46 protein-coding genes, 1 tRNA gene and 3 pseudogenes (1 of these 50 cut by a window edge) are annotated in these 57,160 nt (G+C 73.6%); 29 read left to right on the top strand and 21 right to left on the bottom strand.

The window, feature by feature from the left end; translation table 11 throughout:
- The 4 genes from ACFP3U_RS24655 to ACFP3U_RS24640 all read left to right on the top strand — a co-directional run.
- Positions 1-912, top strand: partial view of a purine-cytosine permease family protein gene (locus tag ACFP3U_RS24655; RefSeq protein ID WP_380227827.1) — the 3' portion only. It extends 558 nt beyond the left edge of the window; the window shows 912 of its 1,470 coding nt (coding positions 559-1,470); its start codon lies beyond the left edge, outside the window; it ends in the stop codon at positions 910-912.
- 122 nt (positions 913-1,034) lie between these two features.
- Positions 1,035-1,901 (top strand): glycerophosphodiester phosphodiesterase family protein, encoded by an 867-nt coding sequence (locus tag ACFP3U_RS24650; protein ID WP_380227826.1) that lies wholly within the window; start codon positions 1,035-1,037, stop codon positions 1,899-1,901.
- 512 nt (positions 1,902-2,413) lie between these two features.
- Complete coding sequence (locus tag ACFP3U_RS24645; protein ID WP_380227825.1) at positions 2,414-2,833, top strand: ATP-binding protein; 420 nt, start codon at positions 2,414-2,416, stop codon at positions 2,831-2,833.
- Positions 2,834-2,980: 147 nt separating this feature from the next.
- A complete protein-coding gene (locus tag ACFP3U_RS24640) occupies positions 2,981-3,967 on the top strand; it encodes a DUF5926 family protein (protein ID WP_380227823.1) in 987 nt (328 codons plus the stop codon).
- A 342-nt stretch (positions 3,968-4,309) separates the two neighbouring features.
- Here the strand turns inward: ACFP3U_RS24640 and ACFP3U_RS24635 are convergent, their stop codons facing one another.
- Positions 4,310-4,966, bottom strand: a complete 657-nt coding sequence (locus ACFP3U_RS24635; protein WP_380227822.1) for a bifunctional DNA primase/polymerase — start codon at positions 4,964-4,966, stop codon at positions 4,310-4,312.
- Positions 4,967-5,676: 710 nt separating this feature from the next.
- On the opposite strand from ACFP3U_RS24635, the gene ACFP3U_RS24630 reads away from it, so the two are divergent.
- Complete coding sequence (locus tag ACFP3U_RS24630; protein ID WP_380227821.1) at positions 5,677-7,419, top strand: PP2C family protein-serine/threonine phosphatase; 1,743 nt, start codon at positions 5,677-5,679, stop codon at positions 7,417-7,419.
- A 167-nt stretch (positions 7,420-7,586) separates the two neighbouring features.
- Positions 7,587-9,062: an aminopeptidase P family protein gene (locus tag ACFP3U_RS24625; RefSeq protein WP_380227862.1), complete on the top strand. Its 1,476-nt coding sequence runs from the start codon at positions 7,587-7,589 to the stop codon at positions 9,060-9,062.
- 123 nt (positions 9,063-9,185) lie between these two features.
- On the opposite strand, the gene ACFP3U_RS24620 is transcribed toward ACFP3U_RS24625, so the two are convergent.
- From ACFP3U_RS24620 to ACFP3U_RS24610, 3 genes are all read right to left on the bottom strand, one after another.
- The gene (locus ACFP3U_RS24620; RefSeq protein ID WP_380227820.1) at positions 9,186-10,685 is read right to left on the bottom strand and encodes a hypothetical protein; all 1,500 of its coding nucleotides are present in this window, start codon (positions 10,683-10,685) and stop codon (positions 9,186-9,188) included.
- The gene (locus tag ACFP3U_RS24615; RefSeq protein ID WP_380227819.1) at positions 10,682-11,368 is read right to left on the bottom strand and encodes an RNA polymerase sigma factor; all 687 of its coding nucleotides are present in this window, start codon (positions 11,366-11,368) and stop codon (positions 10,682-10,684) included. Before ACFP3U_RS24615 ends, ACFP3U_RS24620 begins: the two co-directional genes overlap by 4 nt.
- A 152-nt stretch (positions 11,369-11,520) precedes the next feature.
- A complete protein-coding gene (locus tag ACFP3U_RS24610) occupies positions 11,521-12,852 on the bottom strand; it encodes a hypothetical protein (protein ID WP_380227818.1) in 1,332 nt (443 codons plus the stop codon).
- 252 nt (positions 12,853-13,104) lie between these two features.
- Here ACFP3U_RS24610 and ACFP3U_RS24605 point away from each other — a divergent pair, with 252 nt between their 5' ends.
- On the top strand, positions 13,105-14,115 hold the full coding sequence (locus ACFP3U_RS24605; protein ID WP_380227817.1) for a DJ-1/PfpI family protein: 1,011 nt from the start codon (positions 13,105-13,107) through the stop codon (positions 14,113-14,115).
- A 49-nt stretch (positions 14,116-14,164) separates the two neighbouring features.
- Here ACFP3U_RS24605 and ACFP3U_RS24600 read toward each other — a convergent pair whose 3' ends face one another.
- From ACFP3U_RS24600 to ACFP3U_RS24570, 7 genes are all read right to left on the bottom strand, one after another.
- Positions 14,165-14,962: a MerR family transcriptional regulator gene (locus tag ACFP3U_RS24600; protein ID WP_380227816.1), complete on the bottom strand. Its 798-nt coding sequence runs from the start codon at positions 14,960-14,962 to the stop codon at positions 14,165-14,167.
- Between the two features lie 105 nt (positions 14,963-15,067).
- Positions 15,068-16,351 (bottom strand): hypothetical protein, encoded by a 1,284-nt coding sequence (locus tag ACFP3U_RS24595; RefSeq protein WP_380227815.1) that lies wholly within the window; start codon positions 16,349-16,351, stop codon positions 15,068-15,070.
- Positions 16,352-16,548: 197 nt separating this feature from the next.
- A complete protein-coding gene (locus tag ACFP3U_RS24590) occupies positions 16,549-17,853 on the bottom strand; it encodes an LPXTG cell wall anchor domain-containing protein (RefSeq protein WP_380227814.1) in 1,305 nt (434 codons plus the stop codon).
- 250 nt (positions 17,854-18,103) lie between these two features.
- A complete protein-coding gene (locus tag ACFP3U_RS24585; RefSeq protein ID WP_380227813.1) occupies positions 18,104-18,685 on the bottom strand; it encodes an NAD(P)H-dependent oxidoreductase in 582 nt (193 codons plus the stop codon).
- A 154-nt stretch (positions 18,686-18,839) separates the two neighbouring features.
- Positions 18,840-19,724, bottom strand: coding sequence for an NAD(P)-dependent oxidoreductase (locus tag ACFP3U_RS24580; RefSeq protein ID WP_465261973.1), 885 nt, complete (start codon positions 19,722-19,724; stop codon positions 18,840-18,842).
- Positions 19,725-19,915: 191 nt separating this feature from the next.
- Positions 19,916-20,329 carry a YunG family protein gene (locus ACFP3U_RS24575; RefSeq protein WP_380227812.1) on the bottom strand — a complete coding sequence of 138 codons (414 nt, stop codon included), beginning with the start codon at positions 20,327-20,329 and terminating at the stop codon, positions 19,916-19,918.
- Positions 20,330-20,685: 356 nt separating this feature from the next.
- Complete coding sequence (locus tag ACFP3U_RS24570; RefSeq protein WP_380227811.1) at positions 20,686-21,249, bottom strand: GlcG/HbpS family heme-binding protein; 564 nt, start codon at positions 21,247-21,249, stop codon at positions 20,686-20,688.
- A 252-nt stretch (positions 21,250-21,501) separates the two neighbouring features.
- On the opposite strand from ACFP3U_RS24570, the gene ACFP3U_RS24565 reads away from it, so the two are divergent.
- The 3 genes from ACFP3U_RS24565 (at position 21,502) to ACFP3U_RS24555 (ending at position 24,553) form a co-directional block, all read left to right on the top strand.
- Positions 21,502-22,809 carry a sensor histidine kinase gene (locus tag ACFP3U_RS24565; protein ID WP_380227810.1) on the top strand — a complete coding sequence of 436 codons (1,308 nt, stop codon included), beginning with the start codon at positions 21,502-21,504 and terminating at the stop codon, positions 22,807-22,809.
- Entirely contained in the window at positions 22,806-23,450 is a 645-nt protein-coding gene (locus ACFP3U_RS24560) for a response regulator (RefSeq protein ID WP_380227809.1), read from the top strand. The genes ACFP3U_RS24565 and ACFP3U_RS24560 overlap by 4 nt, the downstream gene beginning before the upstream one ends.
- 452 nt (positions 23,451-23,902) lie before the next feature.
- The gene (locus tag ACFP3U_RS24555; RefSeq protein ID WP_380227808.1) at positions 23,903-24,553 is read left to right on the top strand and encodes a TetR/AcrR family transcriptional regulator; all 651 of its coding nucleotides are present in this window, start codon (positions 23,903-23,905) and stop codon (positions 24,551-24,553) included.
- Positions 24,554-24,619: 66 nt separating this feature from the next.
- On the opposite strand, the gene ACFP3U_RS24550 is transcribed toward ACFP3U_RS24555, so the two are convergent.
- Positions 24,620-24,693, bottom strand: a tRNA-Gly gene (locus tag ACFP3U_RS24550).
- 339 nt (positions 24,694-25,032) lie between these two features.
- On the opposite strand from ACFP3U_RS24550, the gene ACFP3U_RS24545 reads away from it, so the two are divergent.
- Positions 25,033-25,191, top strand: coding sequence for a hypothetical protein (locus ACFP3U_RS24545; RefSeq protein WP_380227806.1), 159 nt, complete (start codon positions 25,033-25,035; stop codon positions 25,189-25,191).
- 82 nt (positions 25,192-25,273) lie between these two features.
- On the top strand, positions 25,274-25,849 hold the full coding sequence (dcd, locus tag ACFP3U_RS24540) for a dCTP deaminase (RefSeq protein ID WP_380227805.1): 576 nt from the start codon (positions 25,274-25,276) through the stop codon (positions 25,847-25,849).
- A gap of 69 nt (positions 25,850-25,918) precedes the next feature.
- Here the strand turns inward: dcd and ACFP3U_RS24535 are convergent, their stop codons facing one another.
- From ACFP3U_RS24535 to ACFP3U_RS24520, 4 genes and pseudogenes are all read right to left on the bottom strand, one after another.
- Complete coding sequence (locus ACFP3U_RS24535) at positions 25,919-26,809, bottom strand: alanyl-tRNA editing protein (protein WP_380227804.1); 891 nt, start codon at positions 26,807-26,809, stop codon at positions 25,919-25,921.
- Between the two features lie 136 nt (positions 26,810-26,945).
- Entirely contained in the window at positions 26,946-27,914 is a 969-nt protein-coding gene (locus ACFP3U_RS24530; protein WP_380227803.1) for a YIP1 family protein, read from the bottom strand.
- 193 nt (positions 27,915-28,107) lie between these two features.
- Positions 28,108-29,172, bottom strand: a pseudogene (manB, locus tag ACFP3U_RS24525) (mannose-1-phosphate guanylyltransferase); the annotation flags it as partial.
- 320 nt (positions 29,173-29,492) lie between these two features.
- Positions 29,493-31,715, bottom strand: coding sequence for a (Fe-S)-binding protein (locus ACFP3U_RS24520; RefSeq protein ID WP_380227802.1), 2,223 nt, complete (start codon positions 31,713-31,715; stop codon positions 29,493-29,495).
- Between the two features lie 322 nt (positions 31,716-32,037).
- Here ACFP3U_RS24520 and dnaK point away from each other — a divergent pair, with 322 nt between their 5' ends.
- The 5 genes from dnaK (at position 32,038) to ACFP3U_RS24495 (ending at position 37,628) form a co-directional block, all read left to right on the top strand.
- Positions 32,038-33,882 carry a molecular chaperone DnaK gene (gene dnaK, locus ACFP3U_RS24515; RefSeq protein ID WP_380227801.1) on the top strand — a complete coding sequence of 615 codons (1,845 nt, stop codon included), beginning with the start codon at positions 32,038-32,040 and terminating at the stop codon, positions 33,880-33,882.
- Positions 33,879-34,523 carry a nucleotide exchange factor GrpE gene (grpE, locus tag ACFP3U_RS24510; RefSeq protein ID WP_380227800.1) on the top strand — a complete coding sequence of 215 codons (645 nt, stop codon included), beginning with the start codon at positions 33,879-33,881 and terminating at the stop codon, positions 34,521-34,523. Before dnaK ends, grpE begins: the two co-directional genes overlap by 4 nt.
- Positions 34,524-34,681: 158 nt before the next feature.
- A complete protein-coding gene (gene dnaJ, locus ACFP3U_RS24505; protein ID WP_380227799.1) occupies positions 34,682-35,839 on the top strand; it encodes a molecular chaperone DnaJ in 1,158 nt (385 codons plus the stop codon).
- 7 nt (positions 35,840-35,846) lie between these two features.
- Complete coding sequence (locus ACFP3U_RS24500) at positions 35,847-36,359, top strand: heat shock protein transcriptional repressor HspR (protein ID WP_380227798.1); 513 nt, start codon at positions 35,847-35,849, stop codon at positions 36,357-36,359.
- Positions 36,360-36,656: 297 nt separating this feature from the next.
- Positions 36,657-37,628: a hypothetical protein gene (locus tag ACFP3U_RS24495; protein ID WP_380227797.1), complete on the top strand. Its 972-nt coding sequence runs from the start codon at positions 36,657-36,659 to the stop codon at positions 37,626-37,628.
- Here the strand turns inward: ACFP3U_RS24495 and ACFP3U_RS24490 are convergent.
- Positions 37,610-37,846: a hypothetical protein gene (locus ACFP3U_RS24490; protein ID WP_380227796.1), complete on the bottom strand. Its 237-nt coding sequence runs from the start codon at positions 37,844-37,846 to the stop codon at positions 37,610-37,612. The two genes, ACFP3U_RS24495 and ACFP3U_RS24490, sit on opposite strands and share 19 nt — an antisense overlap.
- A 479-nt stretch (positions 37,847-38,325) precedes the next feature.
- Here ACFP3U_RS24490 and ACFP3U_RS24485 point away from each other — a divergent pair, with 479 nt between their 5' ends.
- Positions 38,326-38,952: a hypothetical protein gene (locus ACFP3U_RS24485; protein WP_051769160.1), complete on the top strand. Its 627-nt coding sequence runs from the start codon at positions 38,326-38,328 to the stop codon at positions 38,950-38,952.
- Positions 38,953-39,151: 199 nt separating this feature from the next.
- Here the strand turns inward: ACFP3U_RS24485 and ACFP3U_RS24480 are convergent, their stop codons facing one another.
- Positions 39,152-40,186 carry a LuxR C-terminal-related transcriptional regulator gene (locus ACFP3U_RS24480; RefSeq protein ID WP_380227795.1) on the bottom strand — a complete coding sequence of 345 codons (1,035 nt, stop codon included), beginning with the start codon at positions 40,184-40,186 and terminating at the stop codon, positions 39,152-39,154.
- Between the two features lie 610 nt (positions 40,187-40,796).
- Positions 40,797-41,903: a TDT family transporter gene (locus ACFP3U_RS24475; RefSeq protein WP_380227794.1), complete on the bottom strand. Its 1,107-nt coding sequence runs from the start codon at positions 41,901-41,903 to the stop codon at positions 40,797-40,799.
- 71 nt (positions 41,904-41,974) lie between these two features.
- On the opposite strand from ACFP3U_RS24475, the pseudogene ACFP3U_RS24470 reads away from it, so the two are divergent.
- The 4 genes and pseudogenes from ACFP3U_RS24470 to ACFP3U_RS24455 form a co-directional block, all read left to right on the top strand.
- Positions 41,975-42,871: pseudogene (locus tag ACFP3U_RS24470) on the top strand (LysR family transcriptional regulator); the annotation flags it as partial.
- A gap of 236 nt (positions 42,872-43,107) precedes the next feature.
- Entirely contained in the window at positions 43,108-45,744 is a 2,637-nt protein-coding gene (gene clpB, locus ACFP3U_RS24465) for an ATP-dependent chaperone ClpB (protein WP_380227793.1), read from the top strand.
- 272 nt (positions 45,745-46,016) lie between these two features.
- Complete coding sequence (locus tag ACFP3U_RS24460) at positions 46,017-46,580, top strand: type III secretion system chaperone family protein (protein ID WP_380227792.1); 564 nt, start codon at positions 46,017-46,019, stop codon at positions 46,578-46,580.
- A gap of 121 nt (positions 46,581-46,701) precedes the next feature.
- Entirely contained in the window at positions 46,702-47,862 is a 1,161-nt protein-coding gene (locus ACFP3U_RS24455; protein WP_380227791.1) for a pyridoxal phosphate-dependent aminotransferase, read from the top strand.
- A 32-nt stretch (positions 47,863-47,894) separates the two neighbouring features.
- On the opposite strand, the gene ACFP3U_RS24450 is transcribed toward ACFP3U_RS24455, so the two are convergent.
- Positions 47,895-48,818, bottom strand: a complete 924-nt coding sequence (locus ACFP3U_RS24450; protein ID WP_380227790.1) for a hypothetical protein — start codon at positions 48,816-48,818, stop codon at positions 47,895-47,897.
- A 359-nt stretch (positions 48,819-49,177) separates the two neighbouring features.
- Here ACFP3U_RS24450 and ACFP3U_RS24445 point away from each other — a divergent pair.
- The 5 genes and pseudogenes from ACFP3U_RS24445 to pyrE all read left to right on the top strand — a co-directional run.
- Positions 49,178-49,447: pseudogene (locus ACFP3U_RS24445) on the top strand (aminotransferase); the annotation flags it as partial.
- 475 nt (positions 49,448-49,922) lie between these two features.
- The gene (locus ACFP3U_RS24440; RefSeq protein ID WP_380227789.1) at positions 49,923-50,450 is read left to right on the top strand and encodes a DUF2617 family protein; all 528 of its coding nucleotides are present in this window, start codon (positions 49,923-49,925) and stop codon (positions 50,448-50,450) included.
- 136 nt (positions 50,451-50,586) lie between these two features.
- Positions 50,587-52,236 carry a polyamine aminopropyltransferase gene (locus ACFP3U_RS24435; protein WP_380227788.1) on the top strand — a complete coding sequence of 550 codons (1,650 nt, stop codon included), beginning with the start codon at positions 50,587-50,589 and terminating at the stop codon, positions 52,234-52,236.
- Between the two features lie 163 nt (positions 52,237-52,399).
- The gene (locus tag ACFP3U_RS24430; protein WP_380227787.1) at positions 52,400-53,554 is read left to right on the top strand and encodes an SRPBCC family protein; all 1,155 of its coding nucleotides are present in this window, start codon (positions 52,400-52,402) and stop codon (positions 53,552-53,554) included.
- Between the two features lie 44 nt (positions 53,555-53,598).
- Positions 53,599-54,135 (top strand): orotate phosphoribosyltransferase, encoded by a 537-nt coding sequence (gene pyrE / locus ACFP3U_RS24425; RefSeq protein WP_380227786.1) that lies wholly within the window; start codon positions 53,599-53,601, stop codon positions 54,133-54,135.
- A gap of 106 nt (positions 54,136-54,241) precedes the next feature.
- Here the strand turns inward: pyrE and ACFP3U_RS24420 are convergent, their stop codons facing one another.
- On the bottom strand, positions 54,242-54,961 hold the full coding sequence (locus ACFP3U_RS24420) for a DedA family protein (protein WP_380227785.1): 720 nt from the start codon (positions 54,959-54,961) through the stop codon (positions 54,242-54,244).
- 362 nt (positions 54,962-55,323) lie between these two features.
- Between ACFP3U_RS24420 and fbaA the strand changes: the two genes are divergently transcribed.
- Together fbaA and ACFP3U_RS24410 are read left to right on the top strand one after the other, a co-directional pair.
- Positions 55,324-56,346: a class II fructose-bisphosphate aldolase gene (gene fbaA / locus ACFP3U_RS24415; RefSeq protein WP_380227784.1), complete on the top strand. Its 1,023-nt coding sequence runs from the start codon at positions 55,324-55,326 to the stop codon at positions 56,344-56,346.
- Between the two features lie 57 nt (positions 56,347-56,403).
- Positions 56,404-56,817, top strand: a complete 414-nt coding sequence (locus ACFP3U_RS24410; RefSeq protein WP_380227783.1) for a DUF3151 domain-containing protein — start codon at positions 56,404-56,406, stop codon at positions 56,815-56,817.
- Positions 56,818-57,160: the final 343 nt, after the last annotated feature.

Genomic DNA, 57,160 nt, shown 5'->3' with positions numbered 1-57,160 from the left:
GTCACCACCGCGCTGACCATCTGGCCGCTCGGCGCGATCGCCGTGCTGCGCCGCTTCGTCGCCGCGGCGGTGGCGGTCGCGATGGTCTACCTCACCGTCCAGCTCGGCCGGCACGGCGTCCCGGACCCTGGCGCGGGCAACTGGCACGGCTTCCTGAAGGCGACCGACGCGATGATCGCGGTGTCGATCTCCTTCGTGCCGCTCGCCGCCGACTACACCCGGCACTCGCGCACCCCGCGCTCGGCCTTCTGGGGCAGCTTCTCCGGCTACACGATCGCGCAGGTCTGGTGCTACGTGCTCGGCCTGCTGGCGCTGCTGCAGGCGGACGGGGACCCCGACCGGATCTTCGACTCCTTCCTGGGCGTCTGGGCGGGCTGGCTCTTCCTGCTGGTGCTGGTGCTGCGCGAGACCGACCAGTCCTTCGCGAACGTGTACTCGACCGCGATGTCGATCCACAACCTGCTGCCGAAGGTCGACCGCCGGGTGCTCACCGGCGCCACCGGCGCGCTGATCACCGTGCTCGCCCTGCAGATCACCGCGTTCACCGACTCGTACTACGCCTTCCTGGGGCTGATCGGCGCGGTCTTCGTGCCGATGTTCGCGGTGCTGGCGGTCGACTACTTCCTCGGCGCCGGGCGGCGCGGCTGGGACCTCTCCGCCGACGCGCCGTCCCGCTGGCTGATGCTGCTGCCGTGGGCGCTGGGCTTCGCGGCCTACCAGCTGATCGCGCCGACCGCGGTGGCCGGCTGGTGGACGGACTTCTGGACCTCCGCGCAGGAGGCGCTGCACTTCACCCCGCAGGAGTGGACCTCGGCCTCGCTGTTCGGCTTCCTGGTGCCCGCCCTGGCCACCTGGGCGCTCACCCCGCTCACCCGGGGCACCCGGGGCCGGGCCGCCGCCGAGGCGCGCTGACCCCGCCGCTGACCCCACCGCCCGGCCCGCGGATCCGCCGGGCCGACCGAGTGACGAAGACGGCCCCGCCGATTGGGGCCGTCTTCGCCTTCGTGTCACCTCCGCCGCCTATCGTGGGGGGTGTGACCAGCCCTGATGTCTCGCCCGCGACGGCCCGCACCGCGCCGCCCGTCCAGGTGATCGCCCACCGCGGTTCCTCGCACGCCCTGCCCGAGCACACCCTGGCCGCCTACCGCCGGGCGCTCACCGAGGGGGCGGACGCGCTGGAGTGCGACGTCCGGGTGACCGCCGACGGGCAGCTGGTCTGCGTGCACGACCGGCGGATCGGGCGGGTCTCGGACGGCCGGGGGACGGTGTCCGCGATGACGCTGGCCGAGCTGGAGGCGCACGACTTCGGTGCCTGGAAGACCGGCCGGCCCAGCGAGGACCCTGAGCTGCGTGGCGTGCTGCGGCTGGAGAGCCTGCTGGAGCTGGTCGTGGACTGCGGGCGCCCGGTGGACCTCGCGATCGAGACCAAGCACCCGGTGCGGTTCCGCGGCCGGGTGGAGTCCGAGCTGCTGCGGGTGCTGGACCGGTTCGGGATCGGCGGCGCGGGCGCGGGCGGGGGCCGGCGCGGCGACCCGGCGGACACCGGGGCGGCGGGCCACGGCGTCAACGCCCGGATCATGAGCTTCTCCTCCGTCGCGCTGGCCCGGGTGACGGCCGCCGCGCCGCAGTACCCGCGGGTCTTCCTGTTCGAGCGCGGCCTGGTGCTGCGCGGGCGGCTGCGCCCCGGCGCGCCGCTGCCGGGCGGGGCGCGGATCGCCGGCCCCGGCATCGACCTGGTGCGGGCCCGGCCGGGGCTGGTGACCAGGCTGCGCGAGCTGGGGCACCAGGTGCACGTGTGGACGGTGGACGAGCCGGCCGACGTCGAGCTGTGCCTGGAGCTCGGGGTCTCGGCGATCATCACCAACCGCCCGGCGGAGGTCCTGGCCCAGCTCGGCCGGTGACCCCCCGGGAGGGCGGATCGGCGACCGCCGGGGGGCACGCGAGCGACCGCCGGGGAGCGCGTGAGCGACCGCCGGGGCGGGCTCCGTTCCGCGCGGGCAAGCGGTGAAGGATGGTGAACCGTTCAACCACTGTGACGCGTTGACCGTACTGGTAGGGACTCAAACCTTTCAGCCTCGATTTCTGGCGCATTTCATACAGTTTCACGACTGAGGGTGAGCAACGAATCACCTGTCGCGCACCGTCGGTGTACCGGCCTGAAATGACCGCGCGGGATCGCCGCGCGGTCGTTTCCGACGTATTGCCAAGGGGCATCCATCCCTCGGCATACGCTGAAGGAGGTCCGGGGGTGGCGTTGATGGTGGCGCGTGAAGTGCCGACTTCATCGACCATGGCAGTGCCGCACGGCCCAGCGAGTGTCGGGGTCGCACGGCGCCGACTGCGTCGAGATCTGGGAGACCGGGAGATACCGGAACCGGTCATTGATGATGCTGTTCTGATCCTTTCCGAGCTTTTGAGCAACGCCTGTCGCTACGCCCGACCGCTCGGGCCGCTGCCGGCCCTCGGCCGGGGTGCCCGCGCCGAGGCGGTCGAGGCACTGCTGGTCGGCGGACCGTCCCGGGCCACCGGCCCGGCGGGGCCGGCCACCGCACCGGGCGAGCCCGTCGAGGACGCCGGCGGCGTCCTGGTCCGCTGGCAGATGCACGCCGACGGGGTGCTCACCCTGGAGGTGACGGACGGCGGGGCACAGACCCGGCCGTCGCCGTCCAGCCCCTCGCTGACCTCGCACGGCGGCCGCGGGCTGAGCATCGTGGACCAGCTGGCGAGCGACTGGGGCGTGCGCGACGCCCCGGGCGAGGTGACGGTGTGGGCGGCCCTGCCGGCCCGGGCCCGGCACGCCCGGCGGACCACCGGCGGGCACCGCGAGGCCTGAGCGGACGGAACGCGGTCCGCCCCCGCGTCCCGCCCCCGCGGCCCGCCCCCGCGTCCCGCCCCCGCGTCCCGGCGTGCGCCCACACGCCCGGGGAACGTCAGTAGGCTGCCCGGAGCACAACACCACCGTTCCCGGGAGAGCCGCACCATGGGCAAGAAGGCCGCCAAGAAGGCGCCGCAGCGCAGCCAGTCCACCCCCGCCGTCACGGGCGAGATCCCCGTGGTCGGGGCCCGTGAGAACTGCCCCTGCGGCTCGGGCCGCCGCTACAAGGCCTGCCACGGCCGCGAGGCCTCGCACGCCGTCCAGGAGCTGGTGCACCGTCCGTTCGAGGGCCTGGCCGGCGAGGCGGACTGGGTGGCGCTGCGCGAGCTGGTGCCCGCCGCCACCGTGCCGCTGACGCTGGCCGCCGGGGTGGCCGAGGGCGCCAACGGCGAGGTGCCGTCGGTGACCCTGGCCACCGTGCTGCCGCTGGCCTGGCCGGCGCTGCGCCGTCAGGACGGCTCGATCCTGCTGGGTCTGCAGACCCAGTCGGCCTCCGGCGACCTGAGCCGGGACCTCGCGGACGCCCTGGAGCTGGCGCTGGCCGTCGAGCCGGGCTCCCCGGTGCCGGCCCGCCGGACCGTGCCGGGCGGCCGACGCCTGCAGGACCTGCTGGACACCACCGCCGCCTTCGAGCCGGCCGTGCACACCGGCTTCGAGTTCTGGCTGGAGGACGCGGAGACCGCCACCGGCGAGGTGGCCGCCTCGCTGGAGCGCGCCAACGCCTCGGCGATCCCGACCGAGAAGCTCACCGGCGTCGACTCCGCCTACTGGTGCGGCACCCCGGACAAGAACCACCTGCGCTGGGTGATGACCGTGCCGGAGGAGCAGCTGCTGGACGCGCTGGCCCGGCTGACCGCCGCCGAGCAGTCCGCGCTCGGCCCGGACACCCGGCTGGTCGGCTCGTTCCGGGCGCACGGTCTGACCGTGCCGGTCTGGGACCTGCCGGTCGGGATGACGGCGACCGACTGCGAGAAGCCGGCCGCCGAGTTCGCCGAGCGGCTCGCGGCGGTGCTGGCCGACCCGGCGCCGCTGACCGCCGACGAGCGGCGGACCCGCGCCAACCTGGTGAACCGTCAGGTCACCCTGAACTAAAGGCGGGACGGAAGGCCGGCGACCGCCCGGCCGAACAACGTGATACGCGTCACATTGTTGCCCGCGACCCGCAATTTCCGGGCTGTGAGGGCGTCTTGGAAATTGGCGCGGGCGCGGATCCTTGTTACTGTCTAAAGAGTCCGGTCGCTGGTGCATCCCCCGTCGCCAGCGGCCGGATCTTTTGTTTTCCGAACGGCCCACGCCGGCGCGGGTCGGCCGTGCCCGATCGATGCGCCGGCGGCGCCCCCCGGTCGCACCGCGCGGGGCGCCGGCCCGGCCACACGCCGTCAGCGCCCCGGCGGCACCCCGTCAGTACGCCGGCCGCCCGCCGCCAGTACGCCGTCAGTACGCCGAGCGGCCGCTGTCCAGCTGGACCGCCGCGGCCACCAACTCGCCCAGCAACGGCCCGACCTGGGGCAGCCGGACGCCGCCGTCGGCGCCCTGACGGGGCGGCAGCACCCAGCGCACCCGGTCGCCGGCCCCGCCACCGGGCGGCAGCAGCAGGAATCCGCCACTTCCGTGGTAGCGCAACGAGCCCGGCACCCAAGGGAGTTGGACGAGCATCTCGCCGAGCGCGTCGAGCGAGTAGGGGGCGACCAGCATGGCGTACCGGTCGGGCATGGCCAGCACCGGGCCGAGCGGCAGCCGGAGCGCGGCGAGGTAGGCGAGCGCGCGGGCCCCGGCCGCCGCCGGCAGGCTGACCGCCGAGACCGTGCGGCCGGTCGCGACCAGCAGCGGGGCGTCCGGGCAGCGCCGCTCCCACCACCAACGCACCATCCGGGCATCGGTGGTGGCCGCGAGCAGCGGCGGGTCGTGCGGGTGGGCCCCGGGCACCGGGCAGTCCTGGTCGCCGCAGGAGCAGTGCCCGCCGGCGAGCAGGACGGTGCCGGGGACGACGGGCCAGCGGTGCTCGGTGGCGGCCGTCAGGGCCCCGGCCAGTCGGGCCGCCCGGGCCGCCGACCGGTTCTTCGGGTCGTCGCGCAGTGGGTTGTCACGCATTGGCACCCGTTCCTTTCCGTGACCGCTCGAAGGCTCCGCCCCGCGGCCGCCGGGCCGGCCGCCGCCGCGCGTCCGGGGACGTCGGCCGGCCCGCGAACCGGACGGAGGGAACGGACCGGGAGCCGGGCCGGGGCCGAACGGCGGGCAGGGCGGGCGGCGGTGCGGACGGCGGTGCGAACTGCGGCGCGGGCCTGGAGCACGCGGCGGAGCTGATGTGAAAGGGCCGCGGAATAGAACAGCCCTTGGAACGAGAATCCCGTATGCGACCGGATGGACGCCGCCCGGGCGCGGTTGGTTCCACCGTACGAGTGAGTCGCTTCCGGCCGGCCCGGCCGGCCGGCGGTAAAGGCATACGATCCGGACGGCCGCCGGCACCGTCCCCTCGGTTCTGCCCGTTCACGGCCGCTCCATGCCCGTCGACCGGAGCCATCACGCCGCGCCGGACCGTGGTGCGACCGACCGGCGCGCACGGGGAAGAACGCGCCCCCCGACCGGGCCCCACCAGGCCCGGAACCGGTCACCCGCCCTGTCATGACTCTGGACATGCCCCGAATGGCCTGTGTAGAAGTGGTGGCATTGCTGTCGATCAATGACGAGTAGTAGCGAATCGAGGCGAAACGCGCCCTTTTGGCCGTGCTCGCTCCACAACGGCCGCCCTGGGGGTTCCGCATGATCCGCATGACACGTACCACCGCGTCAGGAGTGGCGGCATGACCGAGTCCCCCCAACCGTCGACGTCCTCCGAGCCGGTCGAGCCCGGCGGCGCCAGCGGGCTCTCCGTCCTCGATCCGCCGGGCTTCCACGGCCCGGCCGCGCCGACGGCCGCCGGGCAGCCGGACGGCGAGCAACCGGCCGCCGGGCAGCCGGACGGCGAGCCGCCGGACGCCGCCGGGGGCCACGCCCCGGACGGCGGCACCGACCGGCGCACGGACGGCGGAGCGGGCGCGACCCCCGCCGCGGACGCCCCCGGCGCACCGGACGGCGCATCGGACCGCGCGCCCGACGCCACACCGGACGGCGCACCCGACGGCGCGACCCCGGCCCCGGCCCCGGCCCCGGCCCCGGATCAGGCCTCTGACCCGGACCCGGCCTCTGACCCCGCCGCGACCGGGATGCAGGACCGTTTGGCCGGACGCCTGTCCGATTTCGCCAGCCTCTACGAGCACACCGAGCGGCTCGCCCGCGCCCGCGGCCTGCCCGCCACCCTGGACGCCGTCCTCGCCTCCGGCACCGCGCTGCTCGGCGCCGACCGCGCCCTGCTGGTCACCGCGCTGCCCGGCGGCGGCCCCAGCCAGCCGGTCGGGCTCGGCCTGGACCGCGCCAGCCTCGGCTCGCTGGAGACCGTCCCGCCCGACCAGAGCCTGCTCGCCCGGCTGCTCCGCGAGCACGACCGGCCCGCCGAGGTGCGCTCGCACGACCTCGCCGAGGACGAGGCGATCGGCGCCCGGCTGCGCGAACTGGCCGGCCAGCTCGGCCTCGGCGGCTGCTACGGCCTGCCGCTCGCCACCGAGGAGGACGGGCCGCTGGCCGCCGCCCTCTGGTTCTACGACGGGCCCGCCGACCCGAGCGACCGCCGGCGCGAACTGGCCCGGCGCTACTGCGACGTGGCCGCGCCGCTGCTGGCCAAGCAGTTGGACGCGGAGAAGGTCAGGCGCACCACCGAGGCGCTGCGGCGCGGCCTGCTGCCCGACCGCCTCCCGCAGACCGCCGGACTCCGGCTGGCCGCCCGGCTCGACCCGGCCGGACTGGACCGCTCCTGCGGCAGCGACTGGTACGACGCCATCCCGCTGCCGGACGGCACCGTCGGCCTCACCGTCGGCTCGGTCTCCGGCGACGGCCCCGGCGCCGGACCGGGCTCCGCCCCCGGCGCGGCCGCCGCGATGGGCCGGGTGCGGGCCGCGCTGCGGGCGTACGCGGTGCTGGAGGGCGAGGACCCGGTGTCCGTCCTGGGCGACCTCGAACTGCTGCTCAAGACCACCGAGCCGACCCGCAGCGCCACCGCCGTCTACGCCTGGGTGGAGCCGGAGGAGCGGCGGATCACCCTGGCCGGGGCCGGCCACTGCCCGCCGGTGCTGGTCACCCGGTACGGCGCCGAGTTCGTCGAGACCTCGCTCTCCGCGCCGCTCGGCATGCTCTCCTGCTGGGAGGCGCCCGGGGTGGAGTTCACCGCCGAGCGCGGCGACACCCTGGTCCTCTACACCGAGGGGCTGGCCCGCCGCTTCGGCCCCACCCTGCACGCCGGGCAGGCCAACCTGCGCCGGGCCGCCGCCGACGCCCCGCGCGACGTCCGGATCGACCCCGACCGGCTCTGCGCCCACCTGCTGGCGGCCGCGGCCGAGCGGTCCGCCGACCGGCGGGACGCGGCAGACGGCGGAACCGCCGGCCGGCACGCCGCCCTCGCCGAGGGTCCGGCCACCGACGACCTGATGCTGCTCGCCGCCCGCTTCGCCTAGCTGGGGTCCTGAATCCCTTACCGGGCCGTTCGAGGACCCGAACGGGTGGGCGGCCGGGCGTCCGTACCATGGACGCACGGCCGCCCACCTGTGTCGCGATCCGACGCGCCCCGGGCGGCACCACGCGCAAGGAGGCGACGTACGTGACCGAGGACCGCACCCCGGCGGTGGCCGAGAACCCCGAGGCCGTCGGCGGCGACGAGGAACCGCAGCAGTTCAAGGGCCGCAAGAACGGCCTCTACTCCGAGGTCTCCGACGAACTCGCCGCGTCGATGAAGTCCGGCTGGGCCGACACCGAGCTGCACGGTCTGGCCCCGGTCCCGCAGGCCCCGTACACCGCCGAGCGCCGCGCCAGGCTCTCCGCCGCCTACCCCGGCGAGCGGCTGGTCGTCCCGGCCGGCACCCTCAAGATGCGCTCCAACGACACCGACTACGGCTTCCGCGCCGCCAGCGAGTACGTGCACCTCACCGGTGACCGGACCGAGGACGCCGTGCTGGTCGCCGAGCCCACCGGCGCCGCCGGCCACGAGTTCGGCCTCTACCTGCTGCCCCGCTCCGACCGCGAGAACGGCGAGTTCTGGCTGGACGGCTACGGCGAGCTGTGGGTCGGCCGCCGGCACAGCCTCGCCGAGCAGGAGCAACTGCTCGGCCTGCCGGTCCGCGACGTCCGCAAGGCCGCCGACGAGCTGGCCGACCGCACCGCCGACGGCGTGCCGACCCGGATCGTGCGCGGCTACGACGCCGGCCTGGAGGCCGCGCTCGGCGACGTGCTGGACGCCGACCGGGACGCCGAGTTCAAGGAGTTCCTGAGCGGCCTGCGGCTGGTCAAGGACGAGTGGGAGATCGGCGAGCTGCGCGCCGCCTGCGCCGCCACCGTCAACGGCTTCACCGACTGCGTGCGCGAGCTCGGCCAGGCCGTCGCCACCTCCGAGCGCTGGATCGAGGGCACCTTCTGGCGCCGCGCCCGCGTCGAGGGCAACGACGTCGGCTACGGCTCGATCTGCGCCGCCGGCCCGCACGCCACCACCCTGCACTGGGTCCGCAACGACGGCGAGGTCCGCCCCGGCGAGCTGCTGCTGCTGGACGCCGGCGTGGAGACGCACACCCTCTACACCGCCGACGTCACCCGCACCCTGCCGATCAACGGACGCTTCAACGCGCTCCAGCGGAAGATCTACGACGCGGTCTACGACGCCCAGGAGGCCGGCATCGCGGCCGTGAAGCCCGGTGCCCGGTTCCGCGACTTCCACGACGCCTCGCAGCGGGTGCTCGCCGAGCGCCTGCTCGCCTGGGGCCTGCTGGACCCCTCGGTCCACGACGTCGAGAAGGTCCTGGAGCTCGGCCTGCAGCGCCGCTGGACCCTGCACGGCACCGGCCACATGCTCGGCCTGGACGTCCACGACTGCGCCCACTCGCGCACCGAGGAGCACGTCGACGCGCTGCTGGTGCCGGGCATGGTGCTGACCGTCGAGCCCGGCCTCTACTTCCAGCAGGACGACCTGACCGTCCCGGAGGAGTACCGCGGCATCGGCGTGCGGATCGAGGACGACATCCTGGTCACCGCCGACGGCAACGAGAACCTCTCGGCCGGCCTGCCGCGCCGCGCCGAGGACGTCGAGGCGTGGATGGCCTCGTTCGCCTGAGCCGGGCGACACCCCGGGGCGTGCGCGCGCCCGGACGGACGAACCGCCGGCGGTCCGGCCCCCGAGCAGGGGGGCGGGCCGCCGGCGGCCTTCTTGTCAGGGGCTGCCTGGTGCACCGGGCGGTCAGGGGCTGCCCGGTGGGGCGAACTTCGGCTGGACCACGACCGGCGCGGCGTCCCGGCCGTCCCCCCTGGCCCCCACCACCACGGCGAAGTCGGCGTCCGGCTTCCACCCGTCCGGAACGCTGATCTGGAACTCGAAGTACTTCGAGTCGTGCGGCCGCATCAGCCGGTCCAGCAGCGAGGTGTCGACCACCAGTTGGCCGCTGCCGTCCGGCGTGACCGGGAGCGTGCGCATCCCGACCCCGGCGCCGTACCTGGTCTCGACGACGACCCTGCCCGCGTCCGCCCCGGTCAGCAGCAGGGTCGGGACGACCGAGGCCAGCGGCGCGGCCCCCGGGTTGCCGACGGTCATCGAGAAGGAGCTGGGCCGCCCGCCGGCCACCCCGTCGTACGGCGCCGAGTTGAGCCTGAGCTCGGGCGCCATCCGGCCGGCGGCGGGTGCGCTGGTCAGCAGCAGGGGCGCCAGCGCCGAGCCCTCCTCGATCCGCTCCGGGGTGGCCGGCAGCAGGGCCAGCGCCTCGATCAGCAGCGTCCCCTCCGCGCTGTCGATCGAGGGGTCCAGCCGGAAGCGGACGGTCCGGGCGGCCCCGGGGGCGAGCGGGAACGCGGCGGCGTCGCCCGCGGTCAGATAGGCGCCCGAGCCCACGGTCAGCGGGACCTCGGTCCAGCCGCCGCCCTCCTCCTCGCGCTGGAGCCGGCCGCGCACCGAGCGGCCCGAGCGGACCGCGCCGGTGAGCGTCCGGACCGACACCACCGGGGCCACCGCGTCGTACGGCTGCTGGGTGGTGTTGCGCCAGGTCACCGAGAAGGTCGTCGGGCCGGCGCCGATGATCGCCGCCGCCCCGGCCAGGCCGTCGAAGCTCAGCGCGACGCCCCCGCCCGGACGGACCGAGGCAGAGACCGAGACCAGCGGCGTCGCCGCCGGGGCCGGGTCGGACGGCGCACCGGTCGTCGGCCCGCCCGGCGGCGGGGACGGCTGCGGCCCCGTCCCGGATCCCGGCGGTGCGGGAGCGTCCCCCGCACCGCCGGGCACGGCCGGCCCGCTCGTGCTGCCCGGGCCCTCCGACGGACTTTCGGCCGGCCCCCCGGCCGGCCGATCGGTCTCACCGACGAGCGGTGCGGGGAACCCGGTCGGGGACGGCTGCTCCCCGCCCCGGGTCGGCACCGGGCCGTCGCTCATCGTCGCCGCGGGCGCGTCGTCGCCCTTGTGGGCGAGCGTGTCGGTGGGCACGGTGAGCACACCGACGAGGGTCGCGGCGGCCAGCCCCATCAGCGGCAGGCCGACCAGGTAGGCGGGCCGCCGGCGGTTGCGGGGGCCCTTCGGCGGGTCGGCCGGGCGCAGGTCCTGGGCGGTGATCCGGGTGGCCCGGGCCGCCAGGGCCTCCCGGAGCAGCCGCTCCATCGCGGACTCGCCGCCGGCCTGGGCGGTGCCGCCCACGCCGCCGTGCAGCCCCCGCTCGTTCGGCTCGCGATCGTTCCCGGGGCGCCGATCGTCGCTCATCGGGCACCCTCCAGCTTTCGCTCCAGGGCGTCCAGGGCCCGGCTGGCGGTGGACTTCACGGTGCCGCGGGACACCGCGAGGATCTCGGCGATCTCCGACTCCGACAGATCGGACCAGTAGCGCAGCACCAGCACCTCGCGCTGGCGGGCGGTCAGCTCCTGCATGGCCACCAGCACCCGCCGGTGCTCGTCGTGGAGGACGGCGTGGTCCTCCGCCGAGGGCGCGTCCGCCTCGTGCGGCGGCACGTACTCGCGGGCCGTACGACGCCGGCGCAGCACCGACCGGGCTCCGTTGACCACGGCCGTGCGCAGGTAGGCCAGCGCGTTGTCGAGGTCGTCGAGCTCGTCGCCGTGCCGTTGGTACAGCTTGGCGAAAGCTTCCTGCACGACGTCCTCGGCCTGGTCCTGATGGTCGACCAGCAGCACCGCGAGGCGGACCAGGCTCAGCCGGTGCGTGAGATAGAGGTCGGTCAGCGTCGGCCCGGCCTCGCGCGTCCGGCCGCCGCCGGGCAGCAGCAGGAACCCGGCCCGGCGCTGACCGACCGTCCGCGCGGCGACCGGGACGTCGAGGACCTCGCCCGCGCCCTGCGCCTCCCGCGCGCCGAACAGCAGCGTCACCAGCCCGCGGAGGGTGAGCCTCCGCCTCTGGTCGGCCTGCGCGGCCGGCCCGATGGCCATGGACATCCGTCTTCGCTTTCCCCCCGACGGCACTCCGGTTCCACGCCGGCGCGTCAGGACATCGTCATTCGGTGGGGTGGCGGACCGGACCCGGTCGGATGATCGGATCACGCGGGGCCGGTCGTTCGGGGCTGTCGGGCGGTACCGCGCGGCCTCGGCTAGGAGGTCGCCTTCGGGGCGTCGTCCAGCATCCAGGTGATCCGCGGACGGGCCTTCTGCGTCGGCAGGGTGCCGCCGTCCACCGCCCCGCCGACCGTGAACTCCAGCCCGCCGCCGGCGTTCCAGCCCTTCGGCACGTTGAACCGGAACGGGTACACGGCCGTCTCCCCCGGCGCCAGCACCCGGGTGAGCCCGGCGGTGTCCAGCCGGACCAGGCCGTCCGCGCCGAGGACGCCCGCCAGCCGGCGCCACTCGCCGTCCACCAGCACCTCGGCGGAGAGGTCGCCCGGCACCAGGCCGTGCGTGGTGTTCCGGCCGAGCGGGTCGGTCACCGCGACGGCCGGGGCGACGGTGTGGTTGCCGGCGGCGTCCAGGTTGGCCAGCTCCACCCGCAGCTCGGAGGGGATCCGGCCGACGGTCATGTCGGTCGGCCTGGTCGTGGTGAACCGGACCGGCTGCCCCGCCGTCACGTTCATCCGCGCCTGCGCGCCGCCGACCGAAACCGCCTTGGGGCCGCGGCCGACATAGCCCTCGGCCTGGATCGGCAGCCGTCCTGACATGCTGTCGGCCGTCAGGGTCAGGCGGTAGCGGACCGCCCGGCTCTCGCCCGGGTCGAGCGCGAACGCCCCGAGCTGGGGGCCGTTGTCCACGCCCTGCTGGTCCAGCTTGACCTCCCGCCACTCGTCGAGGTCCTTGCGGTCCAGCAGGCCCTTGGCCGTCGCGCCGAGCCGGGCGACGGCGGCCGGGTGGTCGAACGGGAGCACCCGCACCACCGGGACGATCTCGTCGAAGCGCCGCTCGGTGGCGTTGGTCCAGGTCACCTCGAAGTCGAAGTAGTTGCCGCCGCCGCGGATCTCCCAGCTGCCGCTGAGCGAGCGGATCGCGACGTCGACGCGCTCGGCGACGGCCGCCGGCATCTCCTCCGGCCCGGTCTGGACGGTGCCGGGGGCGGGGGCGGGGGCGGGGCCGCCGGTCGGGGCGGTGACCGGGGCGGGGTTCGACCCGGGTCCGGCGGGGTGGGCCGCACCGGACGGCGCGTTCCCGGGGGTGGCGGTGGCCGCGGCCGTCGCCCCGGGCACCGGAACCCCCGGGGTGGCCGCCGGGTCCGTGCCCACCGCGGTCGCGGCCGTCCCCGCCGTCCCCGCCGGGACGGGCCGCGCGTCGGCCACCGGCGCGACGAGCGCCACGCCCAAGGGCGCCGGAGCGACGGACCCGGCCGGGCGGGTACCCGCGCCCGCCTCGGCCGGAAGCAGCGCGTAGCCGGCCGCGCCGGCGACGACGGCCACCAGCGGAACGGTCCTGACGAGGCGCCGGACAGTGGACGGACGCATGGTGGGTTCCCCGTGGTAGTCGGACTCGGCCAGTGAGCGAGGCCCGGCACCGGTGCGGTCGCGCCCGCGCCGGATCGGCCCTCACCCTCTCAGACGCCCATCCCCCCGGGGAGTTGTGGGTGGTTTCGAAGAAAGTTTCGGAATGGCCGGAACGACTACACTCACCGGCATCCCGCCACCACCCGTCCGTAGGGGGTTCCCATGGCCGAGCAGCACGCGAGTGGTCCCTCGGGGGGTCCCGGAACCGGCCCGGTGGCCGTCACCATCGGACGGCGACCGGAACCGGTCCACGAGGTCGCGGTCTACGCCTTCGACGGCATGACCCCGTTCGAACTCGGCGTGGTGGTCGAGGTGTTCGGCCTGGCCCGACCCGAGCTGAGCGGCCTGCTGGCCGCCCCCTGGTACGGGCTGCGGGTCTGCGCGGACCACCCCGGCACCCCGCTCCGCTCCGTCGGCGGATTCACCGTCACCGCCGAGCACGGCCTCGACGACCTCGCCGCCGCCGACACCGTCGTCGTCCCCGGCGTCCCGAACGCCTTCGGCGGCGTGGTCTCCCCCGCTCTGGTCGAGGCGCTGCGCACCGCGCACGAGCGCGGCGCCCGGATCGTCTCGATCTGCTCCGGCGCCTTCGCGCTGGCCGCCGCCGGACTGCTCGACGGCCGCGAGGCCACCACCCACTGGCGGTACGCCGACCTGCTGCAGCAGCGCTATCCCGCCGTCCGGGTCGACCCGGACGTGCTCTACGTGGACAGCGGCTCGGTGCTGACCAGCGCCGGCAGCGCGGCCGGGATCGACCTCTGCCTGCACCTGGTCCGGCGCGACCACGGTGCCAGGGTCGCCAACAGCGTGGCCCGCCGGTTCGTCGTGCCGCCGCACCGGGACGGCGGCCAGGCGCAGTTCATCGAGGCCGCCGTCCGGCCGGTCGAGGAGGACGACGACGGCATCGCCCGCTCGATGCAGTGGGCGCTCGACCACCTCGCCGACCCGCTCACCGTCACCGGGCTGGCCCGGGCCGCCCGGATGTCCGACCGCTCCTACCTGCGGCGCTTCACCGCCCGCAACGGCACCAGCCCGATGCGCTGGGTGATCAGCCAGCGCGTCGCGGCCAGCCTGCCGCTGCTGGAGGCGCCCGAGGGCACCGTCGAGGAGATCGCCGGCGCCGTGGGCTTCGAGAGCGCCGCGACCTTCCGGCACCACTTCGGCCGCGTCATGCGCACCTCCCCGACGGCCTACCGCCGCTCCTTCGGCCGCGGCGCGGCGTGAGCCGTCGGGCTCGTCAGGCCGGTCAGGCCCGTCAGGCTCGTCAGACCGGTCAGCCCTGCTCGCCGGTGCGGAGCGCCGCGTTGGCGAGCATCGCGTCGTGCAGCCACCGGGCGAGGCCCGGGGCGAGCTCCTCGTAGACGGCGGTGAACCGCGGGTCGGCGACGTACATCCCGGCGATGCCGCGGTGGATCTCGAAGGTGCAGTCGTAGAAGTTCTCGCGGATGTGCTGCCGGTGCGCCTCGGCGAGGTCCATGGCCGGGCCGCCGTCGGCGGGCTCGCCGGCGGTGAACAGCTCGACCAGACGGGCGTTGAGCGCGTCCGCCTCGGCCTTGATCCGCTGCCAGTCCGCCTTGTCGTAGCCACCGGTGCGGCGCTGGGACTCCGCCCAGGCCGCGGTGTCGCCCCAGCGCTGCTCGGCCTCGCCCTCCCACTCCTCGCGGTAGTGCTCGCCGAAGAGCTCGAACTTCTCCTCCGGGGTCAGCTGGATACCCATCTTCTCTGCCTCCATGGCGTGTTCGACGGCCGCGGCCAGTTTCTGGAGATGCGCGATGCGGTCGGTCAGCAACTGGTGCTGGCGCCGCAGGTGCTCGCTCGGGCTCACCGAGTCGTCGTCCAGAACGGCCGCGATCCCTTCCAGGGGAAACCCGAGTTCGCGGTAGAACAGGATCCGCTGCAACCGTCCGAGGTCGGCCTCGTCGTACCGGCGGTAACCGGCCGGCGTGCGCCCCCGGGGGGAGAGCAGGCCGATCTCGTCGTAGTGGTGCAGGGTCCGGACGGTCACCTTGGCGATCCTCGCCACCGCGCCGACCGTGTGTCCCGTGCGGCCGTCGTCGTCACCGCTGTTCATCGGGGTTCTCCCTCCGTGCTGACCACGACTCTCCTTCCTCCCGTTGCGTGAGGGTCAAGTCGAGTTCCGGCGTCCGGTGGAAGAGCCTCCGAGCCTCCGAGCCGCCTAGGCCGCCGCCCGCTCCTCCGATACGCGCGGCCCCGACGCCCGCTGCCGCGGGACGCGCCGCTCGGAGCCGCCCCGCCCGGAGCCGCCGCGCCCGGAGCCGCCCCGCTGGCGGGTGGGCAGGAGCAGCACGCACCCCGCCGAGACCACCACGAAGGCGAGCCGGACCAGCCCGCGCGCCGGGTCGGACGGCAGGAACAGCGTGCCCCCGTACAGCGAGACCAGCGCGATCCAGCTCCACCACGGCACCAGCCGCCGCTGCCCGACGGTGTCCCAGAGCAGCGTGCCGAGCATGATCGACGCGGTGTAGTAGGTGTAGACGCTCGGGTCGAGCAGGATCCGGGCGTCCGCCCCGAGCAGGACCACGGCCGGCCAGCGACCGCGCCACACCGCCACGGTGCCCAGGCCCAGGCCGAGCGCGAACTGCGCCGGGCGGTCCCACCACGGCGTCGACGGATCGGTCACCCCGAACCAGCGCAGCGCCGAGGCGGTCTGGTTGGGGATGGTGAACTTCGCGGCCGCCACGGTGTCCAGGTCACCCAGGTAGAACGGCAGCCAGGCGACGGCCACCAGACCGACGAAGCAGAGCGCCGTCCGCACCCATCTGGACCTGGGCAGCGCCAGGATCAGCGGCGCGAACGCCAGCGCCCACGGTTTCGCGTCCACCGCCAGCGCCAGGTAGACGCCGACCGCCATGGCCCGGCCCCGGCTGAGCTCGTACGCGGCGAGGGTGGTGAAGAACAGCGCCAGCGCGTCGTCCAGGTGCGCGAAGCGGACCGACACCTCGACCCACATCGGGATGAACGCCAGGCCCGCGACCAGCAGCCGCTGCTGAAGCCGGCGGTGGTTGATGCCGGTGCCCAGGTGGTACCGGGCGGCCGTGCGGCCCACCAGGACCAGCATCGCCAGCCCCAGCCCGGACATCACCGCCTCGGCCAGCACCTCACCGGTCCGCGTCGGGAACGGGGCGAAGAGCCGCGCCACGGCCAGGCTGACCGGGCCGATCTGCAGCTCGGGGTGGTGGGCGTAGAGCGCGAGGCCGCCGTCCGGTCGGCCGCTGAAGAGCAGTTCCTCGCCCTGACGCAGGTAGTGCCAGGAGAACCCGCCGCTCGGCTCGACCAGCAGGAACCAGACGACCGTCCAGGCCACCAGCAGGACGTGGTGCCTGCGGACGGGCAGGCCGGCGATCCGCCCGGTGGCGGACCCGTAGTCCGTACCGGACCGCGTCGAGCGCCTCGACCGTCCTGGTTGCGCCGAGCGCGCCGCGCTCCGTACCCGCACCATGTACCTCGTCCGCCGTGCCGTCCCCTCGGCGGATCATCCTAGGCCCTCGCTTCTGGATCTTGCCGGGCGCGTGACGCCGGGCAGGATCCGAAAGAGCGGGCCCGGACCCGGCCTCGGCGCGGAACGCAGCCGCCCCGCGTCCCGGTGGTCCGGGAGCGCGGGGCGGTGTGCGTCAGCGGGTGCCGTCGGCCGCGGGCTCAGCCCTGCTGCGCGGAGCGACGGCGGCGGAGCACCACGACGGTGCCGACACCGACCGCGAGGACGGCGCCGCCGGCGATCGCGATGCCGGTGGTGTCGTCACCGCCACCGGTGCTGGCCAGGGCCTTGTCCGCCTTGGACCGGGCCTGGGCGACGCCCGCCGGGGTGATCGGCAGCGGCGCGACGACCGGGAGCTTCACCGGGAAGTCGATCGGCTGCCGGACACCGCCGTCGTCGTCACCGGGGGTGCCGGTCGGGGCCGGGGCGGCCGGGGCGGTGGTCGCGGGGGCGGTGGTCGCGGAGGCGCTCGGCGAGGCGCTGCCGGGGGCGGTCGGCGAGGTGCTGCCGGTCGGCGTCGTGGTGGCGGACGGCGAGCCCGTCGCGGTCGGCGTGGTGCTCGCCGACGGGCTGCCGGTGCCGGTGGGCGTGGTGCTCGCCGAGGGGCTGGTGCCGGTGCTCGGCGTGACCGGGGCGCTCGGGCTGCCGGTCGGGGGCTTGGTGCCGGACGGCGAACCCGACGTGGTCGGCGCGGTCGGGGTGGTGCTCCCCGAGGGGCTGCCGGTCGGCTTGCCGGTCGGGCCGGCGGTCGGGCCGGTCGGCTTCGAGGTCGACGGCGTCGCGGACGGGCTCGGCTTGCCGCCGCCCCCAGCGACGATCTTGAAGCTCTCGCCGCGGATGCCGTCGCAGCTGAACTCGCCCTCGCCGACCGGCTGGTTGCCCTCCGCCTTCGCGGCGAAGACCACCGGGACCACGCCGGCCGAGCCGAGCGGCGCGTCCTTGCCGACCGAGACCCGCACGGTGACGGTGACGCTGCTGCCCTTGTTCACGGCGAGCAGCGCGTTCGCGTAGTCCGGGACCGAGTCGTCGATGAGCTTGGCGAGCAGGAACAGCACGCCGTCGTCGTCGCTCTCGCCGCCGCCCGGGGCGGGCGCGGCGGGCAGCCAGGTCTTCGACTTGTCCAGCGACTCCGGCAGCTGGTACTCGACCTTGAGGTGCTGTGCGTGCAGGCTGCCCCTGGCGTTCTTGAACTTGAGCAGCGGGTAGTAGACGAAGTCGCTCTTGGTGTTGTTGTCGACGGTGAAGTTGAACAGCCTGGTCTCGCCGCCAGCGACGAAGGTCCGCGGCACCCCGTCCAGCGCCAGGTCGAGCGAGCGGGCGGTCGCCTTGTCGGCCTGCGGCGCGGCGGCGGGCGTCGATCCGGTGGTGGCCGCGGCCACGGCACCCTGGGCGCCGGTGAGGGCCATCGAGGCGGCGAGCGCGGCGGCGCCGGCCAGGGCGAGACTGCGAGGTATGGAGATGGACAAGGGAAACCTCACGGGAGTCTCCGGGCGCGGCCCGGGGCGCGGGTGGACCGGGCGGTCGTCCGAGCCACGATCCCCCCGCGAAGCTGAAAGTGCGACGGAGACTACCGAAGGCCCCGGTCACACCGGAAGGTGGGTAGCGGTTTACGGCGGCCATGAGGGGCTTTGTGTCCGATTGGCCCAACTCTGCCCCTCAACGGGGCTTTTGCCCCCCAACCTTCCGGGGGGACGCCGCCCCGCGGCCCGACCCCCGTCAGGCGTCGGCGAAGAACGACTTGGCCGCGATCAGCGCCCGCTCGTCGCCGAGCACGTCGCCCGGGCGGTTGCCGTGGCCGAGCAGCGCGCCGCCCCACCGCATGCGCATGTACTCGGCGGTGAGCCGCAGGGTGCCGACCAGCGGCTCTGTCTTGTCCGGCTCGGTGGCGTACGCGGTGACCGCCCAGACGGTGCCGCCGGCCATCCGCTCGCGGAAGTCCGCGCCGGGCACCCGCAACCAGGCCGACCAGTGGTCCAGGTAGAGCTTGGCCGCGGTCGGCAGGGCGTACCAGTACAGCGGTGCGACGAAGACCAGGTCGGTCGCGGCCAGGGTGGCGTCCAGCAGGGTGCGGCCGTGGCCGGTCGGCGGTTCGTACCCGCCGTCCGCCGTGTGCCGGAGGTCCTCGAACGGCGGCAGCGGGTGGTCGGCCAGGCGCAGCCACCGCTGCTCGGCCCCGGCCGGCAGGCTCGCCTCGGCGGCCAGCCGGGCCAGCCGCGCGGTGTTGCCGTCGGGCCGGGCGCCGGCGTCGAGGAAGAGGAAGGACCGCCGCGCGTCGGCGCGGTCGCTGGGCTCGGACATCGGGACCCCCGGGGGCGGACAGGTGTGCGATCGAAGATCCCGAGCCTATGCCGCACCCCGCCCCACCGGCCGTGACGCCGCTCACCACCGGGGCCGGCGGCGCTCTTCGGGGCGCCCGGCCCGGGCCACCGGTCGGGCGTCAGGCCCGGCCGCGCTACGCGGGGAGCCCGGCCCGGCGGCGCGCGACCGCGGCGACCGCCGCCCAGTCCTTCTCGCCGTCGCCGTGCGCGAGCGCGTCCAGGAACGCGTCCCGCAGCACACTGCCGAACGGCAGCGGCACATGCGTCGCGGCGCCGGCGGTGAGCGCGAGATCGACGTCCTTGAGCCCGAGCGGCAGCTTGAACCCGGCGGGCTCGTAACGGCGTTCGGCCACCATCGAGCCGTACCCGGAGTAGATCGGACCGGGGAAGAGGGTGCTGCTGAGCATCTCGATCAGATCGGTCGGCCGGACGCCGTTGGCCTCGGCCAGGCTGCACGCCTCCGCCATCGACTCGATCGCGCAGGCCAGCAGGAAGTTGGTGCTGATCTTGGCGGTGTTGGCCTGGGCCGGGCGCTCGCCGAAGTGCCAGGTGCGCCGGCCCATCGCGGCGAGCAGCGGCTCGACCGCCGCCAGGGCGTCCGCGCTCCCGGCGGCCAGGATGTTGAGCTCCCCGGCGGCGGCCACCGGGGGCCGGCCGAGCACCGGCGCGGCGACGTACCCGATGCCGTGCTCGGCGTGCATGGCCTCGGCGCGCTCGGCCAGGGCGACCGACACGGTGGCCATGTTGACGTGCACGCCGGCCGAGGCTCCCGCGAGCAGGGCCGGGTCGAGCAGCAGCCGTTCGACGGCGGCGTCGTTGGCGAGCATCGAGACGACCACGTCGGCCGCGAAGACGTCGGCGAGCCCGTCGGCCGCCAGGGCGCCCTGGGCGACCATCGCGGCCACCGGCTCGGGCGAGCGGTTCCAGACCCGGACGGTGTGCCCGGCCCGCACCAGGCTGGCCACCATCCCCTGGCCCATCGCGCCCAGTCCGACGAAGCCGACCGTCGTCCCGCTCATCGCACGCTCCCACTGTCGCCCGGTGGACGGACCGGTCGTCCGACCACGAGCAACCGACTGTACGTCAGCCCGGGAGACCGGTCCGGGGGAGACCGCCAGGTGGACCGGTCAGGCGGAGGCCGCCGGGTGGAGGCCGTCGAGTGGAGGCCGTCGAGTGGAGGCCGTCGGGCGGACGCCGTCGGGCCGACCGGTCAGGCCGCCGCGGCGTGGTGCCCGTCCACGGCGCCGGCCTCCAACTGCGCGACCACCCGGCGGCGCAGCAGCTGGTACTGGGCCTGGAGCCGGCCCGGGCGCTGCGGGCGGGCGACCGGACGCCCGGGGCCGACCTGCTCGTCCGGGCCGAAGCGCGAGCGGGTCATGTCGACCTCCGCGCCGGCCGCGGACCGGTTCCACCAGTGCAGGTCCGTCCGGACCCCGCCGGTGTACACCTCGCCCATCATCAGCTCGCCGCCCAGCAGGTCGTGCACCACCAGGGCGGTCGCCCGGCACTGGCCGTGGGCGGGATTGTCGGGACGCCAGTGGGCCTGGTCCTCGGGCGCGCAGGTGTCGACACCCCAGGAGGAGCGGATCGCACGTTCGATGTCGTTGAGGGTCCACGCCGTCATAGCGGGAAGCCTGCCACGCGGCACCGACAGCGGCAGCGGCTTTTCGGCCAAAGAGCCCGTGTTCTGCGACGACCTGCGTGACCTTCACCCGTACGGGGAGGCCGCCGGACGGCGAGGCGCGGCGCTGCGGGTGGCGCAAGCAGGGCGCGAGCGGGACGAGAGCGGGGCAAGAGCGGGGCGAAGGGGCTCGGCGAGGGGCGTGGGCGTGACCGGGGGTGCTTGCCGCGCGTCGGAGCCCCGGGGCACGGGTGAGGTGCACGCCGGGGCGTCGACGGCGGGGCCGGCCGGGGCACGCCGGAGTGGTCGGGGGCCCGCTCCGGCGCGCGGTCCGGCCGCGCGCCCTCACCCGGTGGGCGTCACCTACCGAGCGCCTCGACACCCGCCTGCGCGAACTGCTCGTCCAGGTCGCCGCTGGGGGCGCCCGCGACACCGATGCCCGCCACCGGCGCGCCCTTCGACTGCACCGGGGCGCCGCCGCCCAGGAACAGCGTGCCCGGGATGTCCTTCAGGTTCGGCGCCTGGGCGAGCCGCTTGGCCAGCTCGGAGGTGGGGGCGTTCCAGGAGACCGCGGTGAAGGCCTTCCGCTCGGCCGACTCCGGCGACTGCGGACCGGCACCGTCGCCCTTGAGCAGCACCCGGGTGACGCCGTCGCGGTCGACGACCGCCACCGAGACGCGCTGGCCGGCCTTGGCGGCGGCGTCCAGGGCGGCCTGGGCGGCCTTGGTGGCGGCCTCGATGGTCAGACCGGTGGTCTGGGCGAGGTTCTTGTTCTGGGTGTCGGCCTTGACCGCGGCGGCGGCGACCGCCGGGGTGTCGGTGGCCTCGGCGCTGGCCGAGACGGCGCCGACGGTGGCGGCGGCCAGCGCGGCGGCGGCGACGGTGCCGGTCAGCACCTTGGCGCGAACGGAGGTCTTCTTCATGGTCCGGCTCCTCGTCGGATGGTGTCGCTGGGAACGGAATCGATCCTCCGGCCGCGGCCCCCTCCGCCACATCGACGTTCCGGACACCGCCCGCGGGCATGATGGACGACGGACCCGTCAGCCGATCGGTTGATGCGCCCCCGGGCCCGACGGGTCACCATCGAGGGATCACCGCAGCTCGGCCGGCACCCGCGACGCCACCTGTCACCTGTCACCTGTCACCTGTCACCCGACAGAGCGAGGAGCGGCCCCGTGCACCACCCCGGCCCCCCGCTCGACACCCCCGGCCCCCGGGTCGCCTCCCCCAGCCCCCCGCTCGCCTCCCCCGACCCGGACGCCGGCCGGCTGGCCGTCCTGCTCGACTCCGCGTTCCTCCTCCTGCTGGCCACCTCGCTGAGCCGCTTCCTCACCCACCACCCCGGCAACCCGCGCATCCCCTGGGTGCTCGGCCTGAGCATCGCCCTGGCCGTCGTCCAGCCGGTCGGCTCCTGGCTCGCCCACCGCCGCCCGCCCGCCCCCGGGCAGCGCCGCCACCCCTGGCCGCTGGCCGTGGTGACCGCGCTCTGGGTGGTCCTGGTGCTGCTCGCGCCGAGCTTCGCCTGGTGCGCCGTCCCGCTGGTGTACACCGCCCTGCGGACGCTGCCCACGCCGGCGGCGGTCCCGCTGGTCGCGGCGCTCACCCTGCTGGTGGTGGTCGGCGAGGTCCGGCTGCCGGGCCCGGTCGACGCCAACCTCCTCCTGCTGCCGCCCGCCGTCGCCGCGCTGGCCACCGGCGTCTTCCTGTACATGGAGCGGCAGGCCGCACGGCAGCGGGCGCTGATCGCCGACCTGGTCCGCACCCGGCGCGAACTCGCCGCCACCGAACGGCGCGAGGGCACCCTGGCCGAGCGCGAACGGCTCGCCATGGAGATCCACGACACCCTCGCCCAGGGCCTCTCCAGCCAGCAGATGCTGCTCCAGGCCGCCGACCGCACCTGGGACGGCGACCCGGCGACCGCCCGCGGCCACGTCCGGACCGCCGCCGAGGTGGCCGCCCGGAACCTCGCCGAGGCCCGCCGCTTCGTCCACGACCTCGCGCCCGCCGAACTCGCCGACGGCCGCACCCTCGACCAGGCGCTCCGCTCGCTCGCCGAGCGGGAGTCCGCCGAGAGCGGCCTGCCGGTCCGCTTCCACCTGGACGGCGCGCCCGTGCCGCTCCCGGCCGCGGCGCAGTCCGCGCTGCTGCGGATCGCCCAGGGCGCGCTCGCCAACGTCCGCGAACACGCCGGGGCCTCGACCGCCGCGCTGACCCTCTCCTTCCTCGGCGACCAGGCCGTCCTGGACATCGCCGACGACGGCCGCGGCTTCTCCGTCGACGCCCCCGCGTCCCCCACCGCCGCCCCCCGCGGCCATGGGCTGCCCGCCATGCGCGCCCGGCTGCGCCAGCTCGGCGGCACCCTGACCGTGGAGAGCGCACCCGGCGAGGGCACCGTCGTCTCCGCCGCGATCCCGCTCGGCCCCGCCACCCCGGGCAGGCCGTCCACCACCGACCACCACCACGGTCCTGGAGCCGTCCGATGAACCCCGCCCCCGCCCCGTCCCCGGTCCGACTGCTGGTCTGCGACGACCACGCCGTGGTCCGGGCCGGTCTGCTCGCCCTGCTGGCCAGCGCCGGCGACATCGAGGTGGTCGGCGAGGCGAGCAGCGGCGAGGAGGCGGTCGAGCTCGCCGCCCGGCTGACCCCGCAGGTGGTGCTGATGGACCTCCAACTCGGCGAGGGCATCGACGGGGTGGAGGCCACCCGGCGGATCACCGCCGCCCCGGACGCCCCGCACGTCCTGGTGCTGACCACGTACGACACCGACGCCGACATCACCCGGGCGATCGGCGCGGGGGCGACCGGCTATCTGCTGAAGGCCGAGCGGCCGGAGGAGTTGTTCGCCGCGGTGCACTCGGCCGCCCAGGGCCGCACGGTGCTCTCGCCGCCCGTCGCCTCGCGGGTCATGGCGCAGATGCGGGCACCGGCGCCGCAGCTCACCGAGCGCGAGACGGAGATCCTCGCCCAGCTCGCCCAGGGGCTCGGCAACCGGGAGATCGCCCGCGCGCTGTTCATCAGCGAAGCGACGGTCAAGACCCACCTGGGCCGGATCTACGACAAGTTGGGCGTCGACACCCGCGCGGGCGCGGTGGCCGTCGCCAAGGAACGCCGCCTGCTGCGCTGACCCGCGCGCCCGCCACTCCACCCACCAACCGGAGCGAATACCGACATTCCGTTCGGAATATCGGATTCCCCCACGGCCCCGGCCGCCCCTTGCCAAGCGGACGCCCATCCCCGATTGTGGATGTTTCATGGACATGGGGTATTGACAAACCAACCATGCGGTTTGTTACCGTAAAGATCAACGACGCCCCACAGCAAGGGGGCTTGCCGGGCCTGTGCGGAGCGCTCTCGCCGGAGAGTGGCGCCAGGGGGGGACGGCGGGAGTCCGGGGCGGTCGGGGGGAGCGGCTCAAGAGCCGCGCGTCGACGCGGCGCGGAGCGAGTCCGGGGGGACTCGCTCCGCGCCTCCCTGCTTTTCGGCACCTTTTCGGCATCTTCTTCGCCACCCGCACTCGACGCCCCGCCAGGTAAACTGCACCGGGTAGTGCAACACGCCGAGGAGGGGACCCGCCCGATGAGCACAGCGAACCCGGCAGCGACCGCCGGCTCACGCCGCATGCCGGAGAAGCGCCAGGCCATCGCCCGCGCCGCGAGCACGGTGTTCGGCCGCGAGGGCTACACCCGGGCCAGCGTCGACGCCATCGCCACCGAGGCCGGCGTGTCCAAGCGCACCATCTACAACCACTTCGGCGACAAGGAGAAGCTCTTCCTCTCCGTCGCCCTGGAGACCGCCGGCGAACTCACCGAGATCATCGCCGGCCTGGCCGACCGCCACCTGCACAAGATCGTCGACCTGGAGGCCGACCTCACCGCCTTCGCCGTCGACCGCGCCAAGGCCGTCCTGTCCGTCGGCGAGCACTACGCCCTCGGCCGCACCATCCGCGCCGAGGCCGGCAACATCCCGCCCGACGTCCTCGCCGCCTGGCTCGCCGCCGGCCCACTCGCCTCCCACCGCGACCTCGCCGACCACCTCGCCCGCCTCGCCGCCCAGGGCCTCCTCACCGTCGACGACCCCGACCTCGCGGCCACCCACTTCACCCTGCTCACCTTCAGCGGCGCGGCCGACCAGTCCTTCTACGGCGCCGTCCCCATCTCCGACACCGCCCTCCGCACCACCGTCACCACCGGCGTCCAGGCCTTCCTCCGCCTCCACCCCCGCCCCTGACCCCCACCCCCGAAACACGAAAAAGGCCCAGCCCGGGATCCCTGTCCCGGCCTGGGCCTTCACTACTGGAGCGGGCGACGAGAATCGAACTCGCGCTCTAAGCTTGGGAAGCTCATGTTCTACCATTAAACTACGCCCGCTTGACGAGCCGTCAGAGACCGCTCGATCCGGGCTTCACTGTACCCCATCCGTGACGGTCGTTGCACAGGTGGGCGGTGGTCGTGGCGGAGCCGCGGGGGGTGGGGGCGGGGGCGTACTGTGTGGCCGCGTGAGAGTGCCCCGGCGGGTGGGTGCGGGCGGCGAGCCTTGGTGTGGAATGTCCGGAACTTCCCCTAATGTGACGCTGGTCCCGGGGGCTCCGCCGTTCGGGGCGACGAGTACGGGTGAGTACTGGGGTAAGGATGGGAAGGGGATCGATGGAGCAGCGCGCCGTCGTTCGTTGTGCCGAAGGGCACCTGTTCAGCACCACCACGTTCCCGATGCAGAATCTCGGACCCGCCCGGCTGGGGCCCGGCCGGCTGATCCGGTGTCCGCAGTGCGGGCGGCTGAGGAGCTCGGTGCTGGCCGACGTGCGGGAGCTGTCCGAGCCGCAACTGGCCCGGGCGCTGCGGCTGGAGGCCGCGGAGTTCCTCGCCTGACGAGGGTGATCACGGGAGAGATGTGACGGGTGCGGCCCCGGACGATTCGTCCGGGGCCGTGTCGTGCACGTAACCTCGAAGCGTGCTGCTCTCTGACAAGGACATCCGGACCGAGATCGACAACGGCCGGGTGGTGATCGACCCGTTCGACCCCGCGATGATCCAGCCGTCGAGCATCGACGTGCGACTGGACCGCTTCTTCCGGGTCTTCGAGAACCACCGGTACCCGCATATCGACCCCTCCGAGGAGCAGCCGGACCTGACCCGGCTGGTCGAGCCGGAGGGCGACGAGGCGTTCATCCTGCACCCGGGCGAGTTCGCGCTGGCGTCGACCTACGAGGTCATCACGCTGCCCGAGGACATCGCCTCGCGGCTGGAGGGCAAGTCCAGCCTGGGCCGGCTCGGCCTGCTGACGCACTCCACGGCCGGCTTCATCGACCCCGGCTTCAGCGGGCACGTCACGCTGGAGCTCTCGAACGTCGCGACCCTGCCGATCAAGCTCTACCCGGGGATGAAGATCGGGCAGCTCTGCATGTTCCGGCTCTCCTCGCCGTCGGAGCACCCGTACGGCTCGGAGCGGTACGGCTCCCGCTACCAGGGGCAGCGCGGTCCGACGCCGTCCCGCTCCCACCTGAACTTCCACCGCACCAAGATCTGAGCACTGTCCCGAGCGGCACGACGGAACGGGCGGTCACCCCTGCGCCAGGGGTGACCGCCCGTCGGCGTCTCAGGCCCGCTTCGGGCGGGTGACCGCGACCAGCTCGCTGCCGTCCTCGGAGAGCCGCAGCTCGGTGCGGAGCTCGGCCAGCTCGCCCAGGTGGTGCAGGTGGGTGCCGCCGCAGAAGATCTGCGCGGCGCCCTCGGGCAGCTCGCAGTGCCACTGGCGGCGGGCGGTCAGCTCCGGGCCGGGGACGTCGATGCGCACCGGGGCGTCGGCGGCGACCCAGCCGGCCAGTCGGCGGTTGACGGCCTCGGTGAGCTCGGGGAGGGCGTCGGCGAGCGCCGGGAACTCCTCGGCGGCCTCGGCGGTGAAGCCCTTCTTGCGCAGCGACTTGCCGAGCCGGTAGGTGTCGGTGCTCGCCTCGGTGTCCATCACCGAGCTCGCCATGGCGAGGCTGTCGAAGTCCGGGTGGCCGAGGGCGTCGGCGCGGCCCGGGTCCTTGCGCCAGCGCGGCGCGAGCGCCTCGTTGAGGGCGAGGGCGAGCAGGTGGCAGCCGCTGTGCGCGGCGCTGAGCGCCCCGCGGCGGCCGGCGTCGACGGCGAGGGCGGCGGTCCGGCCGACGATGTCGCCCGGGTCGGCCGCGAGGACGTGCAGGACCAGCCAGGACCACTCCTCGTCGCCGCGCCGGACCGGGATATCGGCGCCGACCAGCGGCGCGCCGCCGTCCGGGCCGACGGCGCCGGTGAGGCAGTCGACGACGGCCAGCTCGACGCCGTCCACGGTGAGCGTGCCGAGGTCGGCGGGCTGGTCGGGCCAGGTGTGGTCGAGCGGGTGGAACGGCGTCGACCCGGTGACCACGGCGTACCGGCCGCCGTCCAGCGGGTGCACCGCGAGCACCGTCGACTCGCCGGTCACCGCCCCGGTCGGGAAGCTGACGTGCGTGGTGGGGAGGGTCATGCCTGGCTCCGTGCGGGTGAGGGTGCGGGTGAGGGTGGACTGGGCAATGGAAACGGGCCCCGCGAGGCGAGGCCCGGTCCGTGTTCCATTGTCCCCGAGGCCCGGCGCCCCGGGTCAGCCCCGGGTCAGCCCCCGGTCAGCCCAGGGTCGGCAGCTTGATCAGCACCAGCAGCGCCAGCAGCTGCAGCGCCGCCGCGCCGGCCGCCTTGCCCCAGGGCAGGTCGTGCACCCGGCGGACCATGCTGGTCAGCAGGAACGCGCAGAGCAGCCAGGTCGCCCAGCCGACCGCCTGGACGACCGTGTTGTCGGCCGGCAGCACCAGCGCCAGCAGCAGCCGGGGCGCGTCGGTGACCCAGCCGATCAGCACGGCCAGGCCGACCGTGGACTGCCAGGGGCCGTCGCCGCCGAACTGCCGGGCCAGCGCGTACGTGACCGCGCCGAGCATGGCGCCGGCCAGGGTGAAGCCGATCGCCGCCGCGAGCATGGCGGTGAGGGCCACGGTGAAGGTCGAGTTGACCACGTCGTCGCGGGTCATGCCGAGGCCTAGGACGGCGAGGGCGCCGTACAGCAGGGAGACCGTGACGGCGGGCAGCCAGACCTGGTGGTCGCGGGTGCGGTCGAAGATCGCGGTGGGGGTGCGGAACAGCCCGGTCAGCAGCTCGCGCCAGCCCGGCCGCGGCCCGGTGGCCTGCGGCGCGGACTGGCCGCCGGCCCGGTAGACGGCGACGTTGTCCTCGCCGTAGCCCTGCTGCGGGCCGGCCTCAGCCCAGCCCTGCTGCCCCGGCCCGTAGGAGGACGGCTCGCCGGCGTACGGGTCGGCGCCGACCGGGAAGGCCCGGGTGTGCCCGGGGTGGTCGGCCGCGTACGGGTCCGGCTGTGCGTACGGGTCCGGCTGCCCGGCGTACGGGGAGCGGGGGCCGGGGCCGTACGGGTCCGGCGGGCCCTGCTGGGCGGACGGTCCGCCGGGGCCCTGCTGCGGGCCGGTGAAGTACTCCGGTCCGTCCGTCGGCCCGTACCCCCCGGGCGCCGCCTGGTGCTGCGGGGGCGCCGACCACCCGCCATGGGGGTCGGCGCCCTGACCGCTGTCGTATCGATTGCCAGCCACGCTCCGAAGGTACCCGCCCGGCGGGCACCTCGGCGGCCGGGCACCGGACCGGGTCCGGTTTGCAGCGAGCCTGTTACTGCCGCGGCCCACCGCGGGGCACGCGGGTGCCCTACTGCCCCACGGCGACCTTCGGCCCGTGCACCGCCGCCGCGGCGCTGGTACCGGCCGGGCAGCCGCCCGGGCCGGCCGTGGTGCGGACGGCGCCGACCGGCAGCAGGGTGCCGCAGGCGATCCGCACGCCGTTCGGCAGCTCGTTGTCGGACTCCACGATCGCACCGTCGCCGATCACCGCGCCGTCCAGCGCGGTGCGGTCGCCGATGGTCGCGAAGGCGCCCACGATCGAGTCCTTGACCAGGGTGTCGGGGCCGATGACGGCGCCGGGCAGGATCACGCTGCCCTCGACGATCGCGCCGGCCTCGACCACCGCGCCCTCGGAGACCACGGTGCCGCCGCTGAGCACCGCGCCGTCCCGGACGGTCGCGCCGGGCAGCAGCAGGGCGTCGCCGGTCGGGCCGGGGACGGCGGGCGAGTCGACCTTGCCGAGGACGAGGTCGGCCGAGCCGCGGACGAAGGCGGCCGGGGTGCCGAGGTCCAGCCAGTACGAGGTGTCGACGACGCCGCGCAGCAGCGCGCCGGTGGCCAGCAGCTCGGGGAAGGTCTCGCGCTCGACGGAGACCTCGCGGCCGGTCGGGATTCGGTCGATGACGGAGCGGGTGAAGACGTAGCAGCCGGCGTTGATCTGGTCGGTGACGATCTGCTCCGGCGTCTCCGGCTTCTCCAGGAACTCCAGCACCCGGCCGTGCTCGTCGGTCGGGACGAGGCCGAAGGCGCGCGGGTCCTCGACCCGGGTGAGGTGCAGGGTGACGTCGGCCCCGGCGGCCACGTGGCCGTCGCGCAGGGCGGCGATGTCGACGCCGGAGAGGATGTCGCCGTTGAAGACCAGGACCGGCTCCTCGGGGCCGCAGGTGAGCCCGGTGGCCGCGTTGCGGATCGCGCCGCCGGTGCCGAGCGGCTCGCGCTCGGTCAGGTAGACCAGCTCGATGCCGTACGGGGTGCCGTCCTGGAAGTGGTCCTCGAAGACCTCGGCGAGGTAGGACGTGGCGAGCACCACGCGGGTGACCCCGGCCGCCGCCGCGCGGGCCAGCTGGTGCGCGATGAACGGGACGCCTGCCACCGGCAGCATGGGCTTGGGGGTGTGGGTGGTCAGCGGACGCAGTCGCGTGCCCTTACCACCGACCAGCATGATCGCCTCGGTCATGGTCTGCGCTGTTCCCCTTGTGGTCTCTGCGGCCCGGCCCGGCGGGCCGGTACCTCCGCGGTGTGTGCTGTACGCCGTTCCGGGGGCCGGAACGGATCGACCGGCTCACGGCCGGTCCGGCGCCTACTGTATTTCCTTCCGACCGGAGCGCCGCCGGGTGGTCCGGCAGTCGGCGGCCGGGACGGGCCCGGGTGCCGGAGGCCGTCACCCGAAAAGCCCGGCCCGGGCGGGCGCCGATGGCACCCCCCCGGGCCGGGCGGGTTGTTGCAGAACTGTCGAACAACCGGGCCGGTTCACGGCCCTGTCGAGCAAGACGCGTCTCAGGCGTCGACCGTCTGCGGCTCCTCCGCCTCGGCCGGCGGGATCGCCTTGACCGAGTCGAGCAGCAGCTGGGCGACGTCCACGACCTTCAGGTGCTCCTTGGCCGCGCCCTCGTTCTTCTTGCCGTTCACCGAGTCGGAGAGCATGACGAGGCAGAACGGGCAGGCGGTGGAGACGATGTCCGGGTTGAGGGAGAGCGCCTCGTCGACGCGCTCGGTGTTGATCCGCTTGCCGATGCGCTCCTCCATCCACATCCGCGCGCCGCCGGCGCCGCAACAGAAGCCGCGCTCCTTGTGGCGGTGCATCTCCTGCTGGCGCAGACCGGGGACCTTGTCCATGATCTCGCGCGGCGGGCTGTAGACCTTGTTGTGCCGGCCCAGGTAGCAGGGGTCGTGGTAGGTGATGAGGCCCTCGACCGGGTTGACCGGCACGAGCTTGCCCTCGTCGATGAGGTGCTGCAGCAGCTGGGTGTGGTGGATGACCTCGAAGTGGCCGCCCAGCTGCGGGTACTCGTTGGCGATGGTGTTGAAGCAGTGCGGGCAGGTCGCCACGATCCGCTTGGCCGGAGCGTCCTCCAGCGCGGCGTTCAGGGTCTCGACGTTCTGCGCGCCGAGCATCTGGAAGAGGAACTCGTTGCCCAGGCGGCGGGCGGAGTCACCGGTGCAGGACTCCTCCTTGCCGAGGATCGCGAACCGCACGCCCGCGGTGTGCAGCAGTTCGGCGAAGGCCTTGGTGGTCTTCTTCGCGCGGTCCTCCAGGGCGCCGGCGCAGCCCACCCAGTACAGGTACTCGACCTCGGCGGGGTCGATGTCCTCACCGATCACCGGCACCTCGATGCCGGTCTCCTTCTTGAGCTCCTTGACCCAGTCGAGGCGGGCCTTGGTGGCCATGCCCCAGGGGTTGCCCTTGTTCTCCAGGTTCTTGAGCATGGTGCCGGCCTCGGTGGGGAACGAGGACTCGATCATGACCTGGTAGCGGCGCATGTCGACGATGTGGTCGATGTGCTCGATGTCGACCGGGCACTGCTCGACGCAGGCGCCGCAGGTGGTGCAGGACCACAGCACGTCCGGGTCGATGACACCGTTCTCTTCGGCGGTGCCGATCAGCGGGCGCTCGGCCTCGGCCAGCGCGGCCGCCGGGACGTCCTTGAGCTGCTCGGCGGTGGCCTTCTCCGCGCCCTCCATGTCCTTGCCGCCGCCGGCCAGGAGGTAGGGGGCCTTGCCGAAGGCGTGCTCGCGCAGGCTCATGATGAGCAGCTTCGGGGAGAGCGGCTTGCCGGTGTTCCAGGCCGGGCACTGCGACTGGCAGCGGCCGCACTCGGTGCAGGTGGAGAAGTCGAGGATGCCCTTCCAGGAGAAGTGCTCGACCTGGGAGACGCCGAACACGGCGTCGTCGGCCGGGTCCTCGAAGTCGATCGGCTGACCGCCGCTGGTCATCGGACGCAGTTCACCGAGCGCGGTGGAGCCGTCCTCCTCGCGCTTGAAGTAGATGTTGAAGAAGGCCAGGAAGCGGTGCCAGGCGACGCCCATCGAGGGGTTGATGCCGATGGTGATCGCCCAGGCGAAGGAGATGCAGATCTTCAGCATCGCGAAGACGTAGACCAGGTTCTCCAGCGTCCCCTCGGAGAGGCCGCGGAAGGCCACCACCAGCGGGTAGGAGATCAGGTACTTGGCCTCGTAGGAGCCGACGTGCTCCAGCGCGCCCTCCAGGCCGCGCAGGATCATGATGCAGAGGCCGATGCCGAGGATCGTGTACTCGACGTAGAAGGCCTGCCAGGCGATCGAGCCGGCGAAGCGGGACTTGCGGCCTGCCCGGCCGGGCAGGCTCAGCAGGCGGATCACGATCAGCGTCGCGATGCCCAGCGTGGTGAGGGTGCCGACCAGCTCGGTGAAGAGCTCGTACGGCAGCCAGCCGCCGAGCACCGGCAGCACGAACTCGGCGTCGAACAGCTGGAAGAACGCGGTGAGCAGGGTCAGGCCCAGGGTGAAGAAGCCGACCGCGACGAACCAGTGGGCGATGCCCACGATCCCCCAGCGGTTCATCCGGGTGTGGCCGACGAACTCCACGGCCACGGTCTTCACCCGCTGCGCGGGCTGCCCGAAGCGGCCGGGGTCCGGCTGGCCGGTCCGCACCACCCGGTAGATGTACAGCGCCGCACGAGCGGCGAGCGCGGTGCCGACCACGAACGTGACCAGCGAGATGACGATCGCTGCTAGCTGCATCGGCTCTCCGTCTCCTGCGGCTTGCTTGTTGCGGGTGTGCAGTGTCTACGGGGCAGTGTACTCGTCGGTAACTTCCCGGGCCGACGGCCCGGACATTACCGGTGGGCAACACTTCTCCTGAAGATGCTCAAGGTATGGCGGCAGTCACGTGGACGCACGCCCGGGGCCGCCGTTCCACCCGGAAGGCACCCCTCCGACGGAGCACCGGCTCACCGTCGGCTCACCAAAGTTGAGCCGCTCGGACTCATAGCTGTTGACGCTTCCCGTCCCGTCGTGCATCCTTGAGCCTGTAAAGCTCAACTCTTCCGTGGAGGTATCTACGATGGCACGCGCGGTCGGCATCGACCTCGGTACGACGAACTCGGTCGTCAGCGTTCTGGAGGGTGGCGAGCCCACCGTCATCACGAACGCCGAGGGCGCTCGGACCACGCCGTCCGTCGTCGCCTTCGCCAAGAACGGCGAGGTGCTCGTCGGCGAGGTGGCCAAGCGCCAGGCGGTCACCAACGTGGACCGCACCATCCGCTCGGTCAAGCGCCACATGGGCACCAGCTGGAAGATCGGCCTGGACGGCAAGGACTTCAACCCCCAGCAGATCAGCGCCTTCGTGCTGCAGAAGCTGAAGCGGGACGCCGAGGCCTACCTGGGCGAGACCGTCACCGACGCCGTCATCACCGTCCCGGCGTACTTCTCGGACTCCGAGCGCCAGGCCACCAAGGAGGCCGGTGAGATCGCGGGCCTCAACGTCCTGCGCATCGTCAACGAGCCGACCGCGGCCGCCCTGGCCTACGGCCTGGACAAGGACGACCAGACCATCCTGGTCTTCGACCTCGGCGGCGGCACCTTCGACGTCTCGCTGCTGGAGATCGGCGACGGCGTCGTCGAGGTGAAGGCCACCAACGGTGACAACCACCTCGGCGGCGACGACTGGGACCAGAAGGTCGTCGACCACCTGGTGAAGGTCTTCCAGGCCGGCCACGGCGTCGACCTGTCCAAGGACAAGATGGCCCTGCAGCGTCTGCGCGAGGCCGCCGAGAAGGCCAAGATCGAGCTGTCCTCGTCCTCCGAGACCTCGATCAACCTGCCCTACATCACGGCCTCCGCCGAGGGCCCGCTGCACCTGGACGAGAAGCTCACCCGCGCCCAGTTCCAGCAGCTCACCTCGGACCTGCTGGAGCGCTGCAAGGTCCCGTTCCACAACGTCATCAAGGACGCGGGCATCGCCCTCTCCGAGATCGACCACGTCGTCCTCGTCGGCGGCTCGACCCGTATGCCGGCCGTCGCCGAGCTCGTCCGCGAGCTGACCGGCGGCAAGGACGCCAACAAGGGCGTCAACCCGGACGAGGTCGTCGCCATCGGCGCCGCGCTCCAGGCCGGTGTCCTCAAGGGCGAGGTCAAGGACGTCCTGCTGCTCGACGTCACCCCGCTGTCCCTCGGCATCGAGACCAAGGGCGGCATCATGACCAAGCTGATCGAGCGCAACACCACGATCCCGACCAAGCGCTCCGAGATCTTCACCACGGCCGAGGACAACCAGCCGTCCGTGCAGATCCAGGTCTACCAGGGCGAGCGCGAGATCGCCGCGTACAACAAGAAGCTCGGCATGTTCGAGCTGACCGGCCTGCCGCCGGCCCCGCGCGGCCTGCCCCAGATCGAGGTCACCTTCGACATCGACGCCAACGGCATCATGCACGTCGGCGCCAAGGACCTCGGCACCGGCAAGGAGCAGAAGATGACCGTCACCGGCGGCTCCGCGCTGCCGAAGGACGACATCGAGCGCATGATGCGCGAGGCCGAGCAGTACGCGGAGGAGGACCACAAGCGCCGCGAGGCCGTGGAGACCCGCAACCAGGCCGAGCAGCTCGTCTACTCGACCGAGAAGTTCATCGCCGACAACTCCGACAAGCTCCCGGCCGACGTCAAGACCGAGGTCGAGACCGCCATCGGCGAGCTCAAGGAGGCCCTGAAGGGCGAGGACATCGCGGCGATCCGCGAGGCCTCGGAGAAGGTCTCCACCACCGCCCAGAAGCTCGGCCAGGCGCTCTACGCCAACGCCGACGCCGCCGGTGCCGCCGGTGCGGGTGCGGCCGGTGACGCCGGTGCCAAGGACGACGACGTCGTCGACGCCGAGATCGTGGACGACGAGAAGCCCAAGGGCAGTGCCGCATGACGGAGAAGCCGCAGGGTGCCAAGCCCGGCGACGACTCCGCCGCCGAGGAGGCCGCTGTCGACGGCGCTCGGGGCAAGGCGGCCGAGGAGGCCGCCGCGACCGGTGCCGAGGGCGCCGGCTCGGACGACCTCGCCTCGGCCAAGCGCGAGCTGGCCGAGCGCACGGCCGACCTCCAGCGCCTCCAGGCCGAGTACCAGAACTACCGCAAGCGGGTCGAGCGCGACCGGCTGACGGTCCGCGAGATCGCCGTCTCCAACATCCTGGAGTCGCTGATCCCGGTGCTGGACGACATCGGCCGGGCCCGTGAGCACGGCGAGGTGACGGGCGGCTTCAAGTCCGTGGCCGAGTCGCTGGAGACGGTCGTCGCCAAGCTGGGCCTCCAGCAGTTCGGCAAGGAGGGCGAGCCCTTCGACCCGACCATGCACGAGGCGCTGATGCACAGCTACTCGTCGGAGGTCACCGAGGACACCTGCGTCCAGATCCTCCAGCCCGGTTACCGGATCGGCGAGCGGATCATCCGCCCGGCGATGGTCGCGGTCGCGGAGCCCCAGCCGGGCACCCAGACCACGGCCGCCCCGGACGCCGACGCCGCCAAGGGCGGGGAGAAGAAGGACCAGGCCGACGGTGGCTCGGACAGCTGACCAGCGGTGACAGCTGACAACCCTCGCGCTGCGGAGTCGTACGCCGGCCAGTACGGCGGCCGGCTCCGCAGCGCGCTGTCGACGTGCCCCGGCACCAGTGGCCGGGTCCCACCCGTTGACAGCACTGTGACGATGGACCTCGGGAGGTGGCGCCGGCCATGAGCGGCAAGGACTACGTGGAGAAGGACTACTACAAGGTCCTCGGTGTGCCCAAGGACGCCAACGCCACAGAGATCAAGAAGACCTACCGCAAGCTGGCGCGCGAGTTCCACCCCGACGCCAACAAGGGCGACGCCAAGGCCGAGGAGCGGTTCAAGGACATCTCCGAGGCGTACGACGTCCTCTCCGACGAGAAGCGCCGCAAGGAGTACGACGAGGCCCGCAGCCTCTTCGCCAACGGCGGCTTCCGGGCCGGCGGCCCCGGTGGCCCCGGCAGCTACAGCTTCGACTTCGGCGACCTGTTCAGCGGCAGCCAGGGCGGCGGCCAGGGCGGCGGCGGGCTCGGCGACGTCTTCGGCGGGCTGTTCAACCGCGGCGGCCGGCAGGCCCAGCCGCGACGCGGCACCGATGTCGAGACCGAGGTGACGCTCTCCTTCGAGGAGGCCGTCGACGGCGCCACCGTCCCGCTGCGGATGACCAGCCAGGCCCCCTGCCGCCTCTGCAACGGCACCGGCGCCAAGTCCGGCACCACCCCGCGGGTCTGCCCGACCTGTGTCGGCTCCGGCACCGTCAGCCGCGGCCAGGGCGCCTTCGCGCTCTCCGAGCCCTGCCGGGACTGCCGCGGCCGAGGCATGATCGTCGACGACCCGTGCCCCGACTGCCACGGCAGCGGCCGGGCCAGCTCCGCCCGCACCATGCAGGTCCGGATCCCGGCCGGCGTCCAGGACGCCCAGCGGATCCGGCTCAAGGGCAAGGGCGCCCAGGGCGAGCGCGGCGGCCAGCCCGGCGACCTCTACGTCACCGTGCACGTCGACCCGCACCCCGTCTTCGGCCGCAAGGGCGACAACCTGACCGTGACCGTCCCGGTCAGCTTCCCCGAGGCCGCCCTCGGCGGCACCATCGAGGTGCCGACCCTGAACGGCCCGTCGGTGAAGCTCAAGCTGCCCCCGGGCAGCGCGAACGGCCTGACCCTGCGGGCCCGTGGCAAGGGCGCCACCCGCAAGGACGGCACCCGCGGCGACCTCCTCGTCACCGTGGAGGTCGTGGTGCCCCAGAACGTCACCGGCGACGCGCTGGCCGCCCTGGAGCAGTACCGCGAGGCGACCGCCTCCGACGACCCACGAGCCGCCCTCTTCAGAGCGGCGAAGGGAGCGTGACGACCAGATGATCCCCGACGAACCCATCGGCCCCGGTCTCGGCGACGGTCTGCCCGGTGGCGGCGCCCGCCGCGCCCCCCGCCGGACCGCGCCGCAGCCCCAGTACGTGCTCACCGAGGAGACCCCGGTCTACGTGATCTCGGTGGCCGCCGAGCTCTCCGGGCTGCACCCGCAGACCCTCCGTCAGTACGACCGGCTCGGCCTGGTCTGCCCGGACCGCACCGCCGGCCGTGGGCGCCGCTACTCCGCGCGCGACATCCAGCAGTTGCGCGAGGTCCAGCGGCTCTCCCAGGACGAGGGCATCAACCTGGCGGGCATCAAGCGGATCATCGAGCTGGAGAACCAGGTCGCCGCCCTCCAGGCCCGCGTCTCCGAGCTGGTCGACTCCCTGGAGGGCGCCGCCACCGCCCTCCAGCAGCGCGAGGCCACCATCCACGCCTCGTACCGCCGCGACCTCGTCCCGTACCAGCCGCCCACCCCCCACTCCAGCGCCCTCGTGGTCTGGCGCCCCAAGCGCTGAGCCCCGCCGGATCTCGCCGCCGGATCCCCGGCCCCGCGCTCTGTACGCCGCTGTCGGCACCCCGTCCATCGAGGGGTGCCGACAGCTGCGCGTCATGCGTAGAGTGCTCACCGGTGAACTCGCGCCCGACTGCGGCCATCGAACAAGGATCCTGACGAGCGCCCTGTCACAGGGGGTCGTCGCCGTCGGGCCGGGACGGTTGAAAGGTCGCAGATGAACGCTACGAGTGGGACGGAGCCTGGGGGAGCGTCCACGAGCATCCTCTCCGAGGAGGCGCGCACGCTCTACCTCCGAGCGGTGGCGAACGGGGGCCGGCTGGCCTCGACCGATCCCAGCATCGCCGTGCCCCGCGCCGAACTCCTCGAGTTCGGCCTGCTGATTCCCGACGTCGACGACCCGTCGACGATGACGGTCGCCGATCCCTCCCGGATAGCCGGACGCCTGGTCGGCCAGTGGCAGGAACAGGCCCTGCATCTCCTGATGAGGTCCTCGGCCGCTCCGAAGGCGTTCCAGGACCTCTCGCACGCCTATGGCTCGATGAACCACAGAACCGAGCCCGGCGGTCCCATCGAATACGCGCTCGGCGTTCCGGAAATCAACCAGCAGATCGAATCCCTGGTGGAGAACGCGGCAAAGGAAGTGCTCACCGCACAACCCGGCGGAAGCCGCCCGCTGGCCATCATTCAGCGAATTGTGGAACGCGACATCGCGTTGTTGCACAGGGGCGTCCAGCGGCGGACCATTTACCAACCGAGCGCCCGTTATGCGGCTCCCACCCGGCAATACGTCGAGCGGATCACCGAGCACGGCGCCGAGGTCAGGACGCTCGCCGAACCCTTCAAACGCCTCATCATCGTCGACCGCGAGGTCGCGGTGATCCCGGCGCAGGACGACAACGCGAAAGCGGCCATAGTCCGGGACCCCGCGGTGATCAGCTACCTGATCGACTCGTTCGAGGGCCTGTGGATACGCTCGATACCCTTCCCCGGGGCGACCGAGGTGCCCCAGGAGGTCATCTCACGCCTGCGCACGAAGATCCTCCGCATGATGATCCAGGGCGTGGGGCACCGCGTGATCGCCCGGAGCCTCGGCATCAGCGAGCGGACGCTCGCCCGGCACATCGCGGAGTTCCGCGAGGAGTACGACTCCGAGACGCTCTTCCAGCTGGGCTGGCGGATGGCTCAGCACCCACCGCACCTCATCGCGGCGGACGACGCGTCATTCCCGGGGCTGGAGGGCGGCGATCCGGTTCACCAGCCCCAGTCCTGAATGGGCTGCGGCGCGGCCGGCACGACGGCGGCCGTCGTGTTCGGGGCCGGGGCGCTCCAACCCCAGTCGTTGGCCATGGCCTGCGAGGTCGCGACGGCACCGCCCTCGCGGTGCTGCGTCTGCCAGCCCCAGTCCTCGGGAGAAGACACCATCGGGACCGCAGCAGTGATCGCGACCACCGCCAAGGCACGGATCAGGATGCGCGGTGCACGACGCATGTCACGACTCCTTGTCATGTATCTGCTATAACCGACCATGTCCATGAGTGGACCCGTACGGTCCGGTGGTGCGGCGAAGCGTGTGGGAGATGCGCAAGACATCAAAGCCTGCGCAGCCCTGCCTGTGCAAACATTTGTCCACTCCTGGGACTGTCATCCTGATGCCAGGCAGAAATATGACACTCCCTGCCGAAACCCATGGCGTGAACCTGCCCGCCAGAGGTGGTCACGGTGTCATCTGTCTGCCAGACACGGAGATGACACCCTTCACACGTGGACTGTCGCCCGCCTCACCCGAGACGATCAGTGCACACCCCATCAACCATGCGCCGGGCAGCACCAGCGTTCCGCACCGCGGCCGGACCACGGGCCCTATCGCACCGCCGTCAGCTTCAGTCGTGCGAGGCCCTCCTCCAACACCACATCGTCCAGGGGGACTTGAAAAATTCTCCTGGTCGGTCATTCCCCCGGAGTCGACAATGACCGAGCCCTACCTGCGTCACCACGACAGCCAGGCCCATGAGGGTCGGCGTGCACGAGTCTTCCTGGCCGCGCCGCTGATGCGGTTGACCGGGCCGGCCGACAGTGTGGTGACGCTCGCCAGCCGGACGCGGCTGACGACCCTGCGCACCACCCTCCTCCGTAGTGGCGCCGCCGTGTACAGCGCCCACCACAGCGACGCCTGGACCGTCGCCGGGCGCGCCCCCGAGCCCCGGGTGCCCTCGGACTTCCGCGCGCTGCAGTCCGCCGACCTGGTCTTCGCCTACGTGGGCGCGCCGCTCTCCGCCGGCGTCAGCCTGGAGCTGGGCTGGGCGTCGGCGCTGCGCAAGCCGATCGTCCTGCTCGTCGACGAGGCCATCACCCACAACCCGCTGATCGCCACCATCGAGCAGGTCGCCCCCGTCCTGCCGCTGGTCTTCGACGACACCTGGTCCCAGGAGGCGCTCCACCACACCGTGGAGACCGCCCTCGACTGGGCCGGTATGGCGCTCTCCCTGCGCGAGGGCTTCTGGACCGCCCCCGGCGAGCAGTTCACCGTCCCCCGTCAGCAGCCCCCGGCCGTCGGTCCGGCCGGCTACTGGCCCACCGGCGCGGCCACCGGCTGACCGCGGTTCAGGCACCGGGTTCCCCCGCCCGGGCCCCCGCGGGGTCGACGCGCCCAACCGGCCTGTGCTCCCGCCCGGTCCAACCGGCCGGGAGCACAGGCCGGTTGACGTTTCCGCCGACCGCCGGCGCCGCGCGGTCGGCGGTCGGCGACCGGCCGGGTCAGCCGTCACCGCGGTCGGCGGTCGGCAACCGGCGGGGTCAGCCGTCACCGCGGTCGCCCCGCATCATCCAGCCGAGCTGAAAGAGGGTCTGGGCGCCGTAGCGGTCGCGCAGGCGGGAGATGTGCGCGGCGACGGTGCGTTCGCTCAGGCCCAGGCGGGTGGCGACGGCGCGCTGGGTGAGGCCGCGGGCGAGGAGCCGGCCGACGCGTTCGGGAGCGCTGTGCGCGGGGCCCTGGCGGAGGGCGGCGGACCAGTCGGTGGCGTCGGCGCGGGACCAGTCGCGTTCGAAGGCGTTGACGATGAAGGCGATCCCGGCCGGGTCGGAGATGAACGCGGCGGTGCTGTGGTCGTCGGTGGCGGAGATGACGGCGACCGAGCGGTCGAAGATCATCAGCCGCTGGATGGGCTCGTCCAGGATCCGGATCAGCGAGCCGCGCCGGGTGACCTCCTCGGCGTAGGCGAGGGCGGCGGGTTCGGACATCGCGACGGGCTGGTAGATGGTGCGCAGCGAGCAGCCCCGCTGGAGGAGCTGGACGTCCTGCTGGATCGCGATCTTGAGGGCGTCGGCGGGCCGGGCGCCGGGCTGGGCGGTGAGGACCTCGGTGCGGCAGTCGGACACCAGCTGGGAGATCCGCTGCCGGATGTGGATGTGGCCCTCGATGTAGACGGCGCCGCCGGAGCGCTCGGGCGGGCGGGGCATCGCGTCGTAGGCGCGGGTGAGGGCGTCCAGGGTGCCGGGGAGGTTCTCGGCGCGGACCAGCAGGCGGGTGGCCTCGCTGCGGAGCTCCGCGCCGAGGCGGTCGCTGACCGAGCGGGGGCTGACGGCGGTGTAGCAGGCGTCTATCGGGTTGGTCATCAGCAGGCCGATGGCGACCAGTCGGCGGACGGCGTCCCGGTCGGTTTCGGGGACGTCGGCGACCCGGATGCGGCCACCGTCGGCGAGGATCGCGAGGTAGAGGCGGCGGGCGGCCTCGTCGGGTGCGCCGGCGGTCGTTCCAGCGCCGATCGCGCCGGCGCCGCCGGGGGCCCCGCCCGGGGCGGCCGTCGGATCCGCCGCCGCTTCGAACGTCACGTCGAACGCTCCCTGCCGGATGTCTCTCGGGTGTGTGGTGCTCCTCGCGCGCGCCGCGCGCGGTGGCGGCGGTGCTCACCGTACTAGGGCGACCGACGGTCCCCCGGACCTCGGGTGCCGTCGCACGCGGGTCCGGGGGGCCGCCGGTGTACGCCACGGTCCCGGCACTTCCGGCGAGGCGGAGCAGCAACGCCTCGCCGGCTCCGGTCCCGGGAGCCATCACCACACATGGGTCCCGGCCGGCGCTCTTCCCCCCGATATGCAGGCACGTGCGGACGTGCCGGACGCATCCAGCAATGAAGAGCAAGTCACCGTCATCGGGCTGCGATGGCCCGGACGACCTGGCGTGACTCCCACCCTCACAGTGTGACGGCCGGTGAACAAGTGCCGCCCTGCTGCATGTTCTCGCAATTGCAGGAACCTGCACGGGTGCGCCGGGCCGCACCCGTGCGGACCGCTTCCGGTTCCTGCGAAAGCCCAGGTCAGCGAGGTGGAGTGACGGGCCGCCGACCGCCCGGCCGGTCGGCGGCGGACGCGCGGACTCCGGAAGCGGGGCGCGCCCCAGGTCCTCAGCGCCGTCCGGTACGGCGGGCCGGGCGCGCGGCGCTCCTCAGCGGGCCAGCAGCCGCCCGCCGGCCAGCGCGGCGACCGTACCGCCCGCCGCGATCGCCCAGCCCGCCAGCAGCAGCCCGAACAGGCCGACGGCGAGCCCGGTGAACCCGGCGAACCCGGTGTGCCGGGCGAGCGCGGCCGCCCCGGTGACGCAGGTGCCGACCGGGAAGGTGAACGCCCACCAGGTCATCGCGAACGACATCCCGGCCCGCCGGGCCCGCAGGTTGGCGGCCAGGGCGAGCAGCAGCCAGAGCATCGCGACACCGAGCACGGCCACGCCGTACAGCTCGGCGAGGGCGCGCGTCGCGGGGGCGAGCTCGGGCAGGACCGGGCCGGCGGCGTCGGCGAGCTGGTGGACGGCGGTGGTGGACTGGCCGAGCGGGCCGAGCACCAGGAACAGCGTGGGGGTGAGCGCCAGGGTGGGCAGCTTGCTGTGCGCCAGGCCGGTGAGCACCACCGGCAGCAGCGCCAGGGTGGCCAGCAGCCCGATCCCGAACAGCGTCGCGCAGCCGTACAGCAGGGCCTCCCGGGCGGCGCCGGCCGGCAGGTGCGGGACGAGCGCCGGGCCGGCGGCGGAGGCGACCAGCGGGGCGACCACGGGCAGCAGCCAGGTCGGGTTGGCCGCGAGCGGGGACACCTCGTGCCGGGTGATCATCAGGTAGGGGATGCCGACCGCGACGGCCAGCGCGTACACCGTGCCCGCCGTCCAGAGCACGAGGTCGATCGCGACGGCCGGGCCGGTGCCGATGGCCCGGGAGCCGACGGTCAGGGTGCCGAGGCCCACCGCGAGCAGCGCCATCGGCGGACAGCCGTAGAAGACGGCGGTGGCCGGGTTCTCCAGCAGGTGCTCGCGGGCGGCCTCGCGGTACCGGGTGAGGTGGACCACCCGAGCGGCGCCCAGCACCAGCAGACCGGCCAGCCCGAGCGCCCACATCAGCTCGGCGAAGCCGAGCAGGCCGGGCCATCTGACCGGAAGGGCGACCGCGCCGTTGGCCACGATCGCCGTCCCCATGACCACCGCGTACCAGTTCGGGCTGAGCTGGGCGAGGTCGAGGCGGCGGACGCGGGTGGACGGGCGGGGGACGGTGCTGAGCAGGGTGGCCATGACACCCACCGTCCCCCGGGGCGGCGGCGGCCGGTAGCGCCGCCCGCTCTATGAGGGCATAGCCTGAACCTATGGCCCTCTCTCCGCGCGTCCCCGAGCTCGGTGCGCTGGAGCTGCTGCTCGCGGTGGCCCGGCTCGGCAGTGTCGGCCGGGCCGCCGCCGAACTCGGGGTGAGCCAGCCGACCGCGAGCGCCCGGATCAAGGGCATGGAGCGGCAGATCGGCGTACCGCTGCTGGAGCGCTCGCCGCGCGGCTCCCGGCCCACCGAGGCCGGCCGGCTGGTGGTCGAGTGGGCCCGGCAGGTGGTGGAGGCGGCCCAGGCGCTGGACGCCGGGATCGACGCGCTGCGCGAGCGCCGGGACGCCCGGCTGACCGTGGTGGCCAGCCTGACCGTCGCCGAGTACCTGATGCCGGGCTGGCTGCTGGCGCTGCACGCGACCAGTCCGGGGACGGCGGTGACGCTGCGCACCGCGAACTCGGCGGACGTGGCCGGTCACGTGCTGGCCCAGGAGGCCGACCTCGGCTTCGTCGAGGGGCCGCTGCCGCCCGCCGGACTGTCGGGGGCGGTGGTGGCGGCGGACCGGCTGGTGGTCGTGGTGGCGCCGGACCACCCGTGGGCGCGGCGCCGCTCGCCGCTCTCCGGGAAGGAGCTGGCGGGCACCCCGCTGGTGCTGCGCGAGCCGGGGTCGGGGACCAGGGAGGTGCTGGAGATGGCGCTGGCGCCGTACGGGGGAGCCGCGGCGCCACGGCTGGAGCTGGCCTCCTCGACGGCGCTGAAGGCGGCGGCGATGACCGGCGCCGGGCCGGTCTGCCTGAGCGAGCTGGCGGTGGTCGAGGAGTTGGCGACCCGGCGGCTGGTGGCGGTCGAGCTGGCGGCGGAGCTGGATCTGCGGCGGCCGCTGCGGGCGGTCTGGCCGTCGGGGCAGCGGCCGACCGGGCCGGCCCGGGAGCTGCTGGCGCTGACCCGGCGGACGGCCGGGACCCACCAGGCGCGGATGGCCCAGGCCCGGACCCTCCCGCCGAGGACGGCCCGGCAGCCCACCGGGGCCTCCGGCGCGGGCGGTTCCGGGGCGTCCTCGCGGACCGAACGGCCCGTCCTGCGGGCCCGCCCCGATCGTTCACGCAAAAGTTGAGCGGAATAGACTCAACTTAGTGCATGCTGTAGAGAGCAGACATCAGCTCGACGAGGGAGGACCCCCCAGCAGTGGACGCCAGCAAGTTCACCACCAAGACGCAGGACGCCCTGTCCGCCGCGATCCGGCAGGCCGGGGCCTCCGGCAACCCGGACGTCAAGCCGGTGCACATCCTGATCGCCCTGCTGGAGCAGCCCGAGGGCATCGCCAGGCCGCTGCTGGAGGCGGTCGGCGCGGACGCGTCCCGGATCGACACCGAGGCCCGCCAGCAGCTGACCGGACTGCCCAGCGCCTCGGGCTCCACCGTGGCCGCGCCGCAGCTGGCCCGCGACACCATGGCCGTGCTGACCGAGGCCGGCAAGCGCGCCGACGACCTCGACGACCAGTACGTCTCCACCGAGCACCTGCTGGTCGGCCTGGCCGCCGAGGGCGGCGCGGTCGCCGAGCTGCTGGCCCGCCGGGGTGCCACCGCCAAGGCGCTGCTCGCCGCGTTCAAGGACGTCCGCGGCAGCGCCCGGGTCACCTCGCCGGACCCGGAGGGCACCTACAAGGCCCTGGAGAAGTACGGCACCGACCTCACCCAGGCCGCCCGGGACGGCAAGCTCGACCCGGTGATCGGCCGGGACCAGGAGATCCGCCGGGTGGTCCAGGTGCTGTCCCGCCGGACCAAGAACAACCCGGTGCTGATCGGCGAGCCCGGCGTCGGCAAGACCGCCGTCGTCGAGGGCCTGGCCCAGCGCATCGTGGCCGGCGACGTGCCGGAGTCGCTGCGCGGCAAGCGCCTGGTCGCGCTGGACCTCTCCGCGATGGTGGCCGGCGCCAAGTACCGCGGCGAGTTCGAGGAGCGGCTGAAGGCCGTCCTGAACGACATCAAGCAGAGCGACGGCCAGGTCGTCACCTTCATCGACGAGCTGCACACCATGGTCGGCGCGGGCGCCGGCGGCGACTCCGCGATGGACGCCGGAAACATGCTCAAGCCGATGCTGGCCCGCGGCGAGCTGCGGATGGTCGGCGCCACCACGCTGGACGAGTACCGCGAGCGGATCGAGAAGGACCCGGCCCTGGAGCGCCGCTTCCAGCAGGTGCTGGTCGGCGAGCCCAGCGTCGAGGACTCGATCGCCATCCTGCGCGGCCTCAAGGGCCGGTACGAGGCGCACCACAAGGTGCAGATCTCGGACGCCGCGCTGGTCGCCGCGGCCACCCTGTCGAACCGGTACATCACCTCGCGCTTCCTGCCCGACAAGGCGATCGACCTGGTCGACGAGGCGGCCTCCCGGCTGCGGATGGAGATCGACTCCTCCCCGGTCGAGATCGACGAACTCCAGCGCTCCGTCGACCGGTTGCGGATGGAGGAGCTGGCCCTGGAGAAGGAGTCGGACGCGGCCTCGGTCGACCGGCTGGCCAAGCTCCGTCGCGATCTCGCCGACAAGAACGAGCAGTTGAGCGTACTGACGGCCCGGTGGGAGCAGGAGAAGAAGAGCCTGAACCGGGTCGGCGAGCTCAAGGAGAAGCTGGACGATCTGCACGGCGCGCTCGAACGCGCCCAGCGGGACGGCGACTTCGAGCGCGCGTCCAAGCTGATGTACGCCGAGATCCCGGCCGCCGAGAAGGAGCTCGCCGACGCCCAGGAGCGCGCCGCCACTGCGAATGACGGGCCTGGGTCCGCCTCCGCCTCGATGGTCAAGGAGGAGGTCGGCCCGGACGACGTGGCCGATGTGGTGGCCTCCTGGACGGGCATCCCGGCCGGTCGGCTGATGGAGGGCGAGAGCGCCAAACTCCTGCGCATGGAGGAGGAGTTGGGCCGCCGCCTGATCGGTCAGCCGGAGGCCGTGCAGGCCGTCTCGGATGCCGTGCGGCGCACCCGCTCGGGCATCGCCGACCCGGACCGCCCGACCGGCTCGTTCCTCTTCCTCGGCCCCACCGGCGTCGGCAAGACCGAACTCGCCAAGGCCCTGGCCGACTTCCTCTTCGACGACGAGCGGGCGATGGTCCGCATCGACATGAGCGAGTACGGCGAGAAGCACTCGGTCTCCCGCCTGGTCGGCGCCCCGCCCGGCTACATCGGCTACGAGGAGGGCGGCCAGCTCACCGAGGCGGTCCGCCGCCGCCCGTACAGCGTGGTGCTGCTGGACGAGGTGGAGAAGGCCCACCCCGAGGTCTTCGACGTGCTGCTCCAGGTGCTCGACGACGGCCGGCTCACCGACGGCCAGGGCCACACGGTGGACTTCCGCAACGCGATCCTGATCCTCACCTCCAACCTGGGCAGCCACGCGTTCAGTGAACCGAGCCTGGTCGACCCGACCACCCCGGAGGAGCGGAAGAAGGACCTCGTGCTGGAGTCGGTGCGGGCCGCCTTCAAGCCGGAGTTCCTCAACCGGCTGGACGACATGGTGGTCTTCGAGCCGCTCGGCACCGCCGAGCTGAGCCGGATCGTCGACCTCCAGGTGGCCCGGCTCGGCGACCGCCTGCGCGACCGCCGGCTCACCCTGGAGGTCTCCGCGGCCGCCCGGGACTGGCTGGCGCTCACCGGCTACGACCCGGCGTACGGCGCCCGGCCGCTGCGCCGGCTGGTGCAGTCGGCGATCGGCGACCAGCTCGCCCGGGCGATCCTGGCGGGCGGGGTGCACGACGGCGACACCGTACTGGTCGAGCGGGACGAGGCGGGCGACCGCCTCACCGTCCGCGCCCGCGGCCCGCTGGAGAAGTGACCGCCGACGCCTGCCCTGGTACCGGCCGGACCGCCCCCCGGTACCGGTCGGCGCCGGCCCCCGCACACCCCCCGCACACCCCCTGACCAGCCCCGGCGCACCTCCCGACCGGTGCCGGTGCGCCCCCGGTCCACCCGGGGGCGCACGTTGATCCGGCCATGCCGCACCGGCTTGTCGGCACCTCTGTGAGGCGGGCCCCGGATGAGGCAGGATGGAGTCGGAAGGGCGGCCTCTCATTGCCGACCACCACGTGCACTGAGGAAGAGGACCCCATGAGCATCGACCCGTCGTCCATCCCGTCCTTCGGCGCGCCGCAGGGCGGCCAGCCCGGCGGTCAGGGCGGCCGGCCGGCCGGCCCGCCGCCGATCATCGTCCCGGACCAGGCCCTGGTGGGCCAGCTGCTCGACCAGATGCAGCTCAAGCACGTGGTGGACGAGGAGGGCGACCTCACCGCCCCCTGGGAGGGCTTCCGCGTCTACTACATGTTCCGCGGCGAGCAGAAGGAGCTCTTCGCGGTGCGGGCGTTCTACGACCGCGCGTACCCGCTGGAGAAGAAGGGCGAGATCCTCGACCTGATCGACGAGTGGAACCGCGAGACCCTGTGGCCCAAGGTGTACACCCACACCCACGAGGACGGCGTGGTCCGGCTGATCGGTGAGGCCCAGATGATCGTCGGCACCGGCGTCAACCTGGACTACTTCGTCACCACCACGGCCAACTGGACCCAGGCCGCGGTCGGCTTCGAGCAGTGGATGGTCGAGCGCCTGGGCCTGCAGGACGAGATCGAGGGCGAGGACGGCGAGGGCAAGCCGTCCGACGGCCCGGACGAGAGCTGACACCGGGGACTCCCCGCCCGGCCCGCCACCGACAAACCCGGTGGCGGGCCTTCCTTGTCCCCGGCCGCCCCCAGGCCCGAGGATGGGGCCCGACCACCGCCGACGAGGTCGAGGAGCCGTGATGGGTGCGAGGCCGCTGCTGAACCGCCGCTTGGACGGGCACGGCACGACGATCTTCGCGGAGATGTCCGCGCTGGCCACCGCCACCGGCTCGATCAACCTCGGCCAGGGCTTCCCGGACACCGACGGGCCCGAGGAGGTCCGCGAGGCCGCCGTCCGCGCACTGCGCGACGGCCGCGGCAACCAGTACCCGCCCGGCCCCGGCGTCCCCGAGTTGCGCACCGCGATCGCCGAGCACCAGCAGCGCTTCTACGGCCTCACCTACGACCCCGACACCGAGATCCTGGTCACCGCCGGCGCCACCGAGGCCATCGCCGCCGCGCTGCTCGCCCTCCTCGAACCCGGCGACGAGGTCATCGCCTTCGAGCCCTTCTACGACTCCTACGCCGCCTGCATCGCCATGGCCGGCGCCACCCGCGTCCCGCTCACCCTCCGCGCACCGTCCTTCCGCCCGGACCTGGACGAGCTGCGCGCCCTGATCACCCCGCGCACCCGGCTGCTGCTGATCAACACCCCGCACAACCCCACCGGCCTGGTCCTCGACCCCACCGAACTGGCCGCCATCGCCGACCTCGCCATCGAGCACGACCTCCTGGTGGTCACCGACGAGGTCTACGAACACCTGGTCTTCGACGGCGCCCACCACCCGATCGCCGCCCTGCCCGGCATGCGCGAGCGCACCGTCTCCATCTCCTCCGCCGGCAAGACCTTCTCCTTCACCGGCTGGAAGGTCGGCTGGGTGACCGGCGCCCCCGAACTGGTCACCGCCGTCCGCACCGCCAAGCAGTACCTCACCTACGTCAGCGCCGGCCCCTTCCAGTACGCCGTCGCCGAGGCACTCCGTCTCCCCGACAGCTACTTCGACGGATTCCGGGCCGATCTGCTGCACAAGCGCGACCTGCTCACAGACGGCCTCGCCGCCGCCGGCTTCCGGGTCTTCCGCCCCGCGGGGACCTACTTCATCACCACCGACATCACCCCGCTGGGCGAGAAGGACGGCATCGAGTTCTGCCGAAGCCTCCCCGAGCGCTGCGGCGTCGTCGCCATCCCCAACGCCGTCTTCTACGACAACGCCGACGCCGGCCAGAGCCTCGTGCGGTTCACGTTCTGCAAGCGGGATGACGTTCTCGGTGAGGCCGTATCGCGGCTCCAGCAGCTCTGACCGCTCCGGCCGAGACGCATCGCTTACCACCGCTACCCGGCAGCGGCGGTAAGCGCGCCGGGCCTGGCACCCAGCCTGGCCTTGGCTGCATTCAGCGCTGCTCGGGCTCCGGCCGCACCGGTGCGGGTGGCGGCCTCGCCCGTACCGACCGCGATGGTCCGGGCCGGGAGACCCGCGCACGGGCGGCAGATGCCCGGCTGGGGCACCGGGTCGTGGCACTTGGCGCACTCGGCGTACCGGGCCGCTGCTGGGCGCACAGGGGTCGGTACGGGTGGCATCTTGCGCTCCAGGCGGTTGCGGAGCACCGCGACCGCCGAGTGCACCGGGCTGGGCAAACCGGGCAGCAGGGCCAGGGCGAGGTCTGCGGAGGTACACCCGCGCTCCAGCCACTGGGCGACCAGCGGGGCGAGCGCCTGCGCCTCGGCCTCGCCGAGGCGCAGGCGAGGTTCGGGGCGGATTACCCGGAACAGCGTGGCGACCGCCTCGCGGACCTGTTCGTCCGCTGCGACCGGAGCCTCCTGGTCGATGGGGTGGCCCTCCTCCCGCCCTTCGGGCTGCTCGGCAGGGTGGGAGGGTTCTTGGTACCGGTTCTTTACAAGAGGGACGCCAGCACAGCCGGTGCTCGCCTCACCGGGGACCGGACGGGTGGTACCCGGCACCGCCAACTGCGGGGTGTCGTAGACGTGGGTCTCGGTGCGGATGGTGCCGTCGGGCATGCGAATCTTCTCGACCCGGTAGTACCCGGCCTCGGTCAGCTCCTTCAGGGCCTTGCGGATCGCCCCACGCCCCTGCGGGCTGGTGTCGGCCATGTGCCGGCCGTCCTCGCGCCAGCCATCGGGCCGGGAGAGGAGGTCCGCGAGCAGTCCGCGGGCGGTGAAGGACAGCCGTCGATCCTGCAGCAGGCTGTTGGGCAGCACGGTGAAGTTGCGCATGTGGGCGCTACGATGGACTCGCATCGGGAGTTACTGCTCCTGGTGCCGGACCCCGGGGTGTTAGCTGCACCGCCGGGGTCTCCTATTTTCGGTTTGGCGACGGAACGTACCACAACGACCAGACACACAAGCCGCGTTGACATCAGCGGTCTTGATCAGGTCCAAGGTCTGTCGTTTTTCGACGGATCCGTGTGCGGTTGCCGTCGTGGGTTGCGCGTGGATGTCGGGTGACCGAGCTCCCGCCACTCTGACACTCAACGGGCGGCAAGGAGTTCTCCGCGATCTTCTTCCTGCTGAGGGCTGGCCCGGTGACGGCGATCTGTAGGTCGGGGGTCTTTCGTCACGTGCGAATAAATGTACGAAAACGGAGCGGCCCGGGTGACCGGCGCGCCGACCTGCTCGCGGACGGCCTCGCCGCGGGCGGCTTCCGGGTCTTCCGGCCCGTGGGGACCTCCATCACCCTGCTGGGTGAGGAGGACGGCATCGAGTTCTGCCGCGACCTGCCCCGGCGCTGCGGCGTCGTGGCGATCCCCGACGCCGTCTTCTACGACAACGCCGAGGCCGGCCAGAGCCTCGTGCGGTTCACGTTCTGCAAGCGGGTGGATGTCCTGGAGGAGGCCGTCGAGCGGCTGGCTCGGCTCTCCCGGCCCTGACCCATCGGCCGGACCTCTCGTACGTCCTGACGATTCGTCAACTCTCCTGGTGAGGGCTGCTTTTGCTGCCCACCGGGCAATCCTTCGTGCCTGTACGGCAGGGCCCCGGCGGGTGCCGGTTGCCGTGCGCCCGGCGCGTTGGGGGTGGGGGCGCACGCGTCGTGAAAACGGCGTGCGACCCGCGCGAACGGCGCGCGTACCGGGGCGAGGGGCGCGCGCGGTGCATAGTCGCACACCGGGTCGATCAGAGCAGGGAAGCCGATGTGCTCGAAACGGTGAATGCTTGACAAAGTTGGGTAAATCACCGACGGACCCGGCGTATTCGTGCTTCTCTGCTGCTGAATCTCCAGCCGGAATCCTTCCTTCCACGGTCGGCCGCGCCCTGGACCGCACAGCCACGAACAGCCCCGCCTTTTCCCGGGCCCACTCGCTGCTGCTCGGAGGGCGCGCACGGAGCTGAAACGCGGAGCCGAGCATGCTCACCACTTTGCAGACCTCCTACACGGACACCCGCGCGGGTGACCTGGCCTGGTGCCTGGGCGGCGAACCGCTGCCCGCCCTCGCGGTCCGCGACCTGAGACTCGATGGCCCCGGCCACCCCGGCCCGCCCGGCACCCTCCAGCTGCGCCTGCTGGGCGCCTCCCACCAGGTGGTGATCGCCGCCGGGCCGGGCCACTGCCTGGAGACGGTGGCCTGCCTACCCGGCCGTCGAACGCCGCTGCCGGCCCGGGTGGCCAAGCAGGTCGACGGCTGGGAGTACGAGTTCGCGGCCCGGATCGAGGCGCTCCCGCCGCACGACTTCGCCGCCCGCGCGCAGGAGCTGCTGGCCCTGGTCGAGGGCCACCCGCGCGGCCTGGCCGGCGTCTTCCCCGGCGACCCCAGCGCCTTCACCGCGCTGGTCACCCAGGGCGGCGTGGACCGCCTGCTCTGGCGCACCTGGCACGCCTATCCACAGGAGGGACGGCTGGTCTGCACCCGGTCCTCACTGGTGGTCTCCCGATGACCGACCCCGCCGAGCCGCCCATAGCCCCGCCCGCCGACCTTCATTCGTACGCAGGAACGATTCGTCAACCTGCCATAACGCCCTGTCCGTCGAATGGGCGCAGCCGTCCGTCCCGAACGTCGCCTAGCGTTTGTTCGTGATCAATCATCCGGCCGGTCCGCCCCCCGTAAAGCCGGGACTCGACCTCGACGACGGCAGCCCACCCCGGCCCGGGCGGAGCCTGAGCCCCCTGCCGACCCGCCGTCGCTGCCGGCTGCGCGCCCGCCCCCGGCTCGCCCGGCTGGTGGTGCTGCTGGCCGCGTTCGTCTGCGCGGCCTGCGGACTCGTCTACGAGCTGGAACTCGTGGCCCTCGGCGACTATCTGCTCGGGGACTCGGTCACCCAAACCTCGCTCGTGCTCTCCGTCATGGTGTTCGCGATGGGCCTCGGATCCCTGCTCGCCAAGCGCTTCACCCGCCGGCCCGCCACCGCCTTCGCCCTGGTCGAGTGCGCCCTCGCGCTCACCGGCGGCCTGTCCGTGCTGGTGCTCTACTCCTGTTGGGCCTGGATCGGCCGCTACCAGGCCGCGATGGTCGGGCTGACCTGCCTCATCGGGGTCCTCATCGGCGCCGAGATCCCGCTGCTGATGACGCTCGTCCAGCGGATCCGCCGCGAGGACGCCGGACGCGCCGTCGCCGACCTCTTCGCCGCCGACTACGTGGGCGCGCTGATCGGCGGCCTCGCCTTCCCGTTCCTCATCCTGCCCCTCCTCGGCCCCGGCAGCGGCGCGCTGGTCACCGGCGCCGTCAACGCCGTCGCCGGGGCCTCCGTGGTGCTCTGGCTCTTCCGCGAGGAACCGGCCCCGCGGGTGCGGGTGCTGCTCTGGGGCGGCTGCGCGCTCGTCCTCGCCCTGCTCGCCGCGGCCGCCGCCTGGTCCGGCGCGGTCGAGCGGGCCGCCCGGCAGGCCCTGTACGGCGGACAGATCCGCTCCGTCAGCCAGAGCCGGGACCAGGAGATCGTGCTCACCGGCCCGGCCGAGGGCCCGCTCCGGCTCTACGTCGACGGCCGGCTCGCGGTCTGCGGACCGGACGCGTACCGGGGCGACGAGGCGCTCGTCCACCCCGCGATGGCGGCCGGACCGGACGGGCGGGTGCTGCTGCTCGGCGGCGGGGACGGGCTCGCGCTGCGGGAGGTGCTGCGGCACAGCGGCGTCCGCTCGGTGCTGGTGGTCGACCCGGACCCGGCGCTCCCCCGGCTCGCCCGCACCGACCCCGGCCTCGCCGCGCTCTCCGGACACTCCCTGGACGACCCCCGGGTGCGCACCGCCGAGGCCGATCCGCTGGACTGGCTGCGCGGCGTCCGGCCCTCCCCCGGCCAGTCCTTCGACGTCGTCCTCGCCGACCTGCCCGCCCCCGCCGACGGCGGGCCGGTGAAGTTCCACTCCCAGGAGTTCTACGGCCTCACCACCCGGCTGCTCGCCCCCGGCGGACGGCTGGCCGTGCGCGGCGGCGACGAGCAGCACGGGCGGCAGGGCCTGTGGCAGGTGGAGTCGGGCCTGCGGGCCGCCGGGCTGCGGACCGTCCCGTACGCGATCGCGGGCAGCGCGACGGCCAGCTGCCGCCCGGGGCCGGAGGGCAGCCAGAGCTTCCTGCTCGCCGCGGCCGCCCAGCCGCCGCTCACCCTCGCCCCGGACGCCCCGCCGCCCCGCGCCCTCAGCGCGGACGCGCTGCGCGCCTCCGCCGCCCGGCTCACCGCGCTCCGGCCGCTCCGACCGCCTGCCGCGCTCACCCTGCTCGGCCCGCACTGACTCCCCGGCCCGCACCGACTCCCCGACCGGCACCGACTCACCGGCCCGCTCGACCCCGGCCCTCCCCGGGAAAGAGCGGGCGACGACGCCGGAACGTGGGGCGCGGCGGCAGGTAGGGGACAGGGCGGGGCCCGGGGCGGGTTCGGTCGGTAGGCTCCGTGGCATGGAGCATGAGGTTGTCGTCCCGATGCCGGCCGGGCAGGTCCGGCAGGCCCTGCAGGATCCGGCGCTGCTGGCGCGTTCCGTGCCGGGGCTCAGCACCGAACCGGCCGCCGTCGGCAGTGGTCCGGCGGAGGAGATCGGTGGACGGCTGAAGGTGCGGATCGGCACCTCCACCATCACCTACAAGGGCGTGCTCTCGCTGATCGAGGGCCGCGAGGGCGTGCTGACCGCGTTCGCCGAGGGCCAGGAGGCGCGCGGCGGCGGCGAGGCCACCGCCACCGTCCGGATCAGCGTCGCCGACGGCGCCGAGGAGGGCACCGCGGTGGTGCGCTTCACCGGCGACCTGAGCGCCACCGGGCGGCTCACCGAGTTCGACGGCGAGACGCTCACCGCCGCCGGGCATCGGCTGCTGGAACGCTTCGCCACCGCCCTGACCTCCCCGGACGGCGCCGCGGCGGCCGACCCGGACAACGGGGCGGACTCCGAGGCCGGTGTCGGGACCGACGCCGACTCCGACACCGATTCCGAGGCCCTGACGGAGACCGCCCCGGACGGCACCGACGCGGACGACGTCGAGGACACCGAGGACACCGAGGACACCGCCACGGTGGTGTTCCTGGAGAACCGCCACGAGGACCGCCACGACGGCCTCGACGAGGACCGCGAGGACGAGCCCGGCGACGACCTCGACGACGACCTCTCCGACCTCATCGCCTTCTCCGACGCCGACGCCGAGCGCTTCGGCCTCCCGCTCGGCGACCCGGACGACGCCGACGACGTCGACGAGCCCGCCGCCGGCGCGGCCGGGGCCGACACGCCCGCCGCCGGGACCGGGCACGAGGTCTCCGCCGAACTCCCCGCCGAGCCGCCGTTCGGCTACGAGCCGGAGCCGGTGCTCGGCGGCCCGGTCCGCCGCAGCATCGTCGGCCGCTCCGCCGAGGAGGTCGACCACGCCCCGCCGCGCGGCCCGTATGCCCCCGCCCTGCCGGCCCGCAGCGCCCGGGCCCGGGCGGCCTCCCGCTGGGGCGGCGACGCCGGCGGGATCGTGGTGCCGGGCGTCGGCGGCCGCAACGCCGTCCCGTGGATGATCGGCGGCGGGGTGGCCCTGCTGGGCGGCACCGTCGTGCTGGTCAGGGCGCTGCGCCGCCGTCACTGACCAGCCCATGCTCTGACCAGGGCCAGGGCCTAGACTGAACGCTCATGAGCAACGACCGCGACGCCCTGCTGGCACAGATCAAGGACAAGGCCGTCGTCCACGGCAAGGTCACCCTCTCCTCCGGCAAGGAGGCCGACTACTACGTCGACCTCCGCCGGATCACGCTGGACGGCCAGGCCGCTCCGCTGGTCGGCCGGGTGATGCTGGACGCCACCGCGCACCTGGAGTACGACGCCGTCGGCGGTCTGACCCTGGGTGCCGACCCGGTCGCCGCCGCGATGCTGCACGCCGCCGCCGCGCGCGGCCGTGAGCTGGACGCCTTCGTGGTCCGCAAGGCCGGCAAGGCGCACGGCCTGCAGCGCCGGATCGAGGGCCCGGAGGTCAAGGGCCGCCGGGTGCTGGCCGTCGAGGACACCTCCACCACCGGCGGCTCGGTGCTGACCGCCGTCGAGGCGCTGCGCGAGGCGGGCGCCGAGGTGGTCGGCGTCGCGGTGATCGTCGAGCGCGGCGGCGCCGCCGCGGTCGAGGCCGAGGGCCTGCCGTACGTCACCGCGTACAACCTGGAGGACCTGGGCCTCTGAGCCCGGCCCCTCCCCGCACGACCGAACGGCCGGGGCCGGTGCTGTTTCACGTGAAACAGCACCGGCCCCGGCCGTTACTTCGAGCGGAAGGCCAGTCGCGGAAGGCTCAGCCGCGCCGGTGCCGGCCGCCGCCGGCCTGGACGGACTCGTTCTCGGCCTCGACGTCCCCGCCGGCCTTCTTCTTCCGGCGCTCCCGCACCACCTCGACCAGCATCGGCGAGATGGAGAGCAGCACGATCAGCAGCACGGCCGGGATCAGGTACTTGTCGATCACCGGGGCGAGCGCGTCGCCGAAGAAGTAGCCGATCAGCAGCATCGACTCGGTCCACAGGACGCCGCCGACCACGTTCCAGAGGAAGAAGGTCTTGGCCGGCATCTCCAGGGTGCCCGCGACCGGGTTCAGGAAGGTCCGGACGATCGGCATGAAGCGGGCGAGCACGACGGCCTTGCCGGGGCCGAAGCGGTTGAAGTACTCCTCGGCCTTCAGCACGTACTCGCGCTTGAAGATCTTCGACTCGGGCTTGTCGAACATCCGCGGTCCGACCTTCACCCCGATCTGGTGACCGAGCTGGGCGCCGGCGATCGCCGCGATCGGGGCCCCGATCAGCAGGGTCGCGATCGGCAGCCGGCTGCCCTCGCCGAGGACCGAGGAGGCGGCGCTGGAGGAGGCCACACCCGCGATGATGAGCAGTGAGTCGCCCGGGAAGAAGAACCCGACCAGCAGGCCGGTCTCGGCGAAGATGATCGCGATCAGCCCGATCGCACCGAGGGACGAGATCAGTGATTTGGCGTCGAGCAGATTGACGGCCAGCTGGTTGTAGTCCACGGCCGCAGGATAGCGGGCCCGTCCTCGCCCGGGCCTCGCCCCCGGGGGCGAGTGCCGCTCATCCTTTCGTCGCACAGCACCGCCACAGCGCCGCCTCCCCCGGCGGGCACCGCGGGAGGCCGTCCCGACAGGCGGGCCGCATGGTGGAGGCGGTGGGCATTCTGGGAGGATGGCACCGGCGACCGGCCCGCGGTGGCGAACACCCTCATCGCCGTACCGCGGCCGCTGCCTCGAACCTCGGTACCGGTCAAGCCGCACCGCAGAGCCGCGCACCGGCCCCGGTACCTCGGAGTCGTCAAAAGGCGTACACAGCGTCGGACAGCACCGTCCGTGCGCCGCACACCCGACAGGAGCGGATTCGCATGCCCATCGCAACTCCCGAGATCTACAACGAGATGCTGGACCGGGCCAAGGCGGGCAAGTTCGCCTACCCGGCGATCAACGTGACCTCCTCGCAGACCCTGCACGCCGCGCTGCGCGGCTTCGCCGAGGCCGAGAGCGACGGCATCATCCAGATCTCGACCGGCGGCGCGGAGTTCCTGGGCGGCCAGTACAGCAAGGACATGGTGACCGGCGCGGTCGCCCTCGCCGAGTTCGCGCACATCGTCGCCGCCAAGTACGACATCACCGTCGCGCTGCACACCGACCACTGCCCGAAGGACAAGCTGGACGGCTACGTCCGCCCGCTGCTGGCGGTCTCCGCCGAGCGCGTGGCCCAGGGCCGGAACCCGCTCTTCCAGTCGCACATGTGGGACGGCTCCGCCGAGACCCTGAGCGACAACCTGGCCATCGCCCAGGAGCTGCTCGCCGTGGCCGCCGCCGCCAAGATCATCCTTGAGGTCGAGATCACCCCGACCGGTGGCGAGGAGGACGGCGTCACCCACGAGATCAACGACGAGCTGTACACCACCGTCAACGACGCCGTCCGCACCGCCGAGGCCCTCGGCCTGGGCGAGCAGGGCCGCTACCTGCTGGCCGCCTCCTTCGGCAACGTGCACGGCGTCTACAAGCCGGGCAACGTCGTGCTGAAGCCGGAGCTGCTCCGCGAGCTCCAGGACGCGATCGGCAAGCAGTACGGCAAGACCGACCCCTTCGACTTCGTCTTCCACGGCGGCTCGGGCTCGACCACCGAGGAGATCGCCATCGCGCTGGAGAACGGCGTCGTGAAGATGAACCTGGACACCGACACCCAGTACGCCTTCACCCGCCCGGTCGCGGCGCACATGTTCCAGAACTTCGACGGTGTGCTGAAGGTCGACGGCGAGGTCGGCCGCAAGAACACCTACGACCCGCGGACCTGGGGCAAGCTCGCCGAGGGCGGCATGGCCACCCGCGTCACCGAGGCCGCCGTGCAGCTGCGCTCGGCCGGCAACCGCCTGAAGTAAGGCCCCCGCTCCCGGCAGGGTCCGGTGTCCGTGCCCCCCGGTGGTTCACTGGGGGGCATGAGCATTCACGAGAACCTCCTCGGGGGTCCGCCCCCGACGCACCTGCCCGCCGAGCCCGCTCCGCTGGAGCTGCTGGCCGGCGGCGCCTCCCCGGCCGAGGTCGCGGCGAAGTTCCCGACCTCCTCCTTGGCCTGGGCGCAGCTCGCCGACGACGCCTACGCGGCCGGCCGGGTCGTGGAGTCCTACGCCTACGCCCGCACCGGCTACCACCGCGGGCTGGACGCGCTGCGGCGCAGCGGCTGGAAGGGCCACGGCCCGGTGCCGTGGGAGCACGAGCCGAACCGCGGCTTCCTGCGGGCGCTGCACGGGCTCGGCCGGGCCGCCGCCGCGATCGAGGAGAAGGAGGAGGCGGAGCGCTGCGCGCAGTTCCTGCGGGACAGCTCGCCGACCGCCGCCGCCACCCTGGGCTGACCTCCGGTCCCGGTGACCGGACCACCCGCGAACCGCCGCCCCCGGTGCCCGGAAGGGTACCGGGGGCGGTTTTTGTCCGTTCCGTGCATACCCGGTATGTGGACAGTCACCGGTCCGCCGTGCCAGGGTGGGCTCGCCAGGGGGGCGCGCACGTCAGTTCGAGATTTCGCGACCCCACGGGTCGACAGAAAGCCCCAGCGTGCCCGAAGCCAGTCCCGCCCGCCGTTCCCGCGCCGCCGCACGTCCCGGGCCACGCCCAGCACGCCGCGCCGGAGGCGGACCTGGCGGCCGGCCCGGCGGCCGGGCGGTCCCGGGACGTTCACCGCCTATGTGGTGACGGCGG

Origin of the sequence: Kitasatospora misakiensis, assembly GCF_042656005.1 — a bacterium.
In the GTDB taxonomy this organism is placed as follows: domain Bacteria; phylum Actinomycetota; class Actinomycetes; order Streptomycetales; family Streptomycetaceae; genus Kitasatospora; species Kitasatospora misakiensis.
This window is presented reverse-complemented; position numbering and strand designations above follow the sequence as displayed.

Coding starts and splice junctions, on each gene's coding strand:
- ACFP3U_RS24640 (WP_380227823.1), top strand. CDS start 2,981: ATGGGCAAGAAGGCCGCCAAGAAGGCGCCGCAGCGCAGCCAGTCCACC.
- ACFP3U_RS24635 (WP_380227822.1), bottom strand. CDS start 4,966: ATGCGTGACAACCCACTGCGCGACGACCCGAAGAACCGGTCGGCGGCC.
- ACFP3U_RS24630 (WP_380227821.1), top strand. CDS start 5,677: ATGACCGAGTCCCCCCAACCGTCGACGTCCTCCGAGCCGGTCGAGCCC.
- ACFP3U_RS24620 (WP_380227820.1), bottom strand. CDS start 10,685: ATGAGCGACGATCGGCGCCCCGGGAACGATCGCGAGCCGAACGAGCGG.
- ACFP3U_RS24615 (WP_380227819.1), bottom strand. CDS start 11,368: ATGTCCATGGCCATCGGGCCGGCCGCGCAGGCCGACCAGAGGCGGAGG.
- ACFP3U_RS24610 (WP_380227818.1), bottom strand. CDS start 12,852: ATGCGTCCGTCCACTGTCCGGCGCCTCGTCAGGACCGTTCCGCTGGTG.
- ACFP3U_RS24600 (WP_380227816.1), bottom strand. CDS start 14,962: ATGAACAGCGGTGACGACGACGGCCGCACGGGACACACGGTCGGCGCG.
- ACFP3U_RS24595 (WP_380227815.1), bottom strand. CDS start 16,351: ATGGTGCGGGTACGGAGCGCGGCGCGCTCGGCGCAACCAGGACGGTCG.
- ACFP3U_RS24585 (WP_380227813.1), bottom strand. CDS start 18,685: ATGTCCGAGCCCAGCGACCGCGCCGACGCGCGGCGGTCCTTCCTCTTC.
- ACFP3U_RS24580 (WP_465261973.1), bottom strand. CDS start 19,724: ATGAGCGGGACGACGGTCGGCTTCGTCGGACTGGGCGCGATGGGCCAG.
- ACFP3U_RS24575 (WP_380227812.1), bottom strand. CDS start 20,329: ATGACGGCGTGGACCCTCAACGACATCGAACGTGCGATCCGCTCCTCC.
- ACFP3U_RS24570 (WP_380227811.1), bottom strand. CDS start 21,249: ATGAAGAAGACCTCCGTTCGCGCCAAGGTGCTGACCGGCACCGTCGCC.
- ACFP3U_RS24560 (WP_380227809.1), top strand. CDS start 22,806: ATGAACCCCGCCCCCGCCCCGTCCCCGGTCCGACTGCTGGTCTGCGAC.
- ACFP3U_RS24555 (WP_380227808.1), top strand. CDS start 23,903: ATGAGCACAGCGAACCCGGCAGCGACCGCCGGCTCACGCCGCATGCCG.
- ACFP3U_RS24545 (WP_380227806.1), top strand. CDS start 25,033: ATGCAGAATCTCGGACCCGCCCGGCTGGGGCCCGGCCGGCTGATCCGG.
- ACFP3U_RS24535 (WP_380227804.1), bottom strand. CDS start 26,809: ATGACCCTCCCCACCACGCACGTCAGCTTCCCGACCGGGGCGGTGACC.
- ACFP3U_RS24520 (WP_380227802.1), bottom strand. CDS start 31,715: ATGCAGCTAGCAGCGATCGTCATCTCGCTGGTCACGTTCGTGGTCGGC.
- dnaK (WP_380227801.1), top strand. CDS start 32,038: ATGGCACGCGCGGTCGGCATCGACCTCGGTACGACGAACTCGGTCGTC.
- grpE (WP_380227800.1), top strand. CDS start 33,879: ATGACGGAGAAGCCGCAGGGTGCCAAGCCCGGCGACGACTCCGCCGCC.
- dnaJ (WP_380227799.1), top strand. CDS start 34,682: ATGAGCGGCAAGGACTACGTGGAGAAGGACTACTACAAGGTCCTCGGT.
- ACFP3U_RS24500 (WP_380227798.1), top strand. CDS start 35,847: ATGATCCCCGACGAACCCATCGGCCCCGGTCTCGGCGACGGTCTGCCC.
- ACFP3U_RS24490 (WP_380227796.1), bottom strand. CDS start 37,846: ATGCGTCGTGCACCGCGCATCCTGATCCGTGCCTTGGCGGTGGTCGCG.
- ACFP3U_RS24485 (WP_051769160.1), top strand. CDS start 38,326: ATGACCGAGCCCTACCTGCGTCACCACGACAGCCAGGCCCATGAGGGT.
- ACFP3U_RS24475 (WP_380227794.1), bottom strand. CDS start 41,903: ATGGCCACCCTGCTCAGCACCGTCCCCCGCCCGTCCACCCGCGTCCGC.
- ACFP3U_RS24460 (WP_380227792.1), top strand. CDS start 46,017: ATGAGCATCGACCCGTCGTCCATCCCGTCCTTCGGCGCGCCGCAGGGC.
- ACFP3U_RS24455 (WP_380227791.1), top strand. CDS start 46,702: ATGGGTGCGAGGCCGCTGCTGAACCGCCGCTTGGACGGGCACGGCACG.
- ACFP3U_RS24450 (WP_380227790.1), bottom strand. CDS start 48,818: ATGCGAGTCCATCGTAGCGCCCACATGCGCAACTTCACCGTGCTGCCC.
- ACFP3U_RS24440 (WP_380227789.1), top strand. CDS start 49,923: ATGCTCACCACTTTGCAGACCTCCTACACGGACACCCGCGCGGGTGAC.
- ACFP3U_RS24430 (WP_380227787.1), top strand. CDS start 52,400: ATGGAGCATGAGGTTGTCGTCCCGATGCCGGCCGGGCAGGTCCGGCAG.
- pyrE (WP_380227786.1), top strand. CDS start 53,599: ATGAGCAACGACCGCGACGCCCTGCTGGCACAGATCAAGGACAAGGCC.
- fbaA (WP_380227784.1), top strand. CDS start 55,324: ATGCCCATCGCAACTCCCGAGATCTACAACGAGATGCTGGACCGGGCC.
- ACFP3U_RS24410 (WP_380227783.1), top strand. CDS start 56,404: ATGAGCATTCACGAGAACCTCCTCGGGGGTCCGCCCCCGACGCACCTG.